General features: G+C 61.7%; 29 protein-coding genes and 1 pseudogene (1 of these 30 cut by a window edge). 20 read left to right on the forward strand and 10 right to left on the reverse strand.

Annotated elements, in window-relative coordinates:
* Positions 1-832: the 5' portion of a hypothetical protein gene (locus tag HMPREF3088_RS00980; RefSeq protein ID WP_070757719.1), read on the reverse strand. Its footprint begins 746 nt before the window's first position; 832 of the gene's 1,578 nt are visible here — the first part of the coding sequence; the start codon lies at positions 830-832; its stop codon lies off the left edge, out of view.
* Positions 833-900: 68 nt separating this feature from the next.
* Between HMPREF3088_RS00980 and thrC the strand changes: the two genes are divergently transcribed.
* The 5 genes from thrC (at position 901) to HMPREF3088_RS01005 (ending at position 6,691) form a co-directional block, all read left to right on the forward strand.
* Complete coding sequence (gene thrC, locus HMPREF3088_RS00985) at positions 901-2,352, forward strand: threonine synthase (protein ID WP_070757721.1); 1,452 nt, start codon at positions 901-903, stop codon at positions 2,350-2,352.
* 355 nt (positions 2,353-2,707) lie between these two features.
* Positions 2,708-3,700, forward strand: coding sequence for a 2-dehydropantoate 2-reductase (locus HMPREF3088_RS00990; protein ID WP_083317283.1), 993 nt, complete (start codon positions 2,708-2,710; stop codon positions 3,698-3,700).
* Between the two features lie 1,094 nt (positions 3,701-4,794).
* Complete coding sequence (locus tag HMPREF3088_RS00995; protein ID WP_070757829.1) at positions 4,795-5,157, forward strand: GntR family transcriptional regulator; 363 nt, start codon at positions 4,795-4,797, stop codon at positions 5,155-5,157.
* Entirely contained in the window at positions 5,154-5,948 is a 795-nt protein-coding gene (locus HMPREF3088_RS01000; RefSeq protein ID WP_070757725.1) for an ATP-binding cassette domain-containing protein, read from the forward strand. Before HMPREF3088_RS00995 ends, HMPREF3088_RS01000 begins: the two co-directional genes overlap by 4 nt.
* The gene (locus HMPREF3088_RS01005) at positions 5,945-6,691 is read left to right on the forward strand and encodes a hypothetical protein (RefSeq protein ID WP_070757727.1); all 747 of its coding nucleotides are present in this window, start codon (positions 5,945-5,947) and stop codon (positions 6,689-6,691) included. Before HMPREF3088_RS01000 ends, HMPREF3088_RS01005 begins: the two co-directional genes overlap by 4 nt.
* Before the next feature lie 195 nt (positions 6,692-6,886).
* Here HMPREF3088_RS01005 and HMPREF3088_RS01010 read toward each other — a convergent pair whose 3' ends face one another.
* The 3 genes from HMPREF3088_RS01010 to HMPREF3088_RS01020 form a co-directional block, all read right to left on the reverse strand.
* Entirely contained in the window at positions 6,887-7,834 is a 948-nt protein-coding gene (locus HMPREF3088_RS01010; RefSeq protein WP_083317284.1) for a TDT family transporter, read from the reverse strand.
* Between the two features lie 639 nt (positions 7,835-8,473).
* Positions 8,474-9,931, reverse strand: a complete 1,458-nt coding sequence (glnA, locus tag HMPREF3088_RS01015; RefSeq protein ID WP_012360525.1) for a type I glutamate--ammonia ligase — start codon at positions 9,929-9,931, stop codon at positions 8,474-8,476.
* A 150-nt stretch (positions 9,932-10,081) separates the two neighbouring features.
* Entirely contained in the window at positions 10,082-11,296 is a 1,215-nt protein-coding gene (locus HMPREF3088_RS01020) for an ornithine cyclodeaminase family protein (protein ID WP_070757731.1), read from the reverse strand.
* Positions 11,297-11,745: 449 nt separating this feature from the next.
* On the opposite strand from HMPREF3088_RS01020, the gene HMPREF3088_RS01025 reads away from it, so the two are divergent.
* Positions 11,746-12,834: a CoA transferase gene (locus HMPREF3088_RS01025; RefSeq protein ID WP_070757733.1), complete on the forward strand. Its 1,089-nt coding sequence runs from the start codon at positions 11,746-11,748 to the stop codon at positions 12,832-12,834.
* 98 nt (positions 12,835-12,932) lie between these two features.
* On the opposite strand, the gene HMPREF3088_RS01030 is transcribed toward HMPREF3088_RS01025, so the two are convergent.
* Positions 12,933-14,600 carry an MFS transporter gene (locus HMPREF3088_RS01030; protein WP_083317285.1) on the reverse strand — a complete coding sequence of 556 codons (1,668 nt, stop codon included), beginning with the start codon at positions 14,598-14,600 and terminating at the stop codon, positions 12,933-12,935.
* Between the two features lie 89 nt (positions 14,601-14,689).
* Positions 14,690-15,061, reverse strand: a complete 372-nt coding sequence (locus tag HMPREF3088_RS01035) for a carboxymuconolactone decarboxylase family protein (RefSeq protein WP_070757735.1) — start codon at positions 15,059-15,061, stop codon at positions 14,690-14,692.
* A 300-nt stretch (positions 15,062-15,361) separates the two neighbouring features.
* Here HMPREF3088_RS01035 and HMPREF3088_RS01040 point away from each other — a divergent pair, with 300 nt between their 5' ends.
* The 8 genes from HMPREF3088_RS01040 (at position 15,362) to HMPREF3088_RS10605 (ending at position 28,595) form a co-directional block, all read left to right on the forward strand.
* Positions 15,362-16,834, forward strand: coding sequence for a DUF3375 domain-containing protein (locus HMPREF3088_RS01040; RefSeq protein ID WP_236251484.1), 1,473 nt, complete (start codon positions 15,362-15,364; stop codon positions 16,832-16,834).
* A complete protein-coding gene (locus HMPREF3088_RS01045) occupies positions 16,835-17,422 on the forward strand; it encodes a DUF4194 domain-containing protein (RefSeq protein ID WP_015381734.1) in 588 nt (195 codons plus the stop codon). It begins immediately after the preceding gene.
* Positions 17,419-20,769, forward strand: a complete 3,351-nt coding sequence (locus HMPREF3088_RS01050; RefSeq protein ID WP_070757737.1) for an ATP-binding protein — start codon at positions 17,419-17,421, stop codon at positions 20,767-20,769. Before HMPREF3088_RS01045 ends, HMPREF3088_RS01050 begins: the two co-directional genes overlap by 4 nt.
* Positions 20,756-21,871 (forward strand): DUF3322 domain-containing protein, encoded by a 1,116-nt coding sequence (locus HMPREF3088_RS01055; RefSeq protein ID WP_070757738.1) that lies wholly within the window; start codon positions 20,756-20,758, stop codon positions 21,869-21,871. The genes HMPREF3088_RS01050 and HMPREF3088_RS01055 overlap by 14 nt, the downstream gene beginning before the upstream one ends.
* A gap of 50 nt (positions 21,872-21,921) precedes the next feature.
* The gene (locus HMPREF3088_RS01060; RefSeq protein WP_083317286.1) at positions 21,922-22,650 is read left to right on the forward strand and encodes a VIT1/CCC1 transporter family protein; all 729 of its coding nucleotides are present in this window, start codon (positions 21,922-21,924) and stop codon (positions 22,648-22,650) included.
* Between the two features lie 71 nt (positions 22,651-22,721).
* Positions 22,722-27,659, forward strand: coding sequence for a DEAD/DEAH box helicase (locus HMPREF3088_RS01065; RefSeq protein ID WP_070757741.1), 4,938 nt, complete (start codon positions 22,722-22,724; stop codon positions 27,657-27,659).
* Positions 27,660-27,674: 15 nt separating this feature from the next.
* Positions 27,675-28,007 carry a winged helix-turn-helix domain-containing protein gene (locus tag HMPREF3088_RS10600; RefSeq protein ID WP_246817972.1) on the forward strand — a complete coding sequence of 111 codons (333 nt, stop codon included), beginning with the start codon at positions 27,675-27,677 and terminating at the stop codon, positions 28,005-28,007.
* A 147-nt stretch (positions 28,008-28,154) separates the two neighbouring features.
* Positions 28,155-28,595 (forward strand): restriction endonuclease, encoded by a 441-nt coding sequence (locus HMPREF3088_RS10605; protein ID WP_246817973.1) that lies wholly within the window; start codon positions 28,155-28,157, stop codon positions 28,593-28,595.
* Between the two features lie 388 nt (positions 28,596-28,983).
* Here the strand turns inward: HMPREF3088_RS10605 and HMPREF3088_RS01075 are convergent, their stop codons facing one another.
* The 3 genes from HMPREF3088_RS01075 to HMPREF3088_RS01085 all read right to left on the reverse strand — a co-directional run bounded on the left by HMPREF3088_RS01075 (position 28,984) and on the right by HMPREF3088_RS01085 (position 33,060).
* The gene (locus tag HMPREF3088_RS01075; RefSeq protein WP_070757743.1) at positions 28,984-29,952 is read right to left on the reverse strand and encodes a GIY-YIG nuclease family protein; all 969 of its coding nucleotides are present in this window, start codon (positions 29,950-29,952) and stop codon (positions 28,984-28,986) included.
* Positions 29,953-30,280: 328 nt separating this feature from the next.
* A complete protein-coding gene (locus tag HMPREF3088_RS01080) occupies positions 30,281-32,368 on the reverse strand; it encodes a GmrSD restriction endonuclease domain-containing protein (RefSeq protein WP_070757745.1) in 2,088 nt (695 codons plus the stop codon).
* 317 nt (positions 32,369-32,685) lie between these two features.
* Positions 32,686-33,060 (reverse strand): hypothetical protein, encoded by a 375-nt coding sequence (locus tag HMPREF3088_RS01085; protein ID WP_246817974.1) that lies wholly within the window; start codon positions 33,058-33,060, stop codon positions 32,686-32,688.
* A gap of 221 nt (positions 33,061-33,281) precedes the next feature.
* Here HMPREF3088_RS01085 and HMPREF3088_RS01090 point away from each other — a divergent pair, with 221 nt between their 5' ends.
* The 6 genes from HMPREF3088_RS01090 (at position 33,282) to HMPREF3088_RS01115 (ending at position 39,948) form a co-directional block, all read left to right on the forward strand.
* Positions 33,282-35,111 carry an HtaA domain-containing protein gene (locus tag HMPREF3088_RS01090; RefSeq protein ID WP_070757748.1) on the forward strand — a complete coding sequence of 610 codons (1,830 nt, stop codon included), beginning with the start codon at positions 33,282-33,284 and terminating at the stop codon, positions 35,109-35,111.
* A 10-nt stretch (positions 35,112-35,121) separates the two neighbouring features.
* Complete coding sequence (locus HMPREF3088_RS01095) at positions 35,122-36,168, forward strand: heme/hemin ABC transporter substrate-binding protein (protein WP_070757750.1); 1,047 nt, start codon at positions 35,122-35,124, stop codon at positions 36,166-36,168.
* Positions 36,149-37,192 (forward strand): FecCD family ABC transporter permease, encoded by a 1,044-nt coding sequence (locus HMPREF3088_RS01100; protein WP_070757752.1) that lies wholly within the window; start codon positions 36,149-36,151, stop codon positions 37,190-37,192. Before HMPREF3088_RS01095 ends, HMPREF3088_RS01100 begins: the two co-directional genes overlap by 20 nt.
* Positions 37,192-37,986, forward strand: coding sequence for a heme ABC transporter ATP-binding protein (locus HMPREF3088_RS01105; RefSeq protein ID WP_070757754.1), 795 nt, complete (start codon positions 37,192-37,194; stop codon positions 37,984-37,986). Before HMPREF3088_RS01100 ends, HMPREF3088_RS01105 begins: the two co-directional genes overlap by 1 nt.
* Complete coding sequence (locus tag HMPREF3088_RS01110; RefSeq protein ID WP_070757756.1) at positions 37,979-39,061, forward strand: HtaA domain-containing protein; 1,083 nt, start codon at positions 37,979-37,981, stop codon at positions 39,059-39,061. Before HMPREF3088_RS01105 ends, HMPREF3088_RS01110 begins: the two co-directional genes overlap by 8 nt.
* Positions 39,062-39,306: 245 nt before the next feature.
* Positions 39,307-39,948, forward strand: coding sequence for a biliverdin-producing heme oxygenase (locus HMPREF3088_RS01115; protein WP_070757758.1), 642 nt, complete (start codon positions 39,307-39,309; stop codon positions 39,946-39,948).
* 94 nt (positions 39,949-40,042) lie between these two features.
* Here the strand turns inward: HMPREF3088_RS01115 and HMPREF3088_RS10610 are convergent.
* A pseudogene (locus HMPREF3088_RS10610) lies at positions 40,043-40,502 on the reverse strand (type I glutamate--ammonia ligase); the annotation flags it as partial.

Genomic DNA, 40,502 nt, shown 5'->3' on the forward strand with positions numbered 1-40,502 from the left:
GATCCACGAGGGCAACCGCCAACACCCCGGGCCACAGCTTTGACGCGGTGGCGAAGGCCAACAAGGCGCCAGCGACCCGCGGGTGGGAGACCACCACAGCCACCCCCACGCCGACCGCGAGCCCGGGGATCAGGTCCAGCCGGGTCAGCAGGATCGGCCCGATGGCGAAGCTCACGCCGACCCACGTCCACGCCCCGAGGAACCGCCCCAGACGCAGCAGATATCCCGTGAATAGTGCCCCGAGCAGGCAGCACGCGAGGGCGAAGATCAGGAAGAATGCGGTCTCGCTGCCGGGTGCCAGCCCGTCCGCGACGGCCTTGACCGCGCGGATGGGCCACACGCCGACGTCCGGGTACTCACTCAAGGGGGTGGGGCTGCCACCGATGCCGACGATATGCTCGCCGAACGGGCCAGAGAGCAGGCTGCCGTTGCGGTAGTAGCTCAGGTCCTCGGTGCCCCAGCGGTAGGTGGCCACGATCCACAGCTGGAAGATATTGGCCAGCAGCCAACAGACCCACACCGCGATGGGGGACTGGTAGACCGGCCGCGCCGGACGGGTCGTCGCAACCGACCGCCCCGACGTCGCCGGACGTTCCGCCGTGACCTTCCGACTCGCCGTGACTGCTCGCGACGTCGTCGTTCCGGACGTCGTCGTTCCGGACGCTGCCCCGTTGGCCCCTGTGTCGGACGGCGCCCCGTTGGACGTCGCACCGTCGGACGTCGTTGTTTCGGACACCGCCCCGTTGGTCGCTGCGGCGCCGGACGACACCACGTTGGACGCAGACGTCTCCTGGGAGGATTCGCGTCGGGGGGTGGGGTGGGGCTGTTTCACGCAGGTTAGTCTAGCCTGTTTCGGCTGGTCTCACCCGATGTCGGGGCAGTGCTCTAGGATGTGGAGACGTGGACTACATTTCGACTCGTGATTCTTCCCGTACCCCCGCCAAGTTCTCGGACATCCTGCTGGGTGGCCTGGCCCCGGACGGCGGCCTCTACCTGCCTGCCGAGTACCCGCAGCTGAGCGATGAGACCCTCACCGAGTGGCGCAAGCTGCTCGCGGAGAAGGGCTATGCCGCGCTGGCTGCCAAGGTGCTGAAGATCTTTGTGGACGACATCCCGGCCGAGGACCTGGAGGCCATCACGGCCCGTGCGTATACGACGAAGGCTTTCGCGCACGAGGAGATCGTCCCCGTCACGGAGCTCGAGGACGGCATGTACCTGGGCCACCTCTCTGAGGGGCCGACGGCCGCGTTTAAGGACATGGCCATGCAGCTGCTCGGCGAGCTGTTTGAGTACGAGCTGGCCCGCCGCGGCGAGACCCTGAACATTCTGGGCGCGACCAGCGGTGACACGGGTTCGGCGGCGGAGTACGCGATGCGTGGTCGCCAGGGGATCCGCGTGTTCATGCTGACCCCGGCCGGGCGCATGACGCCCTTCCAGCAGGCGCAGATGTTCGGCCTGGATGACCCGAATATCTTCAACATCGCCCTCGACGGGGTCTTCGATGACTGCCAGGACGTGGTGAAGGCCGTGTCCGCGGATGCGGATTTCAAGCGGGATAACCGCATCGGTGCGGTGAACTCCATCAACTGGGCACGCCTGATGGCCCAGGTCGTGTACTACATCTCCTCTTGGCTGAAGCTGACGGAGTCGAACGAACAGAAGATCAGCTTCTCCGTGCCGACCGGCAACTTCGGCGACATCTGCGCAGGTCACATCGCCAAGCAGATGGGCCTGCCGATCGACCGCCTGATCGTCGCGACGAACGAGAACGATGTGCTGGACGAGTTCTTCCGCACCGGCGAGTACCGGGTGCGCAGCTCCGCGGAGACGTTGAAGACCTCCAGCCCGTCGATGGATATTTCCCGCGCGTCGAACTTTGAGCGCTTCGTCTTCGACCTGCTGGGTCGGGACGCCGATCGGGTGGCGGACCTGTTCGGTGTGAAGGTGCGCGAGGGCGGGTTCTCCCTGGCGGAGGACCCGGCGTTCCCGGAGGCGGCCGCGACGTACGGTTTCGCGTCCGGTACGTCTTCCCACGCGGATCGCGTGGCGACGATCCGGGACCTGCATGAGCGCCTGGGCGTGATCATCGATCCGCACACCGCGGATGGTGTGAAGGCCGCGCAGCAGTGGCGTGACAAGGTTGAGGGCCCGATTGTCGTCCTGGAGACGGCGCTGCCGGTGAAGTTCGCGGAGACGATCGAGGAGGCCATCGGGGAGGTCCCTGAGGTTCCGGAGCGTTTCGCCGGAATTATGGACGCCGACCGCCACGTGGTTGATCTGCCGAACGACGCTGAGCGCGTGAAGCAGTACATCCTGGACTCCATCGCGGAGACCAAGGAAGTCGAGAACTAGGGAACTGGCCTGGCCGGGCTGGGCGCGGGGCTGGGCCGGGCTGGGGCGCGGGGCCTGGCTGGGGCCTGGGCCCGAGCTGAGCGGGGTTAGGGGCCTGGAAACGGGGGAGTAGGGCCCTAGTCCGGGCTGGGCGCGGGGCCTAGGCCGGGCTGGACGAGCTAGGGGTACTTGCCGAGCTGAGCGGGATTAGGAGCTTGGACCGAGAGGGGTAGGAGCCTATGCCCGGCTGGGGTCCTGGCTGGGCTGGGCGCGGGGTCTAGGCCAGGATGCACATGGGCGTTGCCCACCCGCGCCGCCGCTCATGCCACCGACGTATGGTGGGGTTCGCAACTGTTTTCGCGAGCCTTGAGGAGGCGTGGCTTTGAAGATTGGTTTTCTGGGTGCCGGTGCGCTGGGCGCATACTATGGCGGTCGCATGGCCGAGACGGGCCAGGAGGTTGGCTTCGTCGCCCGCAACGAGACCCTCGATGCGCTGCGCACCAAGGGCCTGACGCTCATCGACGAGAACGAGGAGACCTCGGTGGTCTCCAACGTTGCCGCTGCGGAAAGCTTCGAGGAACTTGCGGAGACGATGGGCGGGCTGAACGTCATTATCAATGCGACGAAGTCCCTGCCGGGCAACGACTCCTTCCCGGACGTCTCCGGCATCAAGACCGCCGACGGTAAGCAGGTGCCGATCGTGACCCTGCACAACTCGGTGGAGGTGCCGCAGCTGGTCGCGGAGCAGTACGGCGAGGAGAACGTGATTCCGGGCATCGTGCGCGGCTACTTCGTGCACAAGGGGCCGGCGACCGCGCAGTTCCTGCCGGGAATGAAGGTGCTGAACATCGGCACCTTTGACCGTGCGCAGGATAGCCACGCTTACCGGGTGGCCTGCGAGCTCAGTGAAGCGCTGGTTGCGGCGGGCTTCAAGTCCGAGGTCTGGGATGACATCTTCGTGGAGATCTGGTCCAAGGCTATGTTCGTCACGCCGACGGGTGCGCTGGGCGCGCTGGCACATCAGCCGCTGGGCTACCTGCGCGAGGAGGGGGCCGAGGGCAAGCCGGGGCTGCGTAGCACGCTCGAGGGGCTGATGCGGGAGTACGAGGCGGCCGCGCGGGCGCACGGCGTGGGGCTGCCGGAGGACATCGTGGCGAAGACGATGGCGCTCACTGATAAGCAGCCGGATTCCGCGACGAGCTCGATGCAGCGCGATATCCGTGATGGGCTGCCGAATGAGCTGGATGCGCAGGTGGGCGCGGTGCGTCGCATGGCTGCGCGCGTTGGTGTGCCGACACCGCTGCACGACATGATGCAGGGCGCGCTGGAGGGGCAGATCAAGGCGCAGGCCGAGGGCCGCCAGGGCTAGGTGCCACACACCCATTCATGTTTTGCAGAGTTTGATGTCGGAGATCGGTCGGAAAGCGACATTAAACTCTGCAAAACGCACTAACTAGCGGGCAACGAACCTGGTTTTGGGCCGTGGCGTGCCGCTTTTTGCGCGTTTCGTGACATTCTGCGGCCCAAAACGGGCCGGGAGGGGGGGTCAGCACGCCTCTCATTTGCGCGCCGCGTGCGCGCACTAGCGCGCACCCTATTCATGTTTTGCAGAGTGCGTTCCCGCTTTCCACTCACCTCTTTCATGTTTTGCAGAGTTTGTTGCCGAAAATCGGGCGAAAAGCGGCATTCAACTCTGCAAAACGCACATAGGGGGCAGCCTAGCCAGGGCTAGGGGTTTCCGGGGGTCGGCGTCCCCGGCCAGCTGCGCCGGCCGCGCGGCCACCGCGGCCAGCCCCGGCCCGGGACCCTACCTGGCTTAGGTGCGGACCCGCACCACCATTCACGCCTCACCATTCATGTTTTGCAGAGTTTGATGTCGGAAATCGGCCAAAAAGCGACATTAAACTCCGCAAAACGCGCGTTGGGGTCCTGGGCCACCCCGGCCAGCTGCGCCGGCCACGCGGCCACCCCCGGCCAGCCCCGGCCACAAGGCTCCAGCCGGCCCAAGGCCGCCGACCCCAGCCAGCTCCGGCCACGAACCCGGTTTTGGGCTGTGACGTGTCGCTTTTTGAGCGTTTCGTGACATTCCACGGCCCAAAACGGGCGTAGGGCCTTGGGCCACCCCGGCCCCGGCCGCGCTGCGTCATGGGATTGGGCCACGGGGCGTGAGTTTTACGGGGCTCTGCGCGATGCGATCGGAGCAGGTGGTGGCAACGAACCTGGTTTTGGGCTGTGGCGTGTCACTTTTCGCGGGGTTTGTGACATTCCACAGCCCAAAACGGGCATAGGGGCCGGCAAGCCCAGCCTGCCCCGGCCACGAGGCCAACCGGCCCCGGGCCGCTGCGCTGCGCTTCACCGCGACCTGGTCCAATGCGCGGTTTTGCCGCAAAACCTTGACACCAGCCCACCCCTACCCTTAGGTTTATGACCTACATGGTAAACCCCATAACCAGGGAGGTGGTCATGCAGACTGATTCAACGGATCCTCGCCCGATCTACATACAGATCGCGGAGGACCTAAAGTCCATGATCTTGTCCGGGGAGCTCGCCATTGACCAGCGAGCCCCGTCCACGAAAGAACTCTCGGAGTTCTACCAGGTCAACCCCACAACGGCAGCCAAAGCCATGACGGAACTCTCACAGGAAAAGCTCGTCGAAAAGAAACGAGGGCTCGGCATGTTCGTCACCCAAGGCGCCCGCGAGCGCATCCGCAGTGAGCGCAAGGGCGCATTCCAACGCACCTACATCGACCCCCTCAAAACCGAAGCCGCCGCGCTCGGCCTCTCGCTCGAAGAAATCATCGCCATGCTGAAGGAGGAGAAGTGAGCATCTACGGAGTCATCGGCCCCAACGGCGCCGGCAAGACCTACTACCTGCGCACCCTCAGCCAGAACCCAGGCACGGCGCTAGCGCAGGCCGCCCCCGACGCCGCCCTCTACGGCGCCACCCCGCGCGAGTACTTCGCCATCGCGAAAACCGGCTGGTCAGATCTCGACATCAACCGCGCCGAATCCCTCCTCGACTTCCCGGCCACCACCCCGATGAAGAGCCTCAGCCTGGGGCAGCGCCAGATGGTGATCACCGCCGCAGCCCTCGCCTCCGGCCAGCCGACGCTCCTCTTCGACGAACCTTTCAACGGCCTGGACGTCGAGTTCCGTCACCGTCTGCGCAGCATGTTCATCGACGCCGTTACAGACGACGCCGCCGCGGACGCAGCCATCACCGACGGCGGTGACGTCGTCCTACCCAACAACGCAGCCCCGGAACGGACGATCGTCCTGACCTCCCAGCACTCCCAGGACCTCGCGGGCCTGGTGGAGACGCTGATCGTTATCCACGACCACGAGCCGCACGGCCCATTCGACGTCGAGCAGTTGCGCACCCGCCACCCGGTGCTGCGTGGGCTGACGGAGCAGGTGGGGCGGATCGCCGCGGACCTGCCCGTCTTCTCGCGGAAAACCCTGGGCGACCGAAGCGAGCTCGTGCTCGCCGCACCGCTGAGCGCGTCGGCAGCCCAGCATGCGCGCACCCTCGGCGTTGAGGTGAGCTATCTCAACCCCGCGGAACTGATCGACCTGGCCAGTACCAGCGCTTATATCGAAAGGAGCGCACAATGACACTCGGAGTTTTTAGCGCCACGAACCCGCGGACTTTCCTTGGCGTGAGCGCGGGTGCGGTTCTGCTCGCCGGTTTCGGCGGCCTGGTTGTTTCCCGCGGGACGGAGAACACGATGCTCGCGATCCTCGTGCTCGCGGTGCTGTTCGCGGTGACGGCCGCGCGCTCGATGCGGCTGCGCGATTTCGGGGTGAGCAGTACCCGCTGGCTGCGCTCTGCGGCTGTGTCTGCTGTGGTGGTGTCGCTTCTGGCCGCGGTCCTGGTCACGCTGATGATTATTGTGGCGGATCGGAATCCGACCTTCTACCAGGACTTTGCTTCCTTCACTGTCCAGGCGCACGGCTACGAGGTTGCCGGCGGCGTGCGTTACGCCAGCGACGGCCCCGGCATGCCGGTGGGGACGTTTGCGCTGACCGGACTGTGCGTGTTCCTCAGTTTCCTGATGGGCACGGTGGCAGGCACCGCACTGGGGGCGGTCTCCGGTGCGCGGGGGACGCGGGCGTGCGTTGTTGCTGCGGTGGGTAGTTTCGTTGTGGCCTACGGTGTTGGGGCCGTGCTCATGGTTTTGGACGTCAACATCGCCGCGCCGTGGCCCGGCGTACCTATGTTCGCTGTGGTCGTGTGCGTGGTGTCCGGGCTGGTGCTGGCGTGGGCGCTGAGGACGGAGCGCCGCCCCATGCCAGCGGTGGTCCCCGAGCTGCCAGGCGCGGCCCCGGAGCCGCGAGGCGGCGTGGCTGAGCACTAGCCACCGGATCGCCAGGGGTAGTCCCGGCCTCTAGGCCACCCACCCCAGCTGTTCCGGCCACAACCCCGGTTTTGGGCCGTGGGGTGTCGCTTTTTGCGCGTTACGTGGCATTCCACAGCCCAAAACGGGCCACGCGCGGGCCGTGAGGAGGGGCGCGGCCGGGGTTAGGTTGCCGGGGACTACCGCGCAAGGGGGCTAGGCGGTGGAACCGCGGCGGCTCTCAGCAACCCAGCCGAGGAAGCGGCTCGAGCAGGCCGTCCAGTGCGCCAGAAGCAGGAAGGGGATCGCCAGCGCGACCGCGTCCAGCCACTCCGAACCATTGACCAGTGCAACCTGGTGGCCACCCATGCTGACGGTGCCCGGTGGGAAGGTGCACGACCACCACGCCGGGGAGTAATCCACCCAGCGCGCCACGTTCGGGTAGAAGGTCACCATCGCAAAAATCGCCAGCGGAATAGCAAGCACCAGCGCGACGTAGCCGTAGTACACCGACGTCGTGCTGGGGTAGAGGATCTGCATCGCGGTCGTGGACTGCCCGATCACGCCGAGCGGCACCCACGCGGTCGCGGAGTTCGGTCCTGAAAGATCCACCTCGCCGTGCCACGCCGCCCAGTAGACGTGCGCGAAAACCGGCACGGCGGTGAGCAGCGACATCACGAAAAACGCGGTGCCCATAACGTGGTATATCTGCCCGTAATCGCGGGCCAGCCAGCCCGCCACGGAGGCCGAAATCATCGGCCCGACCAGCGGCAATCCCCATGTGAACCGTGGTGTCCCAGAAAAGCGGGATAGCTGGATCGCCCACGTCACGGTGGTGACGGGTGCGCCAATCCAGAACCCGATGAGGCGGTAGGTGGGGACGTCCGTAAGTCCAGAAAGCGCAGCCCCGAGCGCGAGGATGCCGATGAAGAACATCGACCACTCGGCCACGGTGGTGCGCTGGAAGCTCGGCTGCCGGTAGCGGGCGAAGCCGATGGTCAGTGCCACGAGGATCACGCACGCGATCGCTGCGAAGATGCTGGCGCCGATCATCATGTCCTTCTCGACGAGCAGGCGCGCGACGATCGAGGTGCCCATGAGGCTGCCACCCCACGCGGGGCCCGGCGGCGGGAGTTCCCGAAACTTCTTTATCACGCAGGGCATAGTAACGCCCCACGCCCCGCACACCACCGCCGGGGTGGGCCATCTTCACGGGGCGGGATCCGACGCTCATAACGCGAAGGGGGCAGCGTCGGGGTGCGCGTAGTGGAGCCGGCGGGCCAGAGGCTGGCGAAAGAACTCCGCCCACCGGAACGTTTTGCAGATGGTGTTCCCGATCTCTCTCGTGTTTTGCAGAGTTTGATGCCGGAAATCGGACGAAAAGCAGCATCAAACTCTGCAAAACGTACAGAGGGAGCCGGAATGCGCGAACGGGGCGTGGAAACGCGCATCAAACTCTGCAAAACACACCAACTAGCGGGCGGTGAACCTGGTTTTGGGCCGTGGCGTGTCATTTTTTGCGGGTTTTGTGACATTCCACAGCCCAAAACGGTTTGCGAGGCGGTAACCCGGGCCAACCCAGGTCCGAACCCGGGCAGTGACTAGCTCAGGCCACCCAGACCCCACATTTGCAGAGTTTCTGGTCATAAACCTGGCGAAAAATGACCAGAAACTCTGCAAACCGGGGGCTAAACACGCAAAAAAGGGCGCCCCAGCCAGGGGCGCCCTTTCAGCGCACGGATCCCGCGCGTGCTCACGCAGCCTCACGCGCACGCGCACCGTACGCGCGCGTGCGCAAGCCGACTAGCAGTCGTAGTACAGCTCGAACTCCTGCGTCGTCGGGCGCAGGCGGGCTGGCATGATCTCCTCGTCGAACTTGTAGCGGATGTGCGCCTCGATCAAGTCCTCGGTGAACACGTTCCCTGCGGTGAGGAAGTCGTGATCCTCCTCCAGCGCCTCGAGGGCCCCGTCCAGGGAGTACGGAACGGTCGGGATGCCCTTCAGCTCCTCCGGCGGCAGCTCGTAGAGGTCCTTATCCACTGGATCACCTGGCTCGATGCGGTTCTTGATGCCATCCAGGCCAGCCATCATCGCGGCGGTGAACGCCAGGTATGGATTACCCGATGGGTCCGGCGCGCGGAACTCGATGCGCTTGGCCTTCGGGTTGGACCCGGTGATCGGGATGCGGATCGCGGCGGAGCGGTTCTCCTGGGAGTACACCAGGTTCACCGGCGCCTCGAAGCCCGGCACCAGGCGGTGGTAGGAGTTCATCGTCGGGTTCGTGAACGCCAGCACAGCGCCGGCGTGCTTGAGGATGCCGCCGATGTAGTAGCGCGCCATGTCGGAGAGCCCACCGTAACCGTTCTCGTCGTGGAACAGCGGCTGGCCGTCCTTCCAGAGGGACTGGTGGATGTGCATGCCGGAGCCACCGTCGCCGGCGAGCGGCTTGGGCATGAAGGTGGCGGACTTCTGGTTGAATTTCGCGGTGTTCTTCACGACGTACTTGAAGGTCTGCATGTCGTCCGCGGCGTGCAGGAGGGTGTTGAAGCGGTAGTTGATTTCCTGCTGTCCGCCGGAGCCCATCTCGTGGTGGGAGCGTTCGACGTCGAAGCCGACGTCCTGCAGATGTTCACCGATCTCGTCGCGGAGGTCCTGCATGTGGTCGTAGGGCGCGGTGGGGAAGTAGCCGCCCTTGGTGCGCACCTTGTGGCCCAGGTTGCGGGAGCCGTCCGGGTTTTCCTTCGCGCCGGAGTTCCACCAGCCCTCGACGGAGTCCACCTCGTGGAAGGACTTATTGGTGGTGGAGTCGTAGCGCACGGAGTCGAAGATGTAGAACTCCGCCTCGGCACCGAAGTTGCAGGTGTCGGCGAAGCCGAGCTCCGCGAGGTACTGCTCAGCCTTGCGTGCGATGTTGCGGGGGTCGCGGCTGAATGGTTCGCGGGTGTGTGGGTCGTGGACGAAGAACTTCACGTTCAGCGTCTTGGACTTGCGGAAGGGGTCCACAAACGCGGTCTCGAGGTCGGGCAGCAGCATCATGTCGGAGTTGTCGACGCTGGTGTAGCCGGCGATGGAGGAGCCGTCGAATGCGAGGCCTTCCTGGATCGCGTCCTCGTCGAAGGCGGATGCTGGCACGGTGAGGTGCTGTTCGATGCCTGGCACGTCGGTGAATTGGACGTCCACCCAGCGGATTTCTTCGTCGCGGATGAACTTCTGGATGCCTTCTGGGGTGGTGTGTTCGCTTCCGGGTTTGAACTTACCCATGGGGTTTCACTTCGCTTCTTGGCGTTTGTGGTGTGCAAGTCGTGCAGATATTCAGTTGTGTATTCAGTTCTCACTACCAATGGTAGGGAAAACGCCCGGTCAGTGCTGTGACGACCGGGCGTTGCTGCGTGCGGTCTGTTGCCGCAGGCTTTAGGTCAACCGGGGGGTGTCCCAGAGGTTGAGCTTGGTGCCGATGCCCTTCTTCAGGGCGTTTTCGTAGACGTCGGTGGCCCAGGCGACGTCCTCGACCGGCATGCCGCCGATGGAGTAGCAGAAGATCTCGTCGTCGTTTTGGCGGCCTGGTGCCTTGCCGGAGGCGATGTCGCCGATGTTGACGAGCTTCTCTGCAGGTAGGGTGCCCTCTTCCTTCATGTCCCACCAGCGGTTGCCCGGGATGCCGAGCAGGCGCTCGTAGGTCACGTCCGGCCCGTTCTCGTTGAACCACTCTTCGTAGAGGCCGGTGTAGTCGACGACGAGGCGGCAGTCATCGGACTGGACGAATTCGTCGTCGAGGCGTGCGGCTGCTGGCATGAGCAGCAGGGCGCCTGGCTTCAGGTATTCCTTCTTCAGGTACGGGAAGCCGGACGGGCCGTCCGGGGAGGTGGAGGTGCCGGTGATGACGATGTCGGAGTCCCGGATTGCCTCTTCTTCCGTCTCGACGATGCGGACGTCCTCGAGCTGCGGGTAGTTCTCCTTGATCCAGTCGGCGGCGCGCTGGGTGGAGCCTGCGGAGCGGCCCTTGATCTTGACGTTCTTGATGCTCGGGCGCTGGGTCAGTGCGGCACCGAGGATGGTGCGGGACATCACGCCCGGGCCGACGATGCCGACGGTCTCGGCGTTCTCGAGCGCGAGGTGCTTGACACCCACGCCCGGGACGGAGCCGGTGCGGTAGGCGGAGAGCAGGTTCGCGGACATCACGGACAGCGGTGCGCCGGTGACGGCGTCGTTGAGGATGAACAGGTGGATGGACCGCGGCAGGTCGTTCTGGCGGTTATCGGCGTTGGAGCCGTACCACTTCACACCGGAGTTCTGGAAGCGGCCGCCGATGTAGGCGGGCATGGCCATGAAGCGACGGTCGGGGCCGTTGGCGGGCATGCCTTCGTGCTCCGGGTTGTCCGGGAAGTTGATCTGCGCGCCGTGGGAGTTCGCGGACGCGCCTGCCATGCGGTAGTCGCCGTCGGCGAGCAGGATGAGGGTTTCCTCCATCGTCTCGACGCATGCGGCGAGGTCGGTGACACCGGCGTCGACCATTTCTTCCTCGTTGAGGTAGAGGAAGTCGATGCGGGTCGGGTTGGCGGATGCCTGGTCAGTAGTGTTTGAGTTCTCCGTGCTTGAGCTGGTCAAGGGGTACTCAATCCTTTCCATTTGTTTCGACGGCCACCTGTGCTGCGGCCTCGGACAAGGAATCCCAGAGGCATTCTCTCCAGAATCGTGTTCGGCAGCCTCTCAGCATCTGTTGCGTGCGCGGTGTGCCGCGCTGGTCTGCTGACCCGGGTGCGGGGGCGATTGGCGGGGATTATTCCGCGTCGCGCCGAGGGGCACGGTTTTCCACGATACGGAAAAAGCGCAGCGTGCGGGGCGATTTCTTGCGCAAACTGTGAAAAGCCCGGGTGTTGAGGGTGCTTTTCGTGCGGGGGTAGTGGCGCCGCAGAAAACCGTGGCAGCGGGCTGGGAACCGGCGGAGACATGCAGTGATGCGCGTCACTCGCGAAACGCAGGCGCAGCCATCTCCGGTTGCTACTATCGCTATATGTGAGTTCCGTCACAGTGTAGTTTTTGGGATCAAATGCGCCCGAAAATTGGAGGGGATTGTTGTGCCTTTGCCAGTACCGCCGACCGTGCTTCGCGGAGTCAATGTGCTGAGCCTCGCGCCCAATTTGCCGGGTCCGATCGCGGCCCGCAGGTTGGCTGAGATGGGCGCGAGCGTGACCAAGATCGAGGGGCCCACCGGGGACCTCATGGCTCAGGCCGCGCCGCAGTATTACGAGTGGCTCTGTACCGGCCAGGACGTGGTGCAGCTGAACCTCAAGGAGGAGGCGGACCGCGGCCAGCTAAAGGAGCTGCTGTCCACCTGTGACGTTCTGATCACCTCCTCCCGTCCCGCCGCGCTCGCGCGGCTGGGGCTGTCCTGGGAGGAGCTGCACGCGGCGTATCCGCGGTTGTGTCAGGTCGCGATCGTTGGCCATTCGGGGGACGACGCCGATCTTGCCGGTCATGATCTGACCTACCAGGCCCATGCGGGCACGCTGTTGCCACCGGCGATGCCGACGGTGCCCGTCGCCGATCTGGCAGGCGCGGAGCTTGCGGTGCAGGCGGCGTTGGCGCTGCTGCTGGGCCGAAATGCGGGTGAGGGTTCGGCAGCGCAGGGTGCGGCCAGCGAGGGCGCAGAGGAACAGGCTAAGGACACAGGCGCCGCTGGCGGGGGTGGCTATCACGAGGTTGCGCTCGCGGATGCGGCCGAAGCCTTCGCGATGCCCGCCCAGTGTGGGCTGAGCGCGCCGGGCGGACTGTTGGGCGGGGCGCTGCCGGGTTACCGGATCTATGAGGCCGCACCCGCTGGTGGTGCGGAAGTTGGTGCTGCGGGAGCCGAGGTTGGCGAACCTGCTGGCGGCGTGGGAGCGGGTGCTGGCGAGTCCGTTGGCGGCGGGGCAGAAGGCGCTGAAGTCGAGGGCGCCGAAGTGGAGGGCACCGAGGCGGAAGGCGCCGCGCCCACCCACGTGGCCTTCGCCGCCCTGGAGCCGCACTTCATGGCCCGGGCGATGCAGCTGCTGGGGGTCGACGGCACCGAGGAGCAGTTCGCAGCCACCTTCAAGACCAGGACCGCCGCCGATTGGGAGGCCTGGGGCATCGAACAGGACGTGCCCATCGCCGAGGTCCGCGGGGCTGGCAGGGTGAGGAACTGACGTCCTGCCGCGACGTCTCACCCCGACGTCCTGCCCCGACGTCCTGCCCCGACGTCCTGAACAACAACCGCGAGGGACGGGCGTCCCAAAAGGAGGCGCTACTCGGCCTGGCGGGCGCGGGTGCGGTTGTCGTAGAGCGCGATGAGCAGGCCGATCCCCATGAGCCCCCCGATGGTCACGAAGCCGATGGCGGTGCCGAGCGTCCAGTTGATCGCGCGGGCGCTGGCGAAGACGATCGCGGTGATGAACGCCAACCCCACCGCGGTGCCGATGCGCTGGGCGGTTTGGAGGACGGCGCCGGAGCTGCCGGCGTAGTTGAGGGGAACGTCGGCGAGCGTGAGCGTTTGGTTCGGGCCGATGACCGCGCCCTGGCCGGTACCGACGAGGAAGAGGGTGAGCACCATCCACCACTCGGAGACCCCGGCGATGTGGTGCAGCACGAGCGCGAGGATCGTCAACGCAATGCCGGTCAGAGCCACGATGATGCCCTGGATGACGACCGTGCGGCCCCGATCGCCGACCCGCTTGCCCGCCCAGTTGGCTGAGAAGGAGCTGCTGATTGCCGCGGGGATGCCCACGGCTCCGGCGACCAGTGCGCTGTGGCCGAGGCCGTTTTGGAAGAAGAGGGCCACGAGCACCCAGATGCTGGTGATGCCCATGAAGTACACGCCCGCGAGCATTGTGCCCAGCCGGAAGCTGGGGAAGCGGAAGATCTGCATGTCCACCATCGGCTCGAAGGGCTTGGTGGTTTTCACGTGGCGCTCCCAGGCCAGCCAGGCGAGAAGCAGGAGGGCGGCGACGGGCAGCAGCAGGTAGTTGCGGGCGCTTCCGTTGTGTTCCACGAAGGGGTAGAGGAAGGCCAGGACGGTCAGCCCCAGCAGCAGGGAGCCCATCGGGTCGAGGCTGCGGATGGCGCGGACAACGCCGACGTTGCGGCCGGTGACCGGGTCCTTGACGCGACCCAGCAGGGGGCGGGGGAACCACAGGAGCGCGAGGGCGAAGGCAAGCAGTCCGAAGGGGACATTGACCAGGAAGGTCCAACGCCAGCCGTGTTCGGGCCCGCCGATTCGAATGAGGAAGCCACCTAGGGTGGGGCCGATGGCCACGGCCACGCCCACGACGGTGCCGAACCAGCCGAAGGCCCGGCCGCGTTCCTTGCCGCGGAAGTACTGCTGGATCATGCCCACGCCCTGTGGGTTGAGCAGGCCGGCGCCGATGCCTTGGAAGAAGCGGGTGACGTTGAGGGCCTCCGCGGTGGGTGCGAAGCCTGCGGCGATGGCGGAGATCGTGTAGATGCCGAGGCCGATGAGGTAGATCCCGCCGCGGCCGAGCAGGTCGCCGGCGCGTCCCGCGGCGACGAGGACGACGCCGAAGGTCAGGGTGTAGCCGGCAAGGACCCACTGGATGTCGGATTCGGTCGCGCCCAGGCCCTGCTGGATGGAAGGCAGGGCCACGTTGATGATGGACACGCTGATCAGCGACATGAAGATCGTCGTGAGGATCACGCCCAGGACCTTCCAGCGGCGCGGATCTTCGCCCGGGGGATAGGTCCCCGGGGAGTGGATCGTGGCCTTCGTGGCGCCGGGCTGCGGGGCGCCCTGGGGCGCAGCCTGCTGCTCGGTACCTGGCTCTTGGTTGACCCGTTTTTGGGCGCTGTGCTGCTTGGTTCCCTGCTGTTCGGCGCCTTGCTGTGTGAGCCCCTGGCGTGTGCTTTCTGCGTGCGTGTCCTTCTCAGCCACCGTGGTGTGCGCTCTCCTTAAAATCACCTAGTCACGTGTGTGTTTCATCGTTCTCAAGGAGCATAACGCTACTTAGGGTGCCCTTATTCCACGGGTGCTGTGTGAGTGGCGGGGCTTTAGTCTTCGAGCGCGGCCTTCATGCAGCGCATCGCGGCCAGAGTCTTCGGCACGCCGACGTAGGGCATGAGGTGCACGAAGCACTCGGCGACTTCCTCGGGGCTCATGCCCGCGACGTCCACGGCGGTCTTGATGTGGCCAGTCAGCTGTGGTTCGACGCCACCCATCGCGGCCAGGGCTGCCATGTTTAGCATCTGGCGGTCGCGCAGGGTGATTCCTTCGCGCTGGTAGGTTCCGCCGAAGACGGCTTCGACGACCCAGTCGGACGCGCCGGGCGCGAACTCGTCGAGCTGTTTCTTCCATGCGGCGGCGGATTCTGGGGTCTGGGTCTCGCGGACGAACTCCTCGCCCTTGTCGCGGTTCAGTTCCATGGGGTGTTCCTTTCTCTTTGGGCCCGCGCTCCGGGTTGCTGCGGTGGTGCAGTGCGCCGGGTCTGGCCTGCGATGTGGTTGGGCACACGCGCCGGGAGCGGGGTTGGTTGCCCCGAGGCTAGCCCAAGTTGTGGCACCGGGGCGCGGGGGAGGAGTGGGTTAACCAGTGCGCTTCGCTAGATTTTCCTTGCAGGGCAGGGCCACCTTGCAGTCGGGGAGAGGAGGATCGAACGCTTCCATTGGCGGCGAAATGTTCGATATTTCCGGATCCTCGTCTGCAGCGGTTGTTAGATTGAGCACATGAATCGGACAACCGCGGTGGCAGATGCGTTGGCGATGATCCGCCTTGCGGACTCGGTGCCTGCTTGGGCGATGCTTCGTGCCCATAACGCCCCAGCTGTTCTTTCTGTCTTAAGTGCTGTCTTCGAAGGAAGTAATCGCCAGATCGCCGGAACCGATCTCACTCTCGCAGTGGAATCGTTGCTGATCGATATTCGGGAACAAACCAATTTGGAACTGCCCAAGTCGGCCGTTGCTTATATCAACGACTGGGTGAAGCTCGGATACCTCACGCGGCGCAGTCCACAGGGCTCGAGGGAGGAGTTTTACGAGCTCACTACGGACGCTCACGTTGCCATCGATTATGTGCAGCAGTTGATCAGTCCTCAGCGGGTGGTGACCAAATCCCGCCTCGGCACCCTATTCAATAATCTTCAGGATCTCGCAGCTGAAACAGACCCCGACGAGGCGAGGGCGATTAGCCGCCTGGAGGCCCAGCGGGATCAGATCCAATCTCGTATCGACAACATCCGCATCAACGGTGTCGGCGTGATTTCTGACGAGGAGGCAGTGGAGAGGGCGCGGGAAATCCTCGCCCTGGCTAGGGACTTGCCCACCGACTTCTCCCGCGTTCGAGAGGAGGTTGAAAATGTCGATCACGAACTTCGAGAATCGCTCGTCGAAGGGCAACTCAACGCTGGTGAGGTGCTGGACAATGTCTTCCGCGGTGTTGATCTGATCGCAGAGTCGGAGGCAGGGCGAGCCTTCAACTCCTTCTATGAGCTTTTCCTTGATCCGGAGCAATCAAAGCAGCTCGATGCCGTGATGGATGCCGTGCAATCTCGGGACTTCATGAAGCAGCTAGGCCCGGAAGAGCGGATTGAGATCGCTCAATTAGTTGACATGCTGGATTCCTCCTCGGGCCAGGTACATACCTCGCTCACGGGCCTATCTCGGTCGCTCAGGCGTTTCGTGCAGTCCCGAGAAGCAGAATCGCAGCAGGCGCTCACGCGGGCAATCAATCAGGCGCAGCAGCAAGCACTCGAGCTCGCAAAACGAGGGATCGCGCCCTACGAGAAGGTCGGTTACGAGCTTGAGCTGACGACGCGGCAACCGACGTCGCTGTCCAGTTGGGAACTACACAATCCTAAGGAATACCGCATCGAGCGCTCGATGGAAGTCAACGAGTCGGGCGAGATCGATTTCGAACAGATGCGTCAGCGCATCCGGGAATCAGAAATTGACTGGCAGGAACTGCGCGTCGCAATCAACGATGTGGTCGGTAGTAAGGGACAAGCATCGATTCGGGAAGTTTTGGAAGAACATCCTGCTACCCAGGGGCTAGCGAGTGTGGTGGGGCTCATCAAACTTGCGCATGATCACGGTGAAAGGTCCGACGGTACGGAAATCCTGCAGTGGGAGAGAGCAAGCGGGAAAAGGTACCAAGCACGGTATGAACGTTTCGTATTTCGGAGGAAGGTTGGGCGCGTTTAGATGGAAAATAAACTGTATGAAGGCGATACCGGAACCCTGACAGGTTTGCAGCGTCGTGCCCTGGCGGAACTCATCCGTGGCCCATACGTGTCGAGCGTGAAATCGCCGGAGGTCTTCACTGCGATATCCAACTCACGGGAGGTCCTTGCCCAACAGCTGGATAACCTCTTCCTCACCCTCATCCTCGATGAGAACGCGGGGGTTGCCTACACAAAGGCGTGGGAAGCGGATGTCCCTGAAAAGCGTGCGTTGCTGCGTAAACAGTCATTGACTTTCATGGACACGGTGGTGATCCTCCACCTGCGCCGTGAACTGGTGACGACGAGCCCCAACGAGCGAACCATCGTGGATGAGGGCGAGGTTTTTGAGGCGACCCTGCCGTATCAAGGGCACGCCGGCACAGATAAGTCCACGCAGCGTAAGCGTTTTACTGCAGCGTGGAACAAGCTGAAGAACTACTCGATTATCGCCAGCACCCCGACCGAGGGGCGTTTCGAGGTATCTCCGGTGCTGCGCATCATCTTTTCTAGCGAAGAGATCGCTGCTGTCACCGAGTCTTTCCGTGCTCTCCTGGAGGAAGAAGAATGACGACGACTCTGCCTGGCCAATTCCGGCTTTCCCAAATCCAGGTTTATAACTGGGGAACGTTCGACAACCTCCACTGTGTCGAGGTGCCACGGGAAGGCTTCCTCATTACGGGCCCTTCAGGTTCCGGTAAATCGACGCTAATTGATGCGATTTCGACGATTCTTGTTCCACCCGGCAAGATTCGTTTCAACGCTGCAGCGGATAACCAAGCGCACTCGGGTCGTAACTTGGTTACCTACTGCCGCGGCGCCTGGCGCCGCGAGCATTCGATCGAGGCAGACGAACTTACGCAGTCCTATCTCCGAACAGGTGCGACGTGGACGGGCGTCGCTCTACGCTACAGCGACGGGGCGGGGGAGACTGTAACAGCGTGCCGGTTGATGTTTTTGCCCGCAAATGCTTACTCGCGTCAGGAGATCACAGACCTCTATATTTTGCTTCCTCGGGACGCCGACCTGACGGAGTTTGAGGATCTGGCGCAGAAGAACCTGCCGGTTACCGAGGCGAAGAAGACGTACGGTGATGCCCTGCATGTTAGTCGAAATCACCCGAAGTTCAGCTTGGCACTGCGCCGAGCAGTGGGGATCGCGGATGCCGGCGCTTTGGACCTGCTGAACCGAACGCAATCAGCCAAAACACTCGGCGATCTTAACCACTTGATGCGTACTTTCATGCTGCCCGAACCAGAGACCTTCGAGATCGCGGAGCAAGCAGCGGAGAACTTCACAGACCTACGTACGGCGTATGAGTCGGTGGTGAAAACTCGTAAGCAAATCGAGCAACTGGTACCGGTACGCGTGGCGGCAGAGAAGCGCGCAGAGGTCGAAGACAGCCTGACCAGGGTGAAAGAAGACCGGGACGGCGTCGAAACATTCGTCGACGAGTGGCGGCAGCGCTTTGCCGAGCAGGAGCGGGATCAGCGGACCTCCGAGATCAAAGCAGTCAGCGCGACGATCGAAGAAGCCACCGGGGTGCGGGATGCGCACCGAGCGCAAGCAGATCAGTTGCGCGCGTTGATTCATGGCGCGCAGGATTCGGCCTTGGTTTCTGCACAAGCTCGTCGCGACCGTCTGCAAGACCGGCTGGAGCGAGTGACCAAGGAGGAAGAGGCATTCAACTCCCGGCTCAAATCCATTGGGGCTACAAAGCCCGGGAGCGCGGAGGAATTCACCAACCTCGTTCTTCAGTTGCGTGAAGAGCGGGAGCGGTTGAGCGTTGCGTATGAAACGGAAGACGTAAAGCTAGCCCAAGCACATGTGCGAGTTCACGAGCTGGGCGAGAACAAGAAAGAGCGCATCGCGGAGCTTGAAGCGTTGCGTAAATACGAATCGGCCATGGATAACCGGCTGCTCCGGGCGAGAGCCTTGATTGCGGAGCGGTCTGGGGTGCGAGAATCTGATCTTCCATTCATCGCTGACCTCGTGAGCATGAGGTCTGGTGAAGGCCACTGGCAGGGAACCGCAGAACGGGTGATGGGTGGTTTTGCTCGGCGGATCCTCGTTCCAGATGAACATTATGACCAGGTTTCTTCGGCTATTGATGGGACCTACCTTGGTGCGAAGGTGAGCTACACCCGGTTCACGCAGGATCTGGAAGAACAGCGCCCATCGCGTTTTGTGCCGAACTCGCTGGGCCTAAAAATCAACGTGAAACCCGGGCGGTATCACGACTGGATCCAGACTCAACTTTCTAAGAATTTCGATTACCTGTGCTGTGACTCTATGGAAGAGTTTCGTGCCGCCCGGCGGGCGGTGACTGCAAAGGGGCAGGTGAAACATAACCGCAATGACCACATCAAGGATGATCGCCGCCGAATCGATGACCGTTCGAACTGGGTGCTGTGGGGCAACCTCGCTGACAAGATTGATGCTCTCCAAGCATCGGTGCGCTCCATTGTGGCGAAACTTGAAGACGCTGAACGTCAACGCAAGACCATCGCGGCTGGCCAGGAGAAACGGCGTGCCCAAATAGCTACGATCGAGCGGCTATTGGAGACGGAGCGTTTTCAGGATATCGACGTGTCATCGGTGGCCCAGGAGCTTGCGGAAGCCCAGAGCGACGTGGATGAACTCACTGATGGGAACGCCGAGCTGGCTCAGCTGAAGGCGAAGTTGAAGAGTGTCGAATCTGCTCTCGACAAAGTTGAGGAGCAGGTCATGGCGCTGCGTAATCAGCTCAGCGGCTTCAAAATTCGTCTGGAGCAGGCAGAGGAAACGCTTGAGAGGGTTCGGACTCGTCGAGGTGGGAAGACCGTCTCCGAGGACGTTGCGGCTCGTCTGACAGAGCGTTGCAAGGCTATCGATCGCACCATCCGGTCCGATAACATCGATGCGCTCAGCAACCAGCTCGTTCGCGGTATTGAGGATCAACTTGCAGAGCTCAATGCTCGGTTCACCAAACATGGTGGCGACTTGGTGAACGCGATGAACCTCTACTTGGTGCGCTGGCCGGATCGAGCGGGCGACCTCAAGGCGGACATGGAGTGGGAGCAGGACTTTCTCCAGGAACTGGGCAGGCTTGAGGCAGACGATTTGCCACGTTTCGAACAGCGTTTCCGGGACATGCTGCAAGACGAAACCCACAAGCATCTTGGGCGCCTGCGGCGGCTGATCCGTGATGCGACAGCAAAGACGCGCAGCTCGATCCAGATGATTAATGATTCGCTCGCTGAGGTCGAATTCTATCCGGGTGCTTACCTGACGATCGAGGTGCGGGAAGCACAGCCTGCGATCGCCCGCGATTTCGTTGAGCTGCTGGATTCTGCGTTGGCTGGGATTATCAATGATGCTGATCAGGAGGAGAGTGAGCAGCGATTCCATAAACTGCAGGCGGTGATCGACGCAGTGACGGTCTCGGACGGTACATCAACTCGTGATCGCCAGCTGCGCCTGGACACGAGGCAACACGTGAAGTTCCTGGGCGTGGAATATAGCGAGGATGGAGCGCGTGGTGCGGTCTATGACTCATCGGAAGGTCTTTCAGGTGGCCAAGCCCAAAAGCTGTCCTCCTTCTGCTTGGCTGCTGCCTTGCGTTACCGGCTGACTGGGATGGGCCTGCCGGCCGCGCAAGAAAAGAAATCCATTGTCCGGGTGGGGGAGGATATTTACCCGCGATTCGGCACCATTGTTCTGGATGAGGCTTTTGACCGTGCGGATACGGAGTTCACCCGGGCTGCGATGGAGGCCTTCCGCCGCTTTGGTTTTCACATGATTCTGGCCACGCCCGAGAAGCTGCTGCAGACCGTGCAGGACTATATCGGGGGTGTGCTGATGGTGGAATGCCCAGACCGGAAGCGATCGCGAACGAGTTCTTTGACGATCGAGGAGGTGCAGGATGAAGACTCCTGATCAGGTGCGCCAACGCGCTGCGGTCTTTTACTCGCGCAACCATCGCAGCTGGCTGGCCGGGAAATTCAAGACGCTGACCATCAACCTGGATCCGCCGACTGGACGGGCGGCAGAGCGTGATAACGGCGCTGCCGTGCGAGCATGGGTGGCACAGTGGAACCGCAGTTCAATTACCGCTGAGTGGGAGGATAAAAAGCTCAGCTACTTGGGGACGTATTCGCTGCCCCGGCGTGTTGTTCTCTCCGATGCGGATACTGCGGCTCGCGTGGCCGGCAAGCTCGATCATTGGCAAAGCCTTCAGGCTGTCTTGGATCGTTTCTGCATGGAGTTGGGGGAAAGCGTTCGCCCAGAACTCATCAGGCACCTTTCTTCATGGGAAGACTGGGGCGACGCGACCGTGGAACAGTTCATCGCTGTTGTTCGGTGGGTCCACGAATATGAGGTCAGCGACTTTTATATTCGCGAACTGCCAATCTTTGGCGTCGATAGCAAGTGGTTCGAGGAGCATAGGACGGTCGTTGAAGCGGTAGTCGGCCCATTGAATTTTAAGTCGAAACCCCAGTTGGTAGAGGTCCGCATCCTTGACCCGGCGCTGGATATTAGCGGCATGCGATATCTAGCGTGCCCGGTGGCTGAACTGGATGAAATGCCTGGGGAGCGGGTTCTTATCGTCGAAAATCACCAGAGTTTCCTTGCCTTGCCCGACTTGCCTGCGACAGTGGCGATCTTCGGTGGTGGATTGAACGCTGCCAGGATCGTCCAGCAGATCCCATCGTTAGGGGAGATAGACGTTCTTTATTGGGGCGATCTGGATTCGTATGGGTTCTACATCCTGGAACTTGTGAGGCGATATGTGCCTCATGCGCGTTCTGTCCTCATGGACCTGGATACGGTTCGGGATCATGCTGATCTTGCGGTGGAGGAACCGCAACCTAGCCGGTTTGATCCTGAGCTGTTGAGTTACGGGGAGCGCTTGGCCTTGGATTATCTCCGGGGGCGGTCTGCAGGCGGATGCTTGCGCATTGAGCAGGAAAGAATCTTGTTCGACTATGCGCAGCAGCAGCTACGCCACGCAGTGAGCCCCAATGGTGCGGGTGCATAGCAGCGGTCGTAGGTCCGGTCCTGGTGAATCGGTGGGCTAAAATTCCGGGCATGAGGAAAACCACCAAGCCCGCTGTTCCTGGCGCTCACCAGGAGCTTCACGATTCCGACGAGGCGGCGAAGATGAACTCGCTGCGCGCTGGTGTGTTGGGTGCCAACGACGGCATCGTCTCCGTGGCGGCGCTGCTGATCGGCGTGATCGCCACCGGGGCGGGGGATAAGGCCATCCTGATGGCGGGTCTGGCCGCCACCATCGCGGGAGCAGTCTCCATGGGCTTGGGCGAGTACGTGTCGGTGTCCGCCCAGCGTGACACCGAGCAGACCCTGATCGCCAAGGAGAAGAAGGAGCTGCGGGAGGCCCCGGAGGAGGAGCTGGAGGAGCTCGCGGGAATTCTCTCCGGTTACGGGATCAGCAAGGATACGGCCGTGGAGGCGGCCCGCGAGATCCACGCGGAGGACGCCCTGCGCGCCCACCTGCAGCTGGAGCTGGGTATTGATGCCAACGAGCTGACGAGCGCGTGGGCGGCGGCGTTCTTCTCTGCGCTGTCCTTCCTGGCCGGTGCTGCGCTGCCGATGATCTCGGTCTTTGTGGCGCCAACCGGCACCCAGGCCTGGGTGGTCACTGCGGTGACGATGCTCTCGCTGGCCCTGACTGGCCTGATTTCGGCGAAGATCGCCGGCACCAGCGTGACCCGCTCGGTGGTCCGCCTGGTCGTCGGTGGCGGCCTGGGTCTGGCGCTCACTTACGGCGCGGGCGCGCTCTTCGGCGGCGTTGCCTAAACCCAGCGGGGCCTTGGCGTAGACCCCGTGCCGTTCACTGAGTGATTCCGGTCACGGGGCATAATGGCTCCATGGCGAAGTTTTCCGAGGTCCTCACCCAGCTGCGCGATAATCAGCCGCAGGCGACGTATGGCATCGCTTTCGAAAAGCTGATGGTCAATTATTTCCGCACCGACCCCACGCTGAAAGCCCAGTTCGATGAGGTCTACCGCTGGACTGATTGGCGCTACAACGGTGGCAAAGCGGACACCGGTATCGACCTGGTCGCCCGTCGCGTGGACGACGGTTCGTGGACCGCGATCCAGTGCAAGTTCTACTTGCCGACGACCAGCATTAGTAAGTCGAACCTCGATTCCTTCTTCGAAGCATCGGGCCGGACGTTCGAGACCGAAGAGGGCGTGGAGCACTTCGGCAGCCGCCTGATCATTTCCACCACCGACCGCTGGTCCTCCAATGCGGAGGAGATGCTCGCCAACCAGGTCATCCCCACCAGTCGCATCGGCGTGTCTGCGATTTCCGAGTCTCCAATCAACTGGGACGTGGTCTTCCCCGGCGCTGCGATGGGCGACAGTGCCATGCAGATCAACCTCTCCCGTCGCGAGACGTTCGAGCCTCGCCCGCACCAGCAGGAGGCCATCGACCGTGCGATCGCGGGCTTCAGTACTCACGATCGTGGCAAGTTGATCATGGCCTGCGGCACGGGCAAGACCTTTACCGCGCTGCGCTTGGCTGAGCAAGTCGCGGAGGATAATGGTGGCAAAGCCCGCATTCTGTTCCTGGTGCCATCGATTTCCCTGCTCTCTCAGACGTTGAAAGAGTGGACCGCCCAGGGGCGGATGGACATGCGCACCTTCGCGGTGTGTTCGGATGCCAAGGTTTCCCGCAGCGCTGAGGACATCGCTACCTACGACCTCGAGGTCCCGGTGTCCACGGAAGGCTCGCAGATCGCGGAGCGTTTCGCCTCGGGTAAGCGGGCCAAGGGCCTGCACGTGGTCTTCTCCACCTACCAGTCGCTGCCTGCGGTGCATGACGCGCAGAAGGAGGGGCTGGATGATTTCGACCTCGTGATCTGCGATGAGGCCCACCGCACCACGGGCGTGACCTTGGCTGGAGAGGACGCCTCCAACTTCGTGCGCATCCACGATGCGGACTACATCCGTTCCGCGAAGCGGTTGTACATGACGGCGACGCCGCGTCTGTTCGACGACCAGGTCAAGGGCAAGGCTGCGGAACATTCCGCGGAGCTCGCCTCCATGGATGATGAGGCCGTGTACGGCCCAGAGTTTTATCGCTTGGGCTTCGGTGAAGCAGTGGATAAGGGCCTGCTCACTGATTACCGCGTCCTTGTGATGACGGTGGATGAGTCTGTTGCTGCTGAGGCCATGGCCCGTGGCGAGAATGGCCAGCTCAACCTGAGCTTGGCCTCGGCGATGATTGGTGCCTGGAATGGTCTGGCGAAGCGTTCCGGCGACCTGCAGGGCCAGAAGGGCGGCTTCGATACGAACGCTGCACCGATGCAGCGCGCGGTGGCTTTCGCTCGGGATATTAAGACCTCGAAGCAGATCTCGGAGTCTTTCCCTTCCCTGATTTCCGCCTATCAGCAGCAGCTCCGGGAGGCTGCCGTGATGGGGGATGTTTCCCTGCACAATGTGGATCTGCGTGTGGCATCCCAGCACGTGGATGGGGCGATGAACGCGATGGAGCGCGGGTCGCGGCTCTCCTGGCTGGAGTCCACTCCCGACGTGGACCAGACCCGCGTGCTAACCAATGCGCGCTGCCTGTCTGAGGGCGTGGATGTTCCGGCGCTGGACTCGGTGATTTTCTTCAATCCGCGTAATTCCATGGTGGATGTGGTGCAGTCTGTCGGCCGGGTGATGCGTAAGTCCGAGGGCAAGGACTATGGCTACATCATCCTTCCGGTGGCGGTGGCCCCGAATGTGTCGCCGGCGCAGGCGCTGAATGACAACCAGCGCTTCAAGGTCGTGTGGCAGATTCTCAATGCGCTCCGTGCCCACGATGACCGCTTCAACGCGAAGGTGAACTCCATCGCGCTGAATGAGGGCCAGGTGGATGAACTGCCGATCGCCGTTGACCACGTTGCAAGCCCTAAGGAGCAGCTGGATCAGGCGGAAGCCCGCTCCCAGGCTGATTCCGCGGAGCCGGATCAGGACATGGCGCAGCAGATCGCATTGTTCTCCCTGGAGCGGTGGCAGGAGGCGATGTACACGAAGCTGGTCGATAAGGTCGGCACCCGCACCTATTGGGAGGACTGGGCCGACGATGTGGCGACCATCGCCGAGAACCAGATCACCCGTATTAAGGCCCTGCTGGACGGTGCGGACAGCAAGCTGCGTAAGGAATTCGAGAAGTTCGTCGAAGGGCTGCGCAATAACCTCAATGAGGGCATCACCGAGGACGACGCCATCTCGATGCTCTCCCAGCACCTGATCACCGCGCCGGTGTTCAACGCCCTCTTCGAGAACCACGACTTCATCACCCACAACCCGGTTGCCCAGGTAATGGAAAAGATGGTGGCAGCTCTCTCCCGAGAGAACCTGGATACCGAAACGGAGTCCCTGGAGAAGTTCTACGATTCCGTGCGAGTGCGTGCCTCGGAGGTTTCCAGCGCTTCCGGTAAGCAGCAGGTGATTAAGGAGCTTTACGAGCGCTTCTTCCAGAAGGCCTTTAAGAAGCAGGCGGAGTCCCTGGGCATCGTCTACACCCCGGTGGAGATCGTGGACTTCATCCTGCGAGCTGCGGACGAGGTTTCGCAGAAGCACTTCGGTAAGGGGCTTTCCGACGAAGGCGTGTGCATCCTCGACCCATTCGCTGGAACTTCCACGTTCACCGTCCGTCTCCTGCAATCTGGCCTTATCAAACCGGAAGACCTTGCGCGAAAGTACGCCAGTGAGCTCTTCGCTACGGAGATCATGTTGCTGGCGTACTACGTCTCTGCTGTGAACATTGAGACGACCTATAACGCCCTGCGCGAGGAAGCCGCCCAGCGTAGCGGCGAGCCGGTCCCGGAATATGTCCCGTTCGGCAATATCGCTCTCGCGGATACCTTCCAGATCCACGAGGACGGCGACATCCTGGATCTGACGGTGTTTAAGAACAACAACGAACGTATCGTTCGGCAGAAGGAAGCTCCGATCAATGTCATCGTGGGCAACCCGCCATACTCGGTGGGTCAGACGAGTGCGAACGATAACAACGCGAACCTGAAATACCCGACGTTGGACGCACGCATTGCGGAGACGTACGCAGCGAAGTCGACGGCGGCGAATAAGAACTCCCTCTACGACTCGTATCTACGCGCGTTCCGCTGGGCCACCGACCGGATTGGAGATCAGGGTGTTGTGGCGTTCATCGCAAATGGCGGCTGGCTAGATAGCAATACCAGCGATGGTGTTCGTCTATCGCTGGCGGAGGATTTCACCGACCTTTACGCATTCAATTGGCGTGGCAACTCTCGCATGGCTGGTGAACAGGCTAAGCGCGAGGGCGGCAATGTTTTTGATATTCGGGTCGGCGTTGCCGTGCTGATCGGTGTGAAGGATCCGTCCAAGTCGGGCTTCCGCTTGCATTATGCACAAACGGCTGATTATCAAAACCGCGATGAGAAACTGGCGTTTGCTGAAAACGCTACGGTGGATCAGATTCAGTGGCGTTCGATTACCCCGAATAAGCACGGTGATTGGTTGAACCAGCGCAGCGACGAGTTCGCGACCTGGCCGGTCATCGGCGAGAAGAAGGGCGATGCGACGAAGTTCTTTGAAGTGCACTCTGCAGGGCTCCAGACCAACCGCGACGCTTGGGTGTATTCATATTCAGCAAATCAATTAACGGGGCAGGTTGACCGTCTAAAAACGGCTTACTCCCAAGCACTTACGCAGATTTCTAAATTTGATTCCGTTAACGAACTATTTGACTCTCACCCAGAATTCGTAGATCCCACCAAAATCAAATGGTCATCGAGTCTGCAGGCCCATTTAATGCGTAGGAATCCTATCCCATCTGATGGATTTCAGACGCTCTCCTTGTATCGACCATTTTGTAAGCAGAATGCTTATTTCGATTCGGCTTTAAATCATCGTACGTACCAGTTGCCGTCGATGTTCCCGTCGCAGCACCACCACAACCTTGGTTATTATGTGCTAAATCCTGGCGCTGAAAAACCGTTTGCTGGTTTTGCAACGAATCTGCTCCCAGACTTGGCCCTTTACGGCTCGAACGCCGGGCAATTCTTCTCGCGTTTCACCTGGGAGCCCGTCGGCGCTGAGGATGGTGGGTTGTTCGGCGAGGGGGCGTCGATAAGCAAGGGTGAGGCGTCGATCTACGGGCAGGTTGGTGAGGTTGTTGAGGGGTATGTGCGCAAGGACAACATCACCGACGAGATCAAGGCGCTCTACCGTGACGCGCTGGGTGCGGATGTGACCGGTGACGATATCTTCCACTTCGTCTACGGCAAGCTGCATGACCCGAACTATCGAAAGGCGTACGCGGCGGATTTGAAGAAGATGCTGCCGCACATTGAAACGCCGGGTTCGCGTGAAGAGTTCGATAAGTTCGCGGCAGCAGGGCAGAAACTCATGGATCTGCATGTTAACTACGAAAACGTGGACCCATGGCCGCTGGATATCCAGGTCAAGGGTGATGAATCTGACCGGGAGACCTGGCGTGTGGTGAAGATGAAGTGGGCACGCAAGAAGAACCCGGAGACGGGAAAGAACGTCAACGACGTCACGAAGCTGATTTACAACAAGCAGGTCACTATCGCCGGTATCCCAGCAGAGGCGGATGAGTACATGCTGGGATCCCGCTCCGCGATTGCGTGGCTGATTGATCGCTACCAGGTGAAGAAGGATAAGGCCTCCGGCATCGTCAATGACCCGAATGACTGGGCAGACGAGGTCGGCAATCCCCGCTACATCGTGGACCTCATCGGCCGCGTCACCCGCGTGGCGATGGAAACCGTCAGCATCGTTAATTCCTTGAATGAGAAGTAGCGGAGAGGAACGCAGGTGAACGCGAGAACCTGGGATGAATTTTTGATCCCGTGCTTGTCAGTGCTCGAGGATGGGGAGATCCGGAAGCGGAGAAGCATCGTCTCCACGGCTGCCGACAACATGGGAATCAGCGAAGAAGAACGAGCCGCAACTATCTCATCGGGTGAAGCTCGGTACTTGAATCGCGGAAATTGGGCGGTTACCTATCTTTCCAAGGCAGAAGCGATTTCTTCTCCTGCAAGGGCGCTCTGGCAAATCACGGACAAGGGGCGACGCTTGTTGGCGAAATATCCAAATGGAATTACTGAAGCCGAGCTGCGTTCTGAAAGTGGGGAGTCCTACCAATAATTCCGGAAACCCTCTCACAGCAAGGCAGATTCCACGCCAGCAGATGCTTCACTTGAACAGCCAGAATCCGAGCTAACACCACTCGAGCAGGTCGACGATGGTCAGCGCCGCAACGAGGAAATGGTCGCCGAGGAACTGCTGAAACGGATGCATGAGAGGGAACCAGCCTTTTTCGAACAGGCGGTGCTGGATCTGCTCATGGCCATGGGGTACGGAGGCTCCTTCGGCAACGCAACGCGCACGCAGCTGTCCAACGATGGTGGCATCGATGGTGTGATCGACCAGGATGCGCTGGGGCTTTCTCGCATTTATGTGCAGGCGAAGCGCTACGAGATGTCCAAGTCCATTGGTCGTCCGGATGTCCAGGCCTTTGTCGGAGCACTGCACGGCGCCCAGGCCTCCCAGGGAGTTTTCCTCACCACGGCATCGTTTAGTTCCGGTGTGATTAACTACGCGGGGTCGGTCCAGTCCCGCGTGGTCCTCATCGATGGTGCACTGCTTGCCAAACTGATGATCAAGTACGGCGTCGGCGTCCAGACGAAGCGGACCGTCCAGATCGTCGAGATCGACGAGGACTACTTCGAGTAGCCGGTGAGAGCGGGGAGCTCCCAGAAGAAGGAGCAGAGCCCCTGCTCCTGGGGACAGGGACTAGAGTTCCTCTTCATCGAAGTTGGAAGCGACCTCAAGCGTTGATGCCTTCAGACACATCACGGGGAACGCTCTTTCCGAGCGCCGTTCCGATCAGTTGGCAGGGTAATCCGCCGCGAGCCTCTAGGCGCTCGACGGGGTTCCGCTGCCTTCATTCAATCCTGGGGCTTGTTATCCATTTGGAGCGCTAAAACGCCCTTGCAGGGCTGACGAGGCCGACAACCCTCGCTACATCATGGATCTGGTTGGCAAGGTCACACGCGTGGCGATGGAAACGAACCGAATCGCGCGCGGGTCGGAGGGGCAGGGCGTTCGCCAGGTGTGCGCACTAGTCCCACGTGACGGCTTCTGCGAGAAGAAGATCAGCGAGCTTGGTGTTGTGGAAACGGCTGTACATCGTGGAACCACGCCGCATGAGGCGAGTGTTGAGTGTGTACGCAGCTTTGAGCATTTCGTCCAGATACGGAAACTCAAGGTCCCCATTAATGATCGCGCGCAGTACGCCGAGACTGAAATCGAAGCTCAAGACACGCTCCCCGCGATACGGAACGTCGTCATAAACTGCCCAGAACCCATCTGGGCTTTCAAAACGGTCTGAACCTTCGATAAACGCGGTATTGATCCTCACGGTCGCAAAAGCATGTGGATCATCCTCATAAGCTGTCGATTTACTGGCGACAATGAATAGTGTCTCTAGATTCCCGCAGGACAAAGTGAGCAAACGATGTTCAGTTTTCGTGTGGTTTGTCGATGGCATGCATGAAACAGTCCAAAGCTGCTCGACGGTTGAGGCCGGGTCTTGAATGGTGTTGGCGATGTACCAGCCGACCAGCGACCTAAGTTCCAAGAAAAGAGGATGGCGTAACAGGGTTGCGACCTTTGGATCGATTTTCTCCACGTACGACTGTGCCGCCCCTATGGCGCGCTCACGTTCCCAGGGAAGAGCTACAGTGGATCCCGCCGAAGTGACGATTTCTACCGTGTCGTTGCCGCGTGGCTTGTTGGTCAGCATGATGTTGCGCACCGAGTGCGTCGCCTCGGTTTCGGTAATGAGAAACTGCTCCGCTTCGTCGAGCAAGTCCGCTGGCATCGGGAAGAAGTCGATGGCGACGATGTCCGGCCAAGTTCGTCGGTGGCTGGCGAAGCGACTCACCACGTTTCTGGATTGCCCTGGATACGCTTCCCCGTTCTCAAAGTGCAGCCGATAGACCCCACACGTGGATTCGCCTCTCTTGAACGCTGGTCTCAGCGAATCCAAGTCACGCACATCGATGGTTTTTCCCTCAGGCAGCTGCATACAGGAATCTTATCCGGAGAAACTGCTTCTGCTCGTGGCGTGCGTGGATGGGGCACGGTGCGCCGGGGCAGGGGCGCACTTTTGGGCTGTGCCGTGCCACAAAACGCGCGAATAGTGACACGCCACGGCCCAAAACGGCCTGCGATTGTCGTAGCCCCGGGAACCGAATCCCGCTGAGTCCCGGCACCCAGCTCGCAAATACACCACAAACACAAAAACAAGGGTCACCCCAGATGGGGTGACCCTTGTTTGGTCCGGCCCTGGTTTAGGGGCGCGCTGTGGCAGGATCCGGCACGGCTAGTACTGGCCGCCTATTGCGGCTTCAGGTTCAACGCGCGGCGGACAGCTTGCTGAGCGGAATCAAATTGTTACCGTCCTGCAAAGCCCAGAACTCCTCGCCGCTGAGGTTAGACACACCCAATGCGCGCGCAGCGGCATCGAGGGATTCGTAGGTGTTGACGCCATCGATAAGTACCTGCCCATCAGCGGTGACCACCGCGTCTACGACCCAATCTGGGTCAACCGGATCGAGCAGGTCGTTCTCCTTCAGCAGCCCTGCCTCGATAAACTCCTGCAGGCTGCGACCTTCCGGAATCTCTACCTCAGGCATCGGCTCCGAGTGGACCCCCGAACCATCGGAGATCTGCCCGAAGGCGTCGCGGATAACCTCGGCGATGAGCGAACGGCGCTGCTCCAAAAACTCCTCATACGTCATGTTCGCCCAGCCCTTTGGCAACGCATGCCAGTACATCTGCTGCGACAGCCAATTCTCATCCTGGGCACGCTGTGAAACCAACTCCGGCCAGTAGTCAGCGGGGGCCCGATCAGAAATCTTGATGTTCGTCGCCCAGTCCGTCGGAGCGAAGTTCGCAGCCTGGTTGATGCGTTTGAAATCGTGGGTGCCGAGGACCTTCTCCTGGTACTTGCGAGGGAAGAGGTGGTGGCCCTCCGTTCCCTTCTGCGCGGGCTGGTTCGGATCCATCCAATCCCGAACACGCTCATTCAACATGAACATTTTCGCATCCAGGATGTTTAACGCAGCCAAGTAGCACTGGTAGTGAGGGGACAAAGCAGAACCGGAGGTGATCAGCCGTTGTGGCAGGTTGTATCGCCAGAAGTCCTCGGTGAGCTCGGTAGCAATAACGCGGTCAAGAGCAGCTTCAAAACCGTCGGCGTCACCAGGTGCGATTCCGCTGATCAGGTCAATATCCTTCTGGATCTGGGTTTCAGAAGAACCGGTGTAACGCCCCGTTAGCTGCGCCATGAAGAGCCAACGGGCGACGATCGCACGGAGGCGAGAAAGCTCGACATTGAAATCTGTTCGCCCCAGCAGGAAGATCACGTACGAGTAGATAATGTTCATGCTCGAGGTGACGTTCTTACCTGACCGGAAACCGGCGGTTTGAATCGATCGGATGAATTCCGTCCAATTCACCTCATCGGTGACCAGCGGGAGCGCTTGCTTCAATAGCTCAAGCTGCTGCTCCTGTCGTTCGGAGTTCACGCGCCCCGTGTGGCGGTCCTTCGACTGAAGCGCCGCGTACGCATCACTGAGGCGGCCGCGGCGTTGACCGATTGCCACCATCGCGCGGGTGATCAGACCGTTGTTTAGGGAGATGTAGTTGTTATACGCAGTCCAACGAACTGGCCGCCCCAATTCGCTAGAGGCGTGAGCAGGCGACATCCTTGAGTTCCGCGCAAATTCCTCAATTTGTTCGCGTCCCTCCGGCCAAAAGACACTAAGCCAGGTGAGGATGTAGTCATAGGCCTTTAGCCGAACACCCTCGGAGTTGATACGCACGAAAACATCGGCGACGAGGCGCTTATCGGCGGTGGCATCAAGGTGAACAACGTTAAATGTGTAGTTGTTTAGTGCAACTAGCTTGCTGAAAACTATTTCGATCTTTTCGTGTTGTTCTTCCGTCAGCTCAGCCCCTGTGGCCTCGTAGCGTTTGATGAACTCCCGGCGTGCCTGGAAAGGGCTCTTGAACACGGCCGAGATGTCGTCGATCCACTCCGGCGATTTCGTGATGGGAGGAGTACGAACTTCAAACTTCTCGCTGAAGGGGTTGAAGGCAATGCGGATGAGCTTCTTCTTGTAGTCATGGTCCCGAACTTCGTGCCCCTTGATCGCGGCGTACAAACTGGTGAGCCGCTGTTGCCCGTCAATAATTTGATGTGCCCCGGTGAACTCGGGGTCCTCCCTGAGCGCGCGCGATTCGTCCTGAGCTGCCACGTCCCAAAACATCAGCTCTCCGACCGGGTAACCGCGGTACATCGAGTCGAACAGGTCGCGCACCTTCGCAGATGGCCAGACGAAAGGCCGCTGCAGGTCTGGCAACTGGATCTTCCCGGAGTGAATGTCAGCAACGAGCTGGGAGACCTGCCACGAGATTGTCTTGAAGATTGAGGCCACGAAGAAACGTCCCTTTCAGGCATTTTGTTTGTTGCTAGGCCAACTAGTGACGCGGGGGAGGATGACCGCCGCACAGGATGGCGCTTCTTCGTTCAGGCTACCCGTAGCCCGGGTGGGTACATGGCGAGTTTTGCCGGCGAGATCAGCGCCGCTTCGGGCAGGGGCGCGCTTTTGGGCTGTGCAGTGCCAGAAAACGCGCGAAAAGTGACACGCCACGGCCCAAAACCGACCCCATCAGCCAGCCCTGGCCAGCCCAGCCAACCCGGCTCGACCAGCCAGCCAGTCCCGGCCCAACCAGTCCAGCCGAAACTCAGCCCCTAGAATGCCCCGTCCAGCTCCTCGAACAGCTCGAGCTCCTCGTCTCCTTCCGTGCGTCGGCGCTGGATAACAGGCAGGAACCATGTCACCACGGCCGCAACGATGGCCACCGCGGCTGCGCTCCACACCAAGAACTTGTCAGGGGTCAGCCACCACGCCAACAGTGCCACCACCGCGAGCGCGAACCACGCCACCGGCACCAGCGGGCTGGGCTGCTCCACCCACGGTTGCTGGGGGAAGCGGCTGCGCGCCTCAGCGCGAATCCGCCTCGGCGCCTTCCGTGAGAGCGCCCATACGCAGCCCACCACAAACACCAGTCCAGCCCCCGCGATGATCAGATCCCCCCGCACGCCACCGAACATAAAAATGCCCACAGCAAGCGCTAGGGAAGTGCGTTCTCCCAGCGTAGGGGGGAAATTCTGGGCGGGATCCACATCCGGGTAGATGCTTCTGAAGACATCTGTTTGGGGGTAGCTGTGCACGCTTTTTCTCTCTTCCAATGCAGTTATTGACAAATACACAATTTAAGGGAAGGATTCCCTAACTAAGGCAAGCCTAGCCTACAGAATTCACCGGATAAAACAAGGTTTCTGACATGACTCGAAATCTCTGGCGCTCAGCAGTCAGCGTCATGATCGCCACCCCTCTCGCACTCGGCGCAGCACCACTTCTCCACACCGTCCCGGTCGCCCAGGCAGACACTTCCTGCACCTGGAACTGGGGAATTAAGCAATCCTTCCGCAGCTACATCAAGGGCAAAATCGCCCGCGGTGGCTGGGGTGCTAGCGGCATCGGCTTTACCGGAAACGAAACGGGCAACGGCGCGTTCGTCTTCAAGGCCAGCTCGCCACAGGCCTCCGGCGACACCGTCACTGTCCCGTTCCAGGGCACCCTGAACTTCAAGGGGCACGACGGCGTCCTCGACATGACGATGTCCGACTTCAAGGTCACCGCCTCCGGCAACCAGGCGAAGATCTCCGTCGATTACGTGTCCTACGAGCTCAACCGGAGCAACTACAGCCGCGGTCAGCGAATCCAGGGCGACGACGAGGTCATCGCCACCATCCGCCTTCAGGAGCCCGTCAAGTCCGGCGCCAAGAAGGTCAATCTGGCAGGATCCACGTCCCTGACCTCCGGCGGAGTCAAGCTCTTCACCGGCTTCTACAACCAGGGCGAGGCCCTCGACCCATCCTCGGGAACCATCGCGCTGGACGGCTCCTGCGCAGGTGGCGGTTCCGCTGGCGGCGGATCGGGCTCGCAGCGCCAGCTGAACTCCATCTCGGGCAACTTCACCGGCTTCAACAAGGAAGCCATGGATATCCTCTCCGAGACCAACGACACCATGAACGGCATCACCACCTTCATGGGCAACACCCAGGCATTCCTGGACGAGCTGGAATCCTTCCGTAACCGCGGGAACTCCAACTCCGGCTCTGGAACTTCGAATTCCGGGGGCTCACCGTCTGGTAACTACGCCTCCGATTCCGGTGCCTCCGACTCTGGCGCAGACTTCGGCACCTCGGGAACCGGCGGGACCGGCGCCGGCGCAGGGGCCTCCACCGCCGGGGGCTCGGGCTTCGGGGCTACCAGCGCGGGCGGTACGTCCTCCGGGGGTGCGTCCGGCGGCAGCGACGCATCCTGCCAGGCCACCGGCGTCACCCAAGCCACCGCGCAGTGGGGCGTGAAGAAGTCCTTCCAGTCCTACATCACCGGCTCCATCGCACAGGGCAAGTGGCAGCTCTCGGGCGTTGGCTACAGCAATGGCCGCTTCCAGTTCTCCGGTAACTCCGGTGCAGTCAAGGACGGCGCAGGCTCCATCCGCTACGGCGGAAGCATCCAATTCCACGGCCACCACGGCAAGCTCGACCTGAACATCGCCAATCTGGAGATCACCTTCAACGGCAAGACCGGCAAGCTGATCGCCGACGTTCGCTCCTCCAACATGGAGGGCCAGAAGAAGAACTTCGGCCGCACCGTCATCGCCAACCTGAACTTCAGCTCCCTCAACGTCGGCGCCGATTCTGCCTCCGGTGAAGCCTCCGTCTCCCTCTCCGACGTGGGATCCAAGGCCTTCGCCGAGTTCTACGAGCCCGGCACCCAGCTGGACCCACTGAGCTTCCGCGCAACCCTCGGCGGCAACGCTGACTGCGGCGACGTCGCCGGTGGCGGCGCCAGCGGGGGAGCAGGCGGCGGCGACATCACCTCCGCGAGCGGCGGTGGCGTCAACGACGCAGCCATCGAAGAAGCACTCGCCGGCGACTCCGAGCAGGGCTACGAAGACGGCTCGAAGAAGTTCAAGATCAAGTCCGCTAACGGCCCGAACGGCAGCACGGCAGACGACCCAGCCACCTACCTCCTCCTGTTCATCGCCGCGCTGGTCATCGCCGGTGGCTCCACAAGCCGACTCATCATGAACAACTCCTAGAAAGATTGTCGTGAAACTCCTTCTACGTTTGCTCGTCCCACTGTTGTGCGTCGTGGGGCTCACCGCCTGCGGGGTGCAGGGCAGCTACACCGACCAGCTCCCGGACCCCGAAAACCTCTCCGACCCCCGCTCCTTCGAAGGGGTCACCGAGGTCAGCGACTTCGCCGACATCGAGCCGGTGACTGATAACGCACAGCCAGCCCTCCCCGTCGAGCTCACCGACGCTGATGGCTACGACGTCACCGTCGACGACACCTCCCGGATCCTCGCGCTGGACATCTACGGGACGTACACCAAGACGCTGACCGGCTTGGGCCTGGCGGACAACATCGTGGGCCGCACCGTCTCCTCCACGGAACCAAACCTGGCCGACCTCCCGGTCGTGACCGAAGGTGGCCACAACATCAACGTCGAGGCAGTCCTGGAGCTCAAGCCAACCCTCGTCATCGTTGACCACTCCATCGGACCCCGCGACGCGATCGACCAGATCCGGAATGCGGGCGTGACCACCGTCGTCATGGAGCCGCAGCGCACCATCGACTCGGTGGGGGAGGACATCACCACCCTGGGCGACACCGTGGGGCTATCGGATGAGGCGCAAACCCTGGCCGAGCGCTCCATCAAGGAGATCGACGAGGCGAAGGAAGCCATCAAAAATATCGTGCCCGAGGAGCCGATGCGCATGGCCTTCCTCTACGCCCGTGGCAACGGCGGCGTGTTCTTCATCATGGGTGAAGGCACCGGCGCCGAGGACCTTATCGAAGGCATCGGCGGAGTGGACCTCGCGGCGGAGCACAAGCTCTCCTACGCCGAACCAGCCAACGCCGAAGCGCTGGCCCGGATCAACCCGGAGGTCATCATCATGATGACCGATGGCCTGAAATCCACCGGCGGCATCGACGGACTGCTGGAACGCCCCGGCGTCAAACAGACCATCGCTGGCCAAAAGCAACGCATCGTTACGATCCCCGACGGCCAGTCGCTGGCCTTCGGCCCCATGACCGGCCAGACGCTGGTCAAGCTCGCAAAGGCTGTCTATGACCCAAACAACGCCTAGCGAGATCTTCGCCCGCCGCCGCACACAGCGCAGATGGGTATTCGTGGGTCTAGGAGTACTCGTCATCCTGGCCGCACTGGTCTCGATCATCCTTGGGCAGTACTACATCACGATCCGCGACCTGGTACCCATCCTGACCCTTGGCCCCGGCCAGGAGTCCCTCACCGCCAGCGTGGTCTGGAACATCCGCCTGCCACGCCTGGTGCTGGGGCTCCTCGTGGGCGCTGCCCTGGGAGTTGCGGGAACGCTGATGCAGGCGATCTTCGCCAACCCACTAGCGGAACCCTCCATCATCGGAGTGACCTCCGGCGCAGGTGTGGGTGCCGCGGTGGCGATCGTCTTCAACGTCTCCTTCCTGGGAACCTTCACCGTTCCAGCACTCGCCTTCGTCAGCGCGCTCGTGGTGACCTTCATCATCTACCAATTCGCTCGTCACAACGGGCGTGTGACGGTGGTCCACCTGATCCTCACCGGCATCGCCATCAACGCGGTGTGCAATGCCGTGATCGCTTTTATGGTGTACCTCGCACCGACCGCGAACCGAGAAGCGATCATCTTCTGGCAGATGGGCTCCTTCAACGGCTCGCAGTGGAAGCACGTCTGGGTGGTTCTACCCGTCGTGATCCTCGGCATCGCCGTAGCCCTGCGCCTGGGTAAACAGCTGGACATTCTCGCGCTCGGCGAACGCGCCGCAGCGCACACCGGTGTGAACGTTCCCGTGCTACGCATCGTGGCGATCATTGCCTCCGCGGTGCTCACCGCCGCGGCGGTGGCTTTCGCCGGCCTCATCGGCTTCGTCGGCCTCATCGTTCCCCACCTACTGCGCAGCATCGTTGGGCCGGAAAACAGCATCCTCATCCCGGCCTCTGCCCTGGGTGGCGCGGTGCTCATCGGATTCGCGGACGTGGCAGCACGAACCCTGATTCCCTTTGCGGACCTGCCGATCGGCATTTTCACCGCCCTGGTTGGCGGACCAACCTTCTTCATTCTTTTGCGTCGCATGATGCGGAAAGGGGTGCACTAATGCTCAGCGTTGACAACCTCACCGTCACAGTCGGGGAGCGCACCCTCGTTGACTCCGTATCTTTCACTGCCGAGCCAGGCGAAGTCACCGGACTGATCGGCCCGAACGGTGCCGGCAAGTCCACGGTGCTCGCCGCGGTGGCGGGGGACATGGACTACACCGGCGAGATCAACGTCGGCGGCCTCTCGCCGAAGGCCCCACCCCTGGACCTCGCCCGGACACGTGCGGTGATGCTTCAGGACGTCGCGGTGTCCTTCGAATTCTTGGTCCGCGACGTCGTCGCGATGGGTCGCCGCCCCTGGCGCGGAACCCCGCATGCGGACCTTGACGAGCAGCTCATCGACGCCGCCCTGGAGGCCGCGGACGTCGCCCACCTCGCGGGACGTGATATCAGCACCTTGTCCGGTGGGGAGCGCGCGCGGGTGGCGTTTGCCCGTGTGCTTGCCCAAAACACTCCGATTGTTCTCTTGGATGAGCCGACCGCGGCCCTCGACATCCGTCACCAGGAACAGCTCTTGGGGACAGTGAAATCCCTAGCTAAGGAAGCCGGAGTCGCCGCACTCGTCGTGCTTCACGACCTGAACGCGGCAGCCTCATATTGCGATCACATTGTGTGCGTCTCATGTGGGGGGTTAGCAGCTCAAGGGCGTGTGGCGGAGGTTTTCACCGATCACACCTTGTCCGAGGTGTATGGGTGGCCGATCTCCGTCAACGGGCTGCTGGTACAGCCACAACGTGCCACGCCCACCATCAATCCACTTTTCTCACATCAACTGGAGGAATTCCATGCTTAAAAGAATCCTGGTGACCGCTATCGCAGCTACCGCGATCACCGTGCCGCAGGCGTCCGCGGCAGAAGCAGAAACCTGCACCATTGAATCCGGCTCCTTCGACTGGGGCGTCAAGCAGTCCTGGCGTAAATACATCAAGGGCCGTATCGCCCAGGGGACCTGGGAGACCGCCGGCCCGGTGGCCGAAAACGGGGAACCGAACGCCAAGGACTTCACCTTCGGTTTCGACGTCGACCCGGCAACCTCCACGGTGACGGTAGACGAGAACGGCAACGTCACCGCTTCGAAGATTAGGGCCAAGGATTCCTCAGTCACCTTCACTGGTCACCACGGCGCACTGTACTCGAAGATGATCAACCCATTCGTCCAGACCGACGGGGACAAGGCCCAGCTCGGTTCCGAGTACGAGGCCTACTTCGTCGAAGGTAAGGCCATGCACGAATACAAGCCAGCCGACCGCACTGAGGAAAACAAGCGCACCGGTGAGGGTGCCTTTGGTCACGGTAAGGCGCAGTGGAAGAAGGAGGGTGATACCCTCACCCTCGATGCGAGCGACGTGACCTATGTGCCCCAGCCGGGCACGGATGAAGATGGTGCTGTCGAGGGCGTCGACTTCCTGTTCATGGGTATGTATGGCCCTAACTACAACCCAGAGGTGGATGGGGCGCAGGTGACCCTCAAGGTCTCCTGCGAGAAGAAGGAGCCGGAGACCCCGGAGACCACGGAGCCGAAGGGCCCGGAAGCCACCGAGGACCCGAAGGAGCCGGAGACCACGATCCCGGAGGCCCCGAAGCCGACCGAGCCGGAGAACCCGAAGGGGCCGGAGACCCCGACCCCGCCTGCGCCGGAGAAGCCGAAGGAGCCGAAGAATCCAACCGAGACCGAGACCCCGAAGCCGGATAAGGATAAGGACGGCCAGGGTGACAAGGACACCGGGTCCTCCGCCATCTCGAAGTTCAAGAACTTCTGGAACTACTTCCTCGGAGCTGTAGCCATCGGCGGGATGTTCGGCATCCTGTGGCAGGCAGTCGTGAAGTCTGGTGCTCTCGACAACATTCGTTCTTTCTTCCAGCGCTAATTGCTGAGCCGTTAAATACTCAGGCACAACGCTGAAAGTTTAGAGCCACAACGACGGGCCGCGTGATAGCGGCGGACGGTTGGCACCGCCCCGTCAATAACGAGGGTTGCCACACCTTAGGAATAGGAGGCAGCGGTGTTGAAGATACTTTCTCGCAAATCAGAACACCCGACGCCTGCCCAACTAAGGTGTGGCTACCCTTAATTTTCATTCCAATAATTCCGATTACATCCTGGAGCAGAACCATGACCACCACCATCGATAAACCACTGTCTGCTGCATTGCGTGACGCGACCGCAGAGGTCCACGAGAGAGCGGAAAACTCCTCCTTCATGCAGCGCCTGTTGGGAGGGGAGCTCACCGAAACTGCTGCGGCTGATCTGGCTAGCCAGCTGTGGTTTGTTTACGGAGCCCTCGAAAACGCCGTCCGCAGCGTAGCCAGCACCCCGATCGCCGGTGCGGTAGCGGACCCGCGGCTTGAGCGACGTGGCGCACTGGAGGCAGACCTGAAGCTGCTTATTGGCGAGGACTGGCGTGAGAAGATCCAGGCCTTGCCGGCCACCGCCGCTTATGTGGCACGGTTGGAAGAGATCGCGGGTAAACCTGTGGAAGTGGTGGCGCATCATTATGTCCGCTACCTGGGCGATATTTCCGGCGGGCAGGTGATCGCTGCGATGCTGCGCTCCCATTACGGGATTCCGGCTGGGGCGCTGAACTTCTATAACTTCAACGTGATCGGAAAGATCCCGCCGTACCGCAACGGATACCGCGAGCGGGTGGATGGTCTGGCGCTGAATAATGATCAGCGCGCGACCCTGCTGATGGAAGCGGAGCGGGCGTTCAACTTCAACACGGCAATCTTCGCGGAGCTGGCGGAGCGCCACTAGCCAGAAGCAGAACACCGGCACAGTAGAAAAACTGCACAGCAAAAGGCCCGGAAGCCACCAACAGCTCCCGGGCCTTCCAACCACCAACCAGCAACTAGCAGTCGTAGTACATCTCGAACTCCAGCGGAGTCGGGCGCAGGCGGGACGGCATGATCTCGTTATCCACCTTGTAGCGGATGTAGGTATCGATCAGGTCGTCGGTGAACACGCCACCCTCGGTGAGGAACTCATTGTCGTCCTCCAGGGCCTTCAGAGCGCCCTCCAGGGAGGTCGGCGCCTGCGGGATGCTCTTCGCCTCCTCCGGCGGCAGCTCGTAGAGGTCCTTATCCACCGGCTCGTGCGGCTCGATGCGGTTCTTGATGCCATCCAGGCCGGCCAGCATCATCGCGGCAAAGCCGAGGTACGGGTTACCGCTCGGGTCCGGCGCACGGAACTCAATGCGCTTCGCCTTCGGGTTCGAGCCCGTGATTGGGATACGCACCGCCGCGGAACGGTTGCGCTGCGAGTACACCAGGTTGATCGGCGCCTCGAAGCCCGGCACCAGGCGGTGGTAG

Source organism: Corynebacterium sp. HMSC22B11, from assembly GCF_001815965.1.
GTDB lineage: Bacteria > Actinomycetota > Actinomycetes > Mycobacteriales > Mycobacteriaceae > Corynebacterium.

What these genes read in the sequence shown, in the direction of transcription:
- HMPREF3088_RS01045 (WP_015381734.1), top strand. Translation starts at nt 16,835, where the DNA reads ATGGAAAATAAACTGTATGAAGGCGATACCGGAACCCTGACAGGTTTG.
- HMPREF3088_RS01040 (WP_236251484.1), top strand. Translation starts at nt 15,362, where the DNA reads ATGAATCGGACAACCGCGGTGGCAGATGCGTTGGCGATGATCCGCCTT.
- HMPREF3088_RS10605 (WP_246817973.1), top strand. Translation starts at nt 28,155, where the DNA reads ATGCATGAGAGGGAACCAGCCTTTTTCGAACAGGCGGTGCTGGATCTG.
- HMPREF3088_RS01010 (WP_083317284.1), bottom strand. Translation starts at nt 7,834, where the DNA reads ATGCCCTGCGTGATAAAGAAGTTTCGGGAACTCCCGCCGCCGGGCCCC.
- HMPREF3088_RS01065 (WP_070757741.1), top strand. Translation starts at nt 22,722, where the DNA reads ATGGCGAAGTTTTCCGAGGTCCTCACCCAGCTGCGCGATAATCAGCCG.
- HMPREF3088_RS01105 (WP_070757754.1), top strand. Translation starts at nt 37,192, where the DNA reads ATGCTCAGCGTTGACAACCTCACCGTCACAGTCGGGGAGCGCACCCTC.
- HMPREF3088_RS01075 (WP_070757743.1), bottom strand. Translation starts at nt 29,952, where the DNA reads ATGCAGCTGCCTGAGGGAAAAACCATCGATGTGCGTGACTTGGATTCG.
- HMPREF3088_RS01110 (WP_070757756.1), top strand. Translation starts at nt 37,979, where the DNA reads ATGCTTAAAAGAATCCTGGTGACCGCTATCGCAGCTACCGCGATCACC.
- HMPREF3088_RS01050 (WP_070757737.1), top strand. Translation starts at nt 17,419, where the DNA reads ATGACGACGACTCTGCCTGGCCAATTCCGGCTTTCCCAAATCCAGGTT.
- HMPREF3088_RS01055 (WP_070757738.1), top strand. Translation starts at nt 20,756, where the DNA reads ATGAAGACTCCTGATCAGGTGCGCCAACGCGCTGCGGTCTTTTACTCG.
- HMPREF3088_RS00995 (WP_070757829.1), top strand. Translation starts at nt 4,795, where the DNA reads ATGCAGACTGATTCAACGGATCCTCGCCCGATCTACATACAGATCGCG.
- glnA (WP_012360525.1), bottom strand. Translation starts at nt 9,931, where the DNA reads ATGGGTAAGTTCAAACCCGGAAGCGAACACACCACCCCAGAAGGCATC.
- HMPREF3088_RS01005 (WP_070757727.1), top strand. Translation starts at nt 5,945, where the DNA reads ATGACACTCGGAGTTTTTAGCGCCACGAACCCGCGGACTTTCCTTGGC.
- HMPREF3088_RS01035 (WP_070757735.1), bottom strand. Translation starts at nt 15,061, where the DNA reads ATGGAACTGAACCGCGACAAGGGCGAGGAGTTCGTCCGCGAGACCCAG.
- HMPREF3088_RS01100 (WP_070757752.1), top strand. Translation starts at nt 36,149, where the DNA reads ATGACCCAAACAACGCCTAGCGAGATCTTCGCCCGCCGCCGCACACAG.
- HMPREF3088_RS01020 (WP_070757731.1), bottom strand. Translation starts at nt 11,296, where the DNA reads ATGGAAAGGATTGAGTACCCCTTGACCAGCTCAAGCACGGAGAACTCA.
- HMPREF3088_RS01115 (WP_070757758.1), top strand. Translation starts at nt 39,307, where the DNA reads ATGACCACCACCATCGATAAACCACTGTCTGCTGCATTGCGTGACGCG.
- HMPREF3088_RS01090 (WP_070757748.1), top strand. Translation starts at nt 33,282, where the DNA reads ATGACTCGAAATCTCTGGCGCTCAGCAGTCAGCGTCATGATCGCCACC.
- HMPREF3088_RS01060 (WP_083317286.1), top strand. Translation starts at nt 21,922, where the DNA reads ATGAGGAAAACCACCAAGCCCGCTGTTCCTGGCGCTCACCAGGAGCTT.